This is a genomic window from uncultured Muribaculum sp. (genome assembly GCF_910583865.1).
Lineage (GTDB): Bacteria > Bacteroidota > Bacteroidia > Bacteroidales > Muribaculaceae > Muribaculum.
The window spans coordinates 1-57,671 of sequence record NZ_CAJTYX010000010.1; the positions used below are offsets into that span (position 1 = coordinate 1).

Below are 57,671 nucleotides of genomic sequence, written 5' to 3' on the forward strand. Positions count from 1 at the left end.
TCAACGGATAGAATAGAGGTTTCCTAAACCTTAGATAGGGGTTCGATTCCCCTCCGGGCTACAATTATTCCTTTATGGACATTACCGCTTTCCTTCAGGAACATCATCTGCTTGGAGTGACCATCGGCGCAGCTACTTTTCTGATAATAGGGCTGTTTCATCCGCTGGTCATAAAGGGGCATTATTATTTCGGCACTGTGTGCCGATGGTGGTTTCTTGTGGCGGGGATAATATGCCTGCTGCTCGCCGTGATGGTGGGTGATGTGCTTTGGTCGAGTCTGCTCGGCGTTGTGGCGTTTTCGTCGCTTTGGAGCATAAAGGAAGTGCTTGAGCAGGAAGAGCGAGTGAAAAAAGGCTGGTTTCCTGCCAACCCGCGTCGGAAAAATTGCGGTGATTCCGAATAATCAACTGTTTGATGTATTGTATTCAAGTTAACCGGGGGCGAATGCTTCGGGAAGCATCCATACGAGTTTGGGTGGATGGAGTTCCGGCAGGCTCTAAGGGCTAAGAGAGATGCCGGTCAGTCGGGGTCTATGCCTCGTGAACGGAGGTATTCGTCGTAGGAACGGATATAGTCGGACTCGTCAAACGGATGCGAGGCAAGTACCATGCAGACTGCTCCGGAGCTGAAATCATCGAGTGTGCGCCATATGCCGGTAGGAACCAGCACTCCTTCGTAGGGATGATTGAGAAGGAATGACCGACGGTTTATGCCGTCATCAAGAGTTAATGTGAACGAACCGTTGATTGCTACGATCATTTCAAGGCATTCCTTGTGGGCGTGTCCGCCACGGCATTCGCCGCCGGGAACGTCGTAGACCCAGTAGGCGCGGTGTATGTCGAAAGGCACGTCGGTACCGGCTTGCGCCACGGTGAGGTTACCGCGTCGGTCGGTAATCTTGCAGAAGGGTGTGATTCTGATATCTTCGATGGTAGCCATTGGGTTGTAGCCGTTAGATTGTGAATTTATTGATTATCGCGGCGATGTCGCGGGCATCGGCGGTGGTAGTGCATGCCGGGGATATCGGCAGACTCAGTACGCGGGAGGCAAGCTGCGTTGCCACAGGCAGGTAGTATCCTGCGAGGCTGCTGTAGCATTTCTGCATGTGTGGGGGACACGGGTAGTGGACGAGTGTCTCCACGCCGTTGTCGAGCAGATGGCGACGCAACGCGTCGCGATGCTCGGTGGTCACGACATACTGGTGGTAGACGTGGCGGTCAGGCCCGGGGTCGGGCGTTGACACGAGCGGGTTGGTTATCTCCCGGTTGTAGATGGCGGCTATGGCACGGCGTCCGTCGTTCTCACGGTCGGTGTGTGGAAGCTTCACCCTTATCATAGCCGCCTGTATGGGATCGAGGCGTGAGTTGGCACCGAGGTGGTCGAAGTAGTAGGCCTTGTCGCCGCTGCCGTAGTTGCGCAGGGAGCGGAGCATGTCGGCAAGAGCGTCGTCGTCGGTGGTGACGGCTCCGGCATCGCCGAGCGCCCCGATATTTTTTGTAGGGTAGAAGCTGAAGCATCCGGCATGGCCGAGCGCCCCGCATCTGCGTCTGTCGGCCATGGCTGCGCCGATGGCCTGGGCGGCATCCTCGATGACGAGCAGGCCGTGGGTCGATGCGAATTCCTCAAGACGCGTGTCGAAGGCCGGTCGTCCGTAGAGGTGCACTGTCATGATGGCGCGCGTGCGTCCGGTCAACGCCGCGTCGAGCAACTCCGTGTCGAGATTGTGGGTGGTGGCATCGGCATCTACCGGTACGGGCGTGAGTCCGGCGAGACTGATGGCAAGTACCGACGCGAAGTAGGTGTTGGCCGGTACGAGCACCTCGTCGCCCGGGGCAAGCCGTCCGAGCCGGATCCATGCTGAAAGCGTCAGGCTCAGGGCATCAAGTCCACTTGCCACACCGACGGCATGGCGCGTGCCTACCATGGCGGCAAGTTCGCGCTCAAGCGCCTCGACCTCCGGGCCTCCGATGTAGCGGCCGCTGTCGACCACACGGGAGCATGCCTGCTTAAGTTCTTCGGCATAGGGCGCGTTGACCTTTCCAAGGTCAAGAAATGGATAATGCTTTGGCATAGACGGTGATGATGGAAAAGGATGCTATCGGGAGGCAGGTCCGTCGTTGGCGAGTTGCACGAGGTAGGCCCCGTAGGCGTTTCCTGAAAGAGGCGCGGCAATCTCCAGCAGCTGTTCGGCATTGATGAATCCGCGACGGAAAGCGATCTCTTCGAGTGCGGCTATCTGGAATCCCTGGCGCTTCTCGATGGCTGCCACGAAGTTGGACGCTTCGAGCAGGGAGTCTACCGTGCCTGTGTCCAGCCAAGCGAATCCGCGTCCGAACTTCTTTACGCTCAGGCGGCTTTGGCTGAGATAATTGATGTTGACAGATGTTATTTCCAGTTCGCCGCGTGCCGAAGGCTTTACTTCGGAGGCTACCTTCACCACATCGTTGGGATAGAAGTACAGGCCGACAACGGCGTAGTCCGAGGCCGGAAATTCGGGCTTCTCCTGGATGTCGACGGCCTTCCCGTCGGCGTTGAAGCTCACAACTCCGTAGCGCTCGGGGTCCTGCACCTGGTAGGCGAACACCACCGCGTCGCGCTGCTCACGGACGATACGCGCTGCATCGTTGAGCATTCCGGTGAATCCCTGCCCGTAGAATATGTTGTCGCCGAGCACGAGCACCACATCGTCATCGCCGATGAAGTCCTTGCCGATGATGAAAGCCTGTGCGAGACCCTCCGGGCGCGGCTGTTCGGCATATTCGAACTTCACTCCCAGTCGGCTTCCGTCGCCAAGCAGGCGCTTGAACGCGGGGAGGTCGTCGGGTGTGGATATTATGAGTATGTCGCGTATTCCTGCCAGCATCAGCACCGACACGGGGTAATACACCATAGGCTTGTCGTAGATCGGCAGCAACTGTTTCGATACGCCCTGGGTGACAGGGTAGAGGCGTGTGCCGGCACCTCCGGCGAGAACTATACCTTTCATATATGGTTGTGTTTTGTCTATATAACGTGGGGGAGGGTAGGTATGGTGTGGAATTTTAGTAAAATTCACTTTTTGTCACTTACTCCGGTGAGCGCGGCAATCTGACGGTCGACATATGGTGTGGCTTTTATGTCCCGGGCGCGCTGTAGATAGTGTAGCGCGTCGGCGGCTACTCCTTTGTCCTTATAATAGTTGCCGAGATAGAGCAGGGCGGTGTAGTTGTCGGGATGGCGGTCGAGCAGGGCTTTGTAAGCGGCGACGGCTTCGTCGTAATCGCCCGTAAGGAGAAAGCCCTGAGCCAGGGCGAGCATGAAGTCGGCGTTGTCCGGTGCACCCGAAAGCATTATACGGCTGTATCTGATGATTCCAGGGCCGTTGCGGCGAAAGAGATAGTAGCCCAGAAGCTGTTTGTCGATGCTGCGCCCGAGCCATGGCTGACGCTCTTTCAGCAGGAGCAGGAAATGCTCGTAGCGTGATGTCTGCCCGAGCGAGAAGCTCACTCGGCGCACGCTTTGAAGGAGCGAGTCGAGCGGCACGAGGTTGGCCTGTGCTTTTTCGGCGAGCGCAATCTCGTAGTCCGGAAGATGGCGCATTCCCGCCGTAACGATGGCATGGGCATATGTGTCGCACACCTTCGGGCGCTCCTCAAGCATGAGCTCGTACATGGCGGCGGCGTTTGCCCATTCGCCGTACTTGAAAAAACGTTGCGCCTTCACGGCCACCGACGCATAGTCGGGACGTCGTGATGTGCTGTCGAGTGCGTATGAATTCGCGCCGTCAAGCAGGCATAGCGACAGGCATAACCATATTTTTGCATGCAATAGTTTCATTCCGGGAATGCTTTTTGTATATTTGCAGAATTGAATCCTGTTTGAATCAGTTCTGAAACTCAAAATTACACAAATATCGCAATGAGAACAAAATATAACCGCATACTTTTGAAGCTTAGCGGTGAATCGCTCGCCGGCGGCAAAGGGCACGGCATAGACACCGAACGATTGAACGCATATGCCGTGCAGATACGCGACGTGGTGGCATCCGGCGTGCAGGTGGCCATAGTGATAGGCGGAGGCAACATATTCCGCGGGCTGCAGGGAGCGTCCAAAGGCTTCGACCGCGTGAAGGGTGACCAGATGGGTATGCTTGCCACCGTAATCAACTCGTTGGCTCTCAGTTCGGCACTTGAAGCCGTAGGGCAGCCGGCGAAGGTCTACACAGCCATCAACATGTTTCCCATCGGTGAGCACTACAGCAAGTGGCGCGCCATCGAGTCGATGAACCGTGGCGAGGTAGCCATAATCTCCGGCGGCACCGGCAATCCGTTCTTCACCACCGACACCGGCTCGGCCCTGCGCGGTATCGAGGTGGAGGCCGACGTGATGCTGAAGGGCACGCGTGTCGACGGCATCTACACCGCTGACCCCGAGAAGGATCCCACTGCCACAAAGTTCTCGGAAATCACCTACGATGAGGTCTACACCCGAGGACTAAAGGTGATGGACCTGACGGCCACAGCCCTGTGCAAGGAGAACGGCCTTCCGATAATCGTGTTCGACATGGATACCCCCGGCAATCTCGGCAAAGTGCTTGCCGGTGAGCCTATCGGTACGCTCGTCTATTGAAAAACAATTTAAATTCTATAATACGATGGAAGTAAAAGACTATCTCGACCCCGCTGAGGAAAAGATGGAGATGGCCGTGGCCTATCTCGACGAGTCGCTGGCCCATATCCGCGCCGGCAAGGCTAATCCGAAGATTCTCGACGGCATACGTGTGGAGTATTACGGCAGCAACGTGCCTATCTCCAACGTTGCCAACATATCCGTGCCCGATGCGCGCACCATAGTGATAACTCCTTGGGAAAAAGCCATGTTCAAGGAGATAGAGCGTGCGATCATCAACTCCGAGGTGGGTATCACCCCTGAGAACAACGGTGAGGTGATACGCCTCTCGATCCCCCCGCTCACCGAGGAGCGACGCAAGAATCTTGTGAAGCAGTCGAAGGCCGAGGCCGAGAATGCCAAGGTGTCGGTGCGCAACGCTCGCCGCGATGCCATAGACGGGCTTAAGAAGGCCGTGAAGCAGGGTATGCCTGAGGATGTGGAGAAGGATGCCGAGGCACAGGCGCAGAAGCTCCACGACAAGTATCTCAAGCAGATTGACGAGCTTTTCGCAGCCAAGGAGAAGGAGATTCTGACCGTCTGAGGCAAGAGTCAGACAAGTCTGACAGCTCTGACGAGTCTGACACACACGTGTCCCACGAAAAAATTAACAAATGGATATAACTGCAAGATAACCACTGTCTCCGAGTGCATTTTCCGGTGCGGAGGATTTGAAAGCGCATAAAATTCATTAAGTTGTGGCAACTAACAATTTGCTACAATTCTATGCAAACGCCTTACATTCTGACCCAGTTGATGCACTATGTGGACCGGGGTTATTTCGAACGCCAAGTGTCGCGGTATGGCGGCAACCGGTATGTCAAGACTTTCAGTTGCTGGAACATGCTGAGCTGCCTGGTATGGGCGCAGCTTAGCGGAGCTCGCAGTCTGCGAGACATTGTCATGTGCCAGAATTGCCACCGGGACAAGTCCTACCGTATGGGAGTGGGGAGAAATGTCTCAAGGAACAATCTTTCCAATGCCTTGGCAAAGCGAGATGTGGCCATGTTCAGGGAACTGGCATCCCGCATGATGGAACGGACCGGCGGGACATGCATAAGGAATGATCCCCTGAAAGAGATCGCAGAGGCCTTTTCCATCGGTGGATTCTTTGCGGCCGACAGTACCACTGTCAGGCTGCATCCGGGACGGTTCGGATGGACCACGGTCAAACAAGGCTGGGGAGGCATAAAGGCGCACGTGCTGTTTGACCTGTTGCGTTACGTGCCTACGTTCTGTTTGGTCACCGGGCATGAGGAGGGCGATCAGACCTTTATGGAGGACTACCCCTATAGTCAGGGTTGCATGTACCTGTTTGACCGCGTCTATAACAAGCCTTCGGCTCTATACCACATACACCGGAGCGGGGCTCGTTTCATCGTAAGAGGCAAGACCGACCCATCCATTGAGGTCGTACACCCATACAGCAATGGCGGGGAGGACAGAAACGTGCTTGCCGACAGGAAAATCCGTTTCATAGGCCCAAAATCGCGGAAAGGCTACCCGGTACCTTTGAGGCAGGTGCTATACCATAGTGAGAGTCTGGACGCTAATGTCTCTTTTCTCACGAACGATGAAACGCTGCCTGCGGACATTGTCGCAGATATATACCACTTCAGATGGGACATTGAAGTGTTTTTCAAATGGCTTAAACAGCACTTGAACATACAGGCTTTTTACGGGCAGTCCGCCAATGCCGTCTCGATACAGGTCTATGTGGCTATAATAACCCTGTGTATTGTCGCGCTCGTGGCAAGTGACCATAATGTGACCTCGCTGAGCCATTACGAGCTGTCAAGGGTCCTTGCATGTGCTATAACACACAGGTACTGGTTGCCGGATCTGATAAGACTTGCATCGGAACGCAGTTCCAATGACGGCCCAAATACAAGCAATACACAATACCCATCCCTCTTTGATTAATTACAATGACTTGATGCCTGATCAATATAGCAAATTGCTATTGGATGCTGCCGGTTTGCATACAAATCTAATTTGTTAAATTTTTCTTGGGACACGTGTAAGTCGGACATGTCAGATCCGTCGGACCCGTCGGACCCGTCAGACGATATAATACTATAGCAATGAGAGCGCTAACCGCTCTAGAGAAAATCTCGGGCGGTTAGCGCTCTCTGTATATGTAGGAGTCTCACGGAGGTGCTGTATGTCAGTAGTCTACCAGCGCAGGGTCACCGCCACGGAATCGAGGTCCGCCGGGATGGGAGGAACGAGTTTTGCCACACGTACCATGCCCCCTTCGATGAGTGGAAACCTGTCGAGAAGGGCATTTTTGAGCCGTCCCGCGACGTTCTCGATAAGCAGCGACGGGGCCGCCATCACCTCTTTGGCGATGGCCACCATCTCGGCATAGTTTATGGTGCGGTCGAGCCTGTCATGCTCCACCGCCTCGCGGGCCGGATAGCGCAGGTGCACGGTCAATTCGAACAGGTTGCCCACCGTGCGCTCCTGGGGGGCTACGCCGTGGCGGGCGTATATACGCAGTCCGTTTACTTCTATTGTTATCGATTCCATAGCCGGAAATTTCATTACATGCGGCGTGCGGGTAGTGTCACCATCCTCCCGACGCGCCTCCACCGCCTGTGGAGCCACCTCCGAACGACCCGCCCGAGAATCCACCTCCGCCGAATCCTCCGCCACGGCCACCCAGCGGGGGCACGATGATGACAGGGGGCAGTTTGGGGATGGTGTACGGTATGGCGTTGGTGTTGCGGCAGTTGAGGCACTGGTAGACTTTTGCTCCGCGTCCCTCTGTCGATTCGGTAGGCCGCGATATCACCCTGTCGGCCACCATTGTGCAGGCTCTGGCGCCGCATCTGGGGCACGGGGTGTAGCTCTTTGACCGGTTGACGTAGGGCAGTATGTCGGTCTCTCCGCATTGCGGGCATAGCCACACGTCGTAGTCGACGGAGTCAAGGCGTTCCTCGGCGTCCTGTGCGGGGGTGAGATAGGCGTTGTCGGCTTTCTCGTCGAGGCGGTGCATTTTTGCTCCGCAGTTGGGGCATTTCCTCGAAGCCGTGCGGAGGCGCCTCATGATTATCATCAGTGGGATGAACGCCACAAGCCCCATGCCTATCGTGGCGAACGACACCACCAGTGCGGGGAGTTTCATCTGCTCCAGACGCATATACCTCTTGTAGCGGCTCTCCTTGCGGGTGCCGAATAGGGTCACAATCAGCCATACAAGCATTCCTGCCGCGATTATCCCGCTTATGGTGAGCCACATGCTGAAAAATTCGGTGCTGTCGCCATTGTCTCGGCGTCGGTCGTTGGCATACTTCGACATAAGCTCCTCGGTGGCTCCGGGGGTGGTGAGCAATGTACTGATTTGTCCGACCGCGTCGGCCACACCGCCGTCCACGTCGCCCTCCTTGAACCGGAGGTTGGAGCTGCGGATTATGCGCCCGGCAAGTACGTCTGGCACCACACCCTCCGAGCCGTAGCCAGTGCGGATGGCTGCACGCCGGTCGCCGATGGCCACTATGTAGAGCACGCCGTTGTCGTTGTCCTCCTTGCCTATGCCCCAGCGGGTGAACAGTTCCGTGGCGAAGCTGTCGATGTCGCCACCGTCGATGCGGTCGACCACCACCACGGCGAGTTCGGCGGAAGATGTCTCCCACACGCGGCGTATCACGGCATCAAGACTGTCGCGCATGGCCGGAGACAGCAGTCCGTCAGGGTCGGACACGTACCGACGGGCATCGGCGACATGCACGTTGGGTATGTCGACGACCCGATGCACTGCGGCGGAAAGTGTGAGCGCTGCAAGCAGAGAGAATATCAGTGTAAGTATGGTTCGTTTTCGTGTCATATACCTTATATGTAGTTTAGACGGCGGGGAGAGAATGGCCGTTGAGTTTGCGGAACAGGTCGAGCGCGTACACGTCGGTCATGGCCGACATGTGGTCGAGCACGGCCTGTATCCTTCCGAAGAGTGTCGGAGCGGAGATGTCGTATTGCTCCGGTACCTTGCCCAGGAGCAGGCGCGAATAGTTGAGCGAGGGATTGCGCACGGCGTGGATGAACTTTTCGAGCAGGAAAGCGATTATGCGGTTACCGGCAAGCTCGATGTCGACGACGTCGCCCGCGCAGTATATCTTCTTCCAGGCCAGGGCCGAGCACCGGCGGTAGCCTTCGCGCTGGCGCGTGTCGACATGGTCGAGTAGTGTGCCGGGAAATGTGCCGCTGAGTATCGCCTGCTCGTTGTCGGTGAATGCCCGTGCGCATTGTTCAACAAGCGTGCCGATGACGCATGAGCGCATGTATGCGATTTTCTCGTTGGGGTCGGCCACCTTGTCCATTATCCCCATCATACGGTTGCGACGTGTATCGTCGAAAAATCCGAGGAACACGTCGGTGACTTCCTCAGTGCTGACAACGTGGAGCTTGTGGGCGTCCTCCATGTCCATCACCTGGTAGCATATGTCGTCGGCGGCTTCCACTATGTAAACGAGTGGATGGCGGCGGTAGCGCGTCTCCTCGCCGGGCCCCGGATCGGGAATCATGCCCAGTTCGTCGGCTATGCGGCGGAACACAGGCACTTCGGTGGTGAAGAACCCGAACTTGCCGTTTTCTCCGGCGAGGCTCGACTCATATGGGTACTTCACTATCGAGGCGAGCATGGAATAGGTCATGGCGAAGCCTCCCGGACGCCGGCCGTTGAACTGGTGCGTGAGCAGGCGCAGCGAGTTTGCGTTCCCCTCGAAGTGGGTTATGTCGGCCCATTGCTCCGGGGTGAGCAGCGGTTGTAGCCCCGCCCCTTCCCCCTCGCTGAAGAAGGTAGATATGGCCTTCTCCCCGGAGTGGCCGAAAGGTGGGTTGCCGAGGTCGTGGGCCAGACATGCGGCGGCCACGATCTCGTCGATTGCGTCGAGCTTGTGCGCCCACGGCTCGGAGGCATGGCGCATGCGCAGTGTGCGCATGATCTCGTTGGCGAGGCTGCGCCCTACCGAGGCCACCTCCATCGAGTGGGTAAGGCGGTTGTGGACGAACACCGACCCGGGGAGGGGAAATACCTGTGTCTTGTTCTGCAAGCGCCTGAACGGCGAGGAGAACACCAGACGGTCGAAGTCCCTCTGGAAGTCACTGCGTGTGCCGTTGCGTGTGTCGTGGTAGTCCTCAAGCCCGTAGCGCTTGTCGCATATGAGCTTATCCCACGTCATCATCCTTGTAGGCGCGGGTATGTCGGCTGTCGGTGGTATGGAGTCTTTGCGGTTCATTTGCGGATTCTTGCCAGTGATGCTATTATTTCCGCCGCATTGGCCGGAGCGTCGCCGGTGCCGAGCGCGGCGCGCATCTCACGGTATCCCTCAAGCTGGTTGTCATGGCCGGGACGTCCGGGGAGTATGTCGCCCAGCTCCCGCGCCACGAGGTCGGGGGTGCACATGTGCACGAGCATTTCCGGCACTATGCGCTTCCCCGCAATCAGGTTGGGGAGCGACACGTAGGGTATCTTCAGCAGTTTCTCCATTATCTTGTAGGAGAACTTCACCCCGTTGGCGCGGTAGCACACCACCTGCGGCGTGGCCATGAGCGCGCATTCCAGAGTGGCGGTGCCGGATGTGACGAGTGCCACCTCGGCGTGGAGCATCAGCTCGAATGTGTCGTTGTCGACAATCGGTGTGCCGGGGGTGAGGTAATATCCGTAGTACGACATGTCGATTCCGGGCGCTCCGGCCACCACCGGCTGATAATCGGGATATCGGGCCGCAGCGGCCTCCATCACCTGAAGGTTGTTTTTTATCTCGCTGCGGCGGCTGCCTGGCACGAGCGCTATGACGGGGCGGTCGGGCAGGTTGTGGCGCCGGAGGAAATCGGCACGCGACGAGGCGCGGCTTATGCGCTCGTCGACCTCTTTTACGGACGGGTTGCCGACATACACAGCCTCGTAGTCGTGGCGGCTGCGGTAGAACGCAGTCTCGAACGGGAGTATGCAGCACATGCGGTCGACGTAGCGGCGTATCTGCTTCACGCGCCATTCTTTCCACGCCCACACTTTCGGCGAGATATAGTATGCCACCTTTATGCCGCGCTCCTTGGCGTAGCGTGCGAGCTTGAGGTTGAAGCTCGGGTAGTCCACGAGCACAAGCACGTCCGGACGGAACTCATCGATGGCCCGGCGGGCGCGGCGCATGTTGGCGGCTATCGCGGGGAGATGCCTGAGCACCTCGCTGAATCCCATGAACGCCATCTCGCGGTAATGGATCACGGGCGCACAGCCGGCAGCGGCGGCCATGAGGTCGCCCCCGAGAAAGGCTATCCGCGCGTCGGTGTCGGCATGCCTCAATGCCGCTATCAGTTCCGAGGCGTGGAGGTCGCCCGAAGGTTCTCCTACTGAAATGAAGTATTTCATCGCGGGTGGGTGTAATTATGGTGTTGCGCAAAGATACGAATAAGTCGAGTGCAAAGCCAAATAAATTTGGTTTTGCCGGGTGTGCGTATCTAAGGCGATAGCCAAAGATACGGATATTATCTGGTTTAGAACTCGACGTTGTATTTGCGGAGCATCATCAGGGGATGGTACGACTCCTTGGCGCGGCGCAGCCCTTCGTCGCCCGCATCCTCCTCGCGGTTGACGAACGTCACTCCGTAGCGGTCGAGCATCATCGCGGCGAAGCCCTTGTTGATGGTCTCTCCCGCACCGTTCACGTCGTGGAGCATCTTCTCGACATGGACGTAGAGCGTGTCGGCCATCACCTCGCCTATGGCAAACGCTGTTATGCCCGTGTCGGGTGTCATGAGCACCGCCCCATCCATGGGAAGGCTGCCCCAGCGGTCGAGCAGGCGCTCCACCTCCCGGCGCTCCACCATGGCAGTGGCGTGCTCGCGGTCGACGGGGAGAGAGTCGAGAAACCTCTTTACGTCGGGCACAAGCGCCGGGGTAAGTTCCACAAGCGCGGCTTCCGGGTGGTCGGAGGCGAATCGGTTGACATGGTTTCTTTTCTTGCTGTACGCGCTGCCGGAGAGGGTGGCGAGGTCGCGCGCGTTGTAGAGGTAGTCGGCCCAGTCGACAAGCTCTTCGATCCGGTCTGCGCCGAGCGCGCGCAGTTCGCCGAGACGGTCCTCCGGTACAGCCGACAGCACGGTCGGCACACCTTCTTCGCGGCAATATGCGCGCAGCATGGCGATGGAGTCGTCGAGCGGCATTTCGCCGATGGGGAGCGAGAATGCAGGCACGGAACGGTCGTTCTCCTTCACGCCTTTGATGAAGAGCGTGCCCCGGCACACGGCGTAACGGTAGTCGAAGTAGCGCGCCCACATTAGCAGTCCGGCAAGCGTGTAGTCGCAGGTGCGGCTCCGCGATCGGGCCAGCAAGGGGGCAATCGCGGGGATGGAATCGTAGTCGAGCGGTCGGAATCTGAGTCGGTGAATGACGGTAGCTGTTGTGAGACACATAGGTTTTATATACTTTTTTCTTAGTAACTCGCAAAAATTATTTTATATTTCCGACGAGAGAATTTTCGAGCGATTTTTGCTCGATGAAGAGGGAGTGTAGCGAGCTACATGACTGATGAAGAGAGCGGAAAGCGCCGAAAATTCTCCGGCGGAAATATAAAGCTTTAGAATTTATCATATGCGAAATAATTTTTGCGAGTTACTTAGTAAACAAAATGAATGGCGAAAAAGCTTGCATTACAAAATAAAAACACATATCTTTGCGACAACACATTACAATCCGGCCAAAAAGCCGTATCCGCAATCCGGGTACGCTTGCAGCCTGTTTAGATTTCATGAGATAACCATTGGCATGCATTGCCTGGGATGGTTTTTATCTACCGACACTAACATAAAACATGTTATATCATCAACATTCATTTTTAATCAGATTCTGCCGTCGGCTGTATGCCGGGTGCAGAAACGGTTTTTCTCTTTTGCCGTCGGGCACGGGGGAAAGGCTGCTGCTTTTTTCGACATAACAGATTGCCCGTGGCGGCTTGTAGGCGCGATGGCATCGCTGCCGGTCCACTGGCGATTAGAAAGATATCGCACAATCAACATTCACTAAAATTTCCGGGAAAGCCAGAGTCGTGATGACTATGGCTTTTTCATTTCCCCGGGCGAATGTGTTATCCCCCGGACCGCCTCGGCGGTGTCCTGTGGTGTCCCGTGCCCCTCCGGGGCTAACGACGGGCGGGGTGAAAAAAGAAGCGGCGGTCCTCACGGATCGCCGCTGTCATTCACTTTAGTTAAAAAAGTAGCTATTATTGTGATATTATCCTATCGGATTACCTGTAATCGTGATGTCGGCGTGGATAGAAATCGCCGGCATCGAAGGGAAATTATTTTGTGTATTTAATCATGTTTCACAGATAAAGGAGAGATGCAAACCTATTTCCAAATTATCCAACCTTACCATTATTTGTTAAGAACCTTGCGGGCGGTGCCGTCGGAGTATCTTACGATTACGATACCCTTCTGGTCGGCATTGACCTTCATGCCACGGAGGTTGTAGATGCCGGTGACGGTCTTTTCAGCGTCGTCGTTGCCGAACACGCTGTCAATGCCCGACGTAGCGGTGCCGGTAGAGAGACCGAGGAGGACTACGTCGCCATTGCCTGCCGCAGCATAGTTGGTGAATGCCAGCGAGACGAGATTCTTGGAGGGATCAACGGGGATAGCGCATTCGTAGATGCGATACTTGGGTGCTCCATCCGGGTCGCCTGTGTTCCAATCGAGACATCCGACATTCTCCAACGCAACGCCGCTATCTTCGGTGTTGCCCCAACGGCCTACCTGGAACCATTCGCCATTGGTGTTTGATGTGCCATCGTCGTAGGCAGCCACGCAGGCTACGGTGTATTTTACCGAATAGCTGTGATTGCCGAAAGCGAGGAGATAGACCTTGTCAAGTCCGCTGACGGGAGTCGAGAGCGTGAGGGTATGCTCCGCGAATGCATCGAGCTTGAGAGCATTGTTGGCTACGGGATTCAAGGAGTATTCGTGGCCGTTGGCGAGTGCGACCTTGCCGTCGGCACCGCAGATCGCTCCGTCGGCGAGCACATCGTCGGTATAGAACACGAGCTGCTTGTCGACACCCTCGATACCTACGGGCGAAGCGGGAGCTGTGGCGAGATTCTTGAAGTTGTCAATGCCCTCTACGATGACGTCGATGTCATAGCCTGCGCATGCGATGGCCTGTGAGGGGGTGTCGGGAACATCGGAGCCGGAGCCTTTGCCTGTAGAGAAGCCTATCACGATGAGGTTGCCTGACCAGTTGGTGTGCTTTATAGTCAGCTTCTCGGCAGTCTTGGCGGGATCGAGAGTAATTTCGTACTCGTACACGCTGTATGATTTGCCGGTATAGCCGCTGCGATCGATTTTGATGAGGTCAACCGTCTTTGCGAGGTTGTCGGCGGTAGTTTCGTAAAATTTGACTTTGGTCTTGATGGCTTCGGTTGTGCCGTCGGAGTATGTAACGGTCCAGGTAACATTGGAACCGGCGTTGGCATCACTTTCCCAGGAAGCCTTATAATTATATGTGGCGAGGGCGTAGATTTTGTCGCAGCCGGTGACAGGCGTGTCGAAAGTGAGTTCGCCAGTCTCGGAGGCGCTGATGCGGAGTCCGTTTTTGCCGGCGAGGGGAGTGATGAGATAATCGTTGCCTGAGGCGGATGTAAGGCTTCCGTCCTTGGCACATAAGGCACCCTCCTCCTTGGCAGATGCTGCGTAGAATGCATATGCATCCCAAGGATCGACGCTGCCGGTGGTCTGAGATGTGCCGGCGGAATCCTCGAGGACAAGGTCGTGTGTCCAACCGGTGACTGTGACGGGGCCTGCTGCCATGGCTGTGGCTGATGCTGCTGTGAGCAATGAGAGTAGTAAAAGATGTTTCATAATGACTGATAAATAAAAGATGATTTAAAGTATCTTAATAGCTGAAAAAGTGTGGTCGGCCGGAAGTCGGTATACGGCCGACCACACTGCATGGATTATTATATTTGTATTAACCAATCCTTATTGAGCGCACTTGTTGTTGGCGTCCTTTTTCCACTGCACGTAGTCGGCGGCTTCGGGAGTGGGAACTTCACCGGCGCCTTCCTTCTTCTCACGCTTGGATTTGGACCAATCCATGTCGTAGCCGTTGCCGGTGGCATCGTGGAAGATGTGTCCTTCGCCTTCGTTGAACTTCCAGTAGGCGCGGAGTCCGGGGCTGTCGGCCTTGACGCCGCAGAGGCTGCCCTTGATCTCGGCCGCACCGAGCACGCGGTCCCATACGCGGACTTCGGCAATACGCCCGTTGAAGCGCTGCTGCGAGGGGTAGTTCTCCCACGACATGCCAAGCTCGATGCCCTTGAATACGTTGGCTCCGTTTGAACTTGCCACTTCGGTGTCCTTTTCGCCGTCGACATACAGGGTAAACTGTGTGCCGTCGTAGGTGAGGGTGATCATGTACCAGCGGTTGGTCTCGAACGAATATTTCAGCACATGGTTTCCGGCACCCGCACCGCACCATTGCAGGGAGTTGACAGGATAGCCTCCCTCGCCGAAACGGAACATGCCGTTGATGTTTGAGCCTCGGAAGTTCATCATGCGGGAGATTGAACGGAATTGATTGAGATAGCACTTCACCTCATAGGTGTAGCTTGCGCCGAGGTCGATGGTCTTGTCCTCGGGGAATCCGAACTCCTCGTTGAAATACATTCCTGCATACATCGAGTAGTTGGACAGGTCGAGCGACATGAAGTTGATGGTCCGCGCGAGCTGGAGGAACACAGTCTTTGACGGCTCGAGGATTTGGCTTCCGGAGCAGTTGGTGATGGATAGCGGGATCACATAGGTCACGGCATCGTCGAGGCCCTCGGTAGAGGTGATGGTGACGTTGACGGGATCGGAGAATGATCCACCGGCTTTGATCACGCCTTCGGAGGACGACAGCTCGAAGTTGTCGGCGGGTAGGGGCGCGAGCGTGGTGCCCTGCTTCTGGTTATACGCCTCGAGGGCTGCGGGGTCGTAGGCGAAAGTGACATGGATGTCACCGTCGGCCTTGTGGGTGGATGAGGCTGTCAGGGCATAGGAGGCCGGGGTGTCATCGACCTTGAACTTCACGATCGGGCTGGAGTCGGTGCCGGTGATGTAGACCTGCGGCTTGTGGTATTCGAAGTTGTCGCCTTCGGAGTTGCAGGCCGTCATGGCTATGAGCGCGAGAGGGGCGGCAAGTATTATGGATTTCAAAAGTTTCATTGCTGAGTCTTGAATTTATTGGGTTGTACTGTTACTCGGCAGTCTCCTTCTTGGGCATTGCGTCGGGGTTGGAGGGGTTGCAGAGCTGAATGGCGCGGCGCACGTTGTGGTAGGGGCCGTACTTGTGGTAGTAGTCATACTGGAAGTAGTATCCACCGAAACCACCTTTGCGGCCTTGTGTAGGGTTCCAGCGGGCGAAACCTTCGAGGGAGTACATGCGGCTTCCCGGCTCGATTGCCCAGAAATCGGAAGTTTTGGTATTGCCGTCGGCCTCGGTGAAAGGTACGCCGGCATTCTCGCGATAGTCGCCCATCTGCTCGCAGACAATCAGTTTCTCCGGGGGGATGGAGCCTGCGACGGCATTGTATGTGCTCTGGAGGGAATAGGCGGAGCTTGCGCCATAGGCCTGCTTTACAAAGTAGTTGCACAGCTCGCCGATAGCCTGGGGAGGAGTATGGCTGAAATAATCGACGATAAGGAGCTTGGAGGGATCCTTGCCTTTCGGGCCGATCTGCTCGGCGAGGTACTGGCATACGAGTGTGATCTTGCGTCCGCCGTCGTTCCAATAGTCACGCGGCTCGTAGTCGAGGTCCACGCCGTCGATGTCGCGGGCGTAGATTTCCTCAAGGATGAAGTCGGCATACTTGCGCATTCCTTCTTCGTCGCCGAGTTCCTTGCAATTAATTTTCTCGCCCGATATGGAAGTGAATTCCCACTGCCATGCGGCATCCTTGTGTGAGACGAACTTTATGCCTTTCTTCTTGCGGCAGTACTGCATGTCGGAGTATGCGAGAGGATTTGTCTCGGGGTTGGGTACACCCTCCCAAAGGTTGATGATGTCGACAGAGTCGGGTAGACCTATTATGCGCTCGCCCATCGAGGGGGAGTTCTGCTGTATGTAGGCGGCGTAGTAGCCGTAGAACACGGCGTGGTCACTCTCGTGGTATGCCCTGAGGTTGGCGAGATAGTCCTCGCTCTCTCTCTCGGGGAACGGCTTCTGTACCTGCATCGGCTCGACATCGGTGTCGCAAGCGACGAATCCGGCGGCGATGGCGAGAAGTCCTATGGTGGAAAATATCTTGGTTTTCATTGTGGTAGTTTCGGTAATTCAGTGATGTGAATGGAAAGGGTATGTGGATGTTATTTCTTGTCCCACCATACTTTGGTGCCTCCGTTGTCGGGACCGCCGAGATTAGCCACGCCGGTGGCGACGCCCTCGGCGTTGACGGAGTACTCTTCATCGGGGAAAGGTATGCGTCGCGCTCCCTTTTCGGCATCTACGGTGCCTCCGCTGGCGTTGTTGAGCACGGGGATCAGCTTGGGATAGCCTGTGCGACGCTGCTCGCTCCAGGCCTCGCAACCCTCGGGGAACATGGCGATCCACTTCTGGGTGATGATGCGCTCGAGCTTTGTCTCGAAGTCGGCGCTGTTGTCCCATTTGGGAGTGATGGTGGAGCTGACGTTGCGGTTGTTGCCGTAGATCATGTCTCGGAACTGCCCCGGGGTCTTTGTGGAGTTGAGGTATGTGTCGGCTCCTGTCACCCCTCGCTCATTGAACGAAGCCTCGACACCGGCCTTGTAGAAGCTTTGGGCATCGCCTCCCATGTTCCAGCCTCTGATGGCGCCTTCGGCGCGGAGGAAGAAGCTTTCGGCAGCGAACATCCACACGAGGGGATAGTCGGCGGGGATATTCAGCTCGGAGAGGGTGGTGCCTTTTTCATCCTTGTAGGAGGTGGTGTTTGCGGTGTTGAGTCCGGTGAGCACTCCGTAGTATCCACCCTGATATCCGGGGGTGAAGTAGGCTGTGCGCCGGGGATCCTCGTAGCCGTTCATGTAGGCTATGATCGATGCGGCGGGCTTCGACTCGTGCCATCCTATGATCTCGGAATAGGGGTGGATGTAGCTGATGAGGTTGTGGCGCAGCTCGGCGCGGTCGTCGGCGCTCTCGATGAATCCGATAGACGATGCCGTCGACTTCTCGGCCTGCTCTTTTGCGAGGGCCGGATCGGCGTAGGAGCAGCGCATGGCGAGGCGCAGACGGAGGGTGTTGGCAAACTTGAGCCATTTGTTGAGGTCGCCTCCGTAGACCACGTCGTAGTCGGCGAGCATGGTGGTGTTGCCTGTGGCGACTGTGGAGGAGAGTACGGTGATTGAATTGTCGAGTTCCTCGAAGAACTTCTTGTAAATCTCCTCAAGGGAGTCGTAGTTCGGCGACTTCCCGAAGTTGATGTAGGCGATGGAGCCGAATGTGTCGGCTGCGCGGTGCATGGCTGCGATCTTCACCACTGCTGCGAGGGCGTCGAGGGTGGCGAGGCCCTCGGCCTCTGCCATCTCGTGGATCTGCTTCCACGGCGACATCACGCGGACGGACGCGGCATCGAACACGGCCTTGCGGCCCTGGTTTTTGAAAGCATAGAGCGCGTTCCACTCGGCATTGGCGATTGTGGCAGCTGCGTATCCGCCGAGGGCGTCGTAGAAATAGCCCTGGGTGATCTGGTAGTCACCTGCGGAGCGGTTGCCGTCGATGTTCTGGAAGAGGATGATGCCTCTCTGCATCTGATTGAAGAACGAGCCTGCCTTGAGGTTGTCGACGGTCATCATCTCTTCGGTGGCCTCGTCGGGATTGACGTTGTCCTCGTAGTCGATGCAGGATGTGGCGAGGGCGCCCACGGCTACGGCTGCGAGCAGCGCGGTCCTGCTTTTTATGATATCATGTAGTGACATGTCGTATTCTGGAGTTTAAGGAGGTGGTGATTAGAACTGTACCTTTACGGAGAAACCGAGGTTGCGGGTGCTCGGCACCATGAAGAGGTCGATACCCTGCATGTAGGTGCCGGAGCTGGCGGTCACTTCGGGGTCGTAGGGGGCCTTCTTGTAGAGGAAGAAGAGATTCTTGCCGATGAACGACACGTTGAGACCCTTGATGAATGTGCCCCACTTCTTGACGGGGAAGTCGTAGCCGAGAGTCAGCTCGGAGAGGCGGACGTTGGTGGCGGAGTAGACATACATGGCACCTACGCCTGAGCCTGTTCCTGCGGCGGAACCCACCACCTTGTAGTAGTCGTAGGCCGATAGGGGGAATCCGTTGACGAGCGCTCCGCCGTTGTCGCGAGCGTCGGCCGAAGCCTGCGATGCGCCGTAGTAGTCAAGCACGGACTGTGTCTGTGAGACACCGATGCCGCCTACGCGAGCGGTGAAGAGGAAGCTGAGGTTGAGGCCCTTGAAGCGGAGGTCGTTGCCCCAGCTGAGGTTGTACTTTGGCGCTGCGTTTCCGGCCTTTATGTATGTGCCCTGCTCGGCGTAGATCTGCTTTGTAACAGGATCCACGTAGATGTTGCCATGCTCGTCGGTGCGGAGGGTGTTGACGTAGATGTCGCCGATCGTACCGCCCTGGGTGAGCTTCATCTTGTACATTCCGGTACCGGGCTTTTCGAGTTCGGTGAGCGGCGATAGTTCGCCGGTGTAGGGGTCGCGGTAATCGGGAGCGAGTTCCACGATCTTGTTGCGGTTGAGCGACCAGGTCACGTAGGTGCCCCATGAGAAATCGCCCCAGGAGTTGTTGTAGCGTGCCGTAAGCTCGATGCCTTTGTTGTCTACCTGTCCGCCGTTGAAGATCTCGGAATTATAGCCGGTAGTTCCGGAGAGTGCGCGTTCGAAGAACTGGTTGTAGGTGCTCGACTTGTAGAGGGTGGCGTCGAGGCGGAAGTGGTTGTCGAACATTGCGAGGTTGATACCGGCCTCCCACGACTTGGTACGCTCGGGCTCGAGGTTGGAGTTGGGACGACGTGACTGGGTGGCAGGTGCTCCGGAGTTCATGGGATAGGTCACGATGGTAATATACGGATCGGGGTCATTACCTACTTCGGAGTATGACACGCGCACCTTGGCGTAGTTGAGCACTCGGCTCTGGATGTTGAAGAGGTCGGTGATGATTCCGGACAGACCAATCGAGGGATAGAAGAACGACTTCGTGTCGGTACCCTGGAATGTGGATGACCAGTCATTTCGTGCCGACATGTCGAGGTATAGGCGAGACTTCCATCCGAGCTGCATGGTACCGAATATGGCGCGTTTCTTTCTGTTTTTGTGCGTCCGGAAAGTATGCTGATTGGCTTTTTCCACGTCAATGTTTGACAATGTGAAGTGATTGGCTGTCGACATGAGTCCTCCGCCAATCCAATTTGCAACATAGTTGTTGTCCTCAAGGTTGGCACCGAGGTTAGCGGTGAGGTTGTAGGTGTTGTCGTTGAAGTACTTGTTGATTGATGCGAGTACCTCGGCATAGATTTGCTCGCCGACGATCAGGTTTTGGGCGTAGTATCCTTTCAGGGATTTCTCGGTGTAGAGGAGGTTCGTGCCTGCATCGTACTTGCGCTCGCGGGTCTGGTCGTCGCGGTCGTACTTGGCGCGTGCGCTGACGTTGATCCAGGGCGCGATTTCATAGCGGAACTGGGCAGTGACGGCGTAGCGCGTCTTTTGGTTGGGCGTGGCCGTATGCTCGGTGATCCACCACGGGTTCATCATCTCGGTGGATGTTGATCCGGAATATGGCCAATACTGCGTCATGAGGTTGCGGGTGGGGTCGAAGCGCTCGTAGGCCTGAAGCTTGCGGATGTCGTCGCCTGCGGGGAAGAGGTAGATGGGCACGAGGGGGTTGAGATAGTAGCCCTGCGAGAGCATGTTCTTCTCGTGGATGCGGCTGAGGTTGAACGACAGATCCATCGTCAGCTTGTCGTTGGCCATCTTCGAGGTGTTGCGCACCGAGGCGTTGTAGCGCGAGTAGGTGTTGTTGTGGATTATGCCCTCGGCATTGGTCGTACCGATCGAGAGGTATGTCTGGTTCTTAGCCGTACCGGTGGTGAGCGACGCGGTGTTGGTCACGTTGTAGCCGGTCTGGAAGAAGTCGTCGGGGTTGTAGGTGCTCGGAGTCTTGAGCTTCTCGCCCCAGCTGAAGTATGATCCGGGTTCGGACTGTCCGTAGGTGGTCTGCGTCTCGGGTGTGCAGAACGGACGCATGAAAGTGGTGTTGTTGGATATGGTCACCTTGGTCTGCCCTTCCTCGCCTTTCTTTGTGGTGATGAGGACCACGCCGTTGGCGGCGGCAGAGCCGTAGAGTGCGGATGCGGAGGGTCCGGAGAGCACGGAGATGCTTTCGATGTCCTCGGGGTTGATGGCCGAGAGCGGGTCGCCCGACTGTGCGGCTCCTTCATATATGCCTTCGGCCTGTGTGGCACCGGCCTTCATGTCGAGCATGGGGATACCGTCGACCACGTAGAGGGCGTTGTTGTTGTTGCTTAATGACTTTGCACCTCGCATCACCACACGAGAAGCGCCTCCGATGCCGGAGGCTGTGGCGTTGATGGTGACACCGGCTACCTTGCCGGCGAGGTTGTTGACGATGTTTGCGTCGGATATGCGTGTGATGTCGTCGGCATCGACTTTTTGCACATTATAGGAAAGTGACTTGGCCTCTTTCTTGATGCCAAGGGCTGTGACCACGACCTCGTTGAGGGCGGTTGACTCCTCTTTCATGGTCACTTTCATCGGCTGTCCGGTTACCTTCTCTTTGGTAGGGGCGAATCCGATATAGGTGAACTGAAGGGTCTGGCCGGGTGCGGCCTTGACGTTGAAGCGGCCGTCGATGTCGGTGACGCCGACCATACCTTTTCCTTCGATGCTTACTGATACTCCGGTCAACGGATCGCCGTTGGAGTCGAGTACCTCTCCGCTGACGGAGACTGTTCCTGACGAGGCTTGTGCCTCGCCCGACATGGCATTGGCGTTCGCCGAGGCTGCTACTACCGGATACGTGCAGCAGAGGGCGCAGGCCACAACCATGATTTTGGGTTGGATGAACTTTAGATTCATGGCACCAATTGGGTTAATTGATATTTTGATGATTGGTAAAAATTTTCGTTAAAACAGACAAGTTTTCTGTGTATCACACATTGTGTCGAGGTCATTTTAATTCTGACGGTGTGCAAAGATATGCGGTGGCGGCTAAATTGAGCGACGGTATTTTGTCAAAAAGCGACGGTATTTTGTCAAATATGATAATTTCCAGTAAATCAATGGATTATAAATGTTAAAAACAGCAATAAAGGGCTATGGATCTGTGAAAAAGGATGCAAAAATTCAGGCCGGCACTCGTTATGGGGCCGGCCTGTGGAATGTGGCGTAGATGAAATACGGGGTTAAAGGGAGTGTAAGTAGGGTGGTGGAATCAGTAGCGGAATGAGGAGCCGCCGAGGAACTCGCGCAGGAGAGAGGTGGTGGGGATGGTGCGGTCGGTGATGGGGGTGAAGTAGCCGAGGAGTGTGCGCAGGCGGTAGGCCTCGGCATACTCGGGTATGTCGCGCGGAACGCCCCGCAGCAGTTCTTCGGCGTATTCCTTGATGACACCAAGCTCGAAGATTAGCGATGAGTTGAACATGGCGTCGGCGTTCTCCTGGTAGGGATATATCCACTTGTCCTCGCCGCGCCTTACGCTCGGCCAGCGGCGTATGGTATCGGTGGCCGAGACTCCACGGTATTTGTTGTCGCGAACCATGCGGCGGAGAAGGCGGTTGTCGGATGTGGGCACCCAGTTGTGGTCGTCGATGGAGAGGGTGGTGAGGGCGGAGACGTAGATCATGAACTTCATGCGCGGCTCAATCTCCTTGGTAAGCTCGGGGTTGAGCCCGTGGATGCCCTCGATGAGGAGCACGCTGCGGTCGGATAGTTTCAGAGTTTTTCCTTTGTAGACGCGGCGTCCCAACTCGAAGTTGTAGGTGGGGAGCTGTATCTCCTCTCCGGAGAGGAGGCTGTTGAGGTCGGCGTTGAACTTAGGGAGGTCGAGGGCGTAGAGCGATTCGTAGTCGTAGTCTCCGCCGTCAGGCTCGCGCGGAGTGTCCTCGCGGTTGACGAAGTAGTCGTCGAGCGAAATCATCTTAGGCTCAAGGAGGTTGGTCATGAGCTGTATGGCGAGGCGCTTGGTGAATGTGGTCTTTCCGGATGATGAAGGTCCGGCGATGAGCACCACGCGTGCGCCGCCTTCGTTGTAGCGGCGGAGGATTTCGTCGGAGATGCGCCCTATCTTCTTGTCGTGGAGGGCTTCGGCGACGTTGATCAGCATGGGGGCTTCCTTGTGGGCGATGGCTGCGTTGAGGTCGCCCACGTTGTCGACACCGATCACACGGTTGAAGGCGAGATAGTCGGTGAAGGCGTGGTAGAGTTTCTCTTGCATGATGGGCGATTCGGCGGCTGTGGGGTCGTCCTTGGCCATACCCATTAGAAGGAATCCTTCCTTGAAGAGGCGCAGATCGAACACGGGGCACATGTCGGTGGAGGGTGCGAGGTTGCCGTAGTAGCTGTCACATATGCCGTCGAGACGGTAGTAAACGGTGTACAGGTCGTGGAGCGAGCGCAGGAGCTTGACCTTGTCGGCGAGACCCTGCTCCTCGAATATCTTTATCACGTCGGAGGTCAGGCGCTCCTTGCGCTCGAACGGGAGGGCGCGGGCCACGAGGGTGTGCATGTAGCCGCGCAGCGCGTCGACCACCTGCTGCGACATGGCGATGCCGTCGCCGACGAGGCGGCAGTAGTAGCCGCGTCCGATGGAGTGCTCGATTACGAGGCGCGCTCCCGGATAGAGGGCCGTGACCGCGCGGTAGAGCATCATGCAGAGCGAGCGGATGTAGACGCGGTGGCCTGAGGGGCTTTGTGCCGTCAGAAACTCTACCTGCTTGGGCGCGAAGAGCGGGTAGGAGAGATCCTCGGTCTTGTTGTTGACGTGGGCGCAGATGGGGCGCTCTGGTATGCGGTCGGCGAGGGTGCGGTAGATGTCCATGAGAGTCTGTCCTCCCTGGAAATCGACATATTCGCCAATGTTCTTGCAGAATATCTTCAATGTGTTGCTCATCGATAAATGTGTTGATTCTCCCTAAAGTTACAAATTATTTTGGAGAAAAGTTCGGGGATAGGAAGAGAATGAGAGCAATGGAGAGAATAAGGAGATTAGGGAGGTTAGGGAGGTTAAGGACAATAGGGAGGTATGGGACTAATTGGGCCAATTAGACCAATATGGCCAATTGGTCATATTAGTCCGATTATTGCTGATTAGTCAATGCTGTTATGGCTCGATGACCGAGAGGGCGTCGGTGGAGATGATGAGGTCGGAGATGGCGCGGGCGGAGCGGATGTTGGAGATTAGGGTGGCCGGGAGAGCGGTGGTGTCGCCGGCGACCGCACCGGTCATTGAACTTATGGCGAATGGGGCTTTGGCGGGGTCTAATATGCTTTGTCCCATACCTTTCCAGGGGTAGGAGTCGAGGCGCATGAGATTGAGCAGGGTGGGATAGATGTCGGCCTGTCCGAGGATGGCATCGTAGCGCCCTCCGACGGGGGAGTTGACGATGATGAGCGGGGTGAACTGGCCGGGCGACACGATGCCTTGTGCGTCGGGGTCGTCGAGGATGGATGCGCGGTCCATGGCGAGGCCCTCGTGGTCGCCGGTGATGACTATGAGGGTGCGGTCGTAGTCGGGACGCGAGCGGAGGTAGTCGAGGAGCGAGCCTATGGCGCTGTCGGTGTAGCGGGCCATCATCATGTAGTCGCGCATGCGCTCTGGAAACCTGTCGGAGAAGGTGACTGTGCGCAGCTTATCCGGCAACCGGAAGGGATTGTGGCCCGAGTAGGTGACAAACTGCATGAAGGCGTTTTCGCCTACCGGCCATATCTCACCGGCGCGCATCTTTTCGACAGCCTGACGCATGAATGAGCCGTCGGATAGTTTGGCGGGATTGCCGACAAGTTCGTCGTTGCGCCATGACGAGCGCGTGAGCAGGGTGTCGATGCCGAATGCGCGTGCTATAGGCTCTTGGTTCCAGACAATCGGCTTGTCGCATGTCAGGATGTAGGAGCGTGCGCCGTTTTTCTCGGAGAGGGCTTGGTTGAGGGTATAGTAGCGGTTCTGGGGATAGCGCATGGAGTAGACGCTCGACTGCATGGGGAGCATCCCGGCGTTGAGCAAGAGCTGGCAGTCGATGGAGCGCCCGGCGGCCACCTGGGTGAGGACATTGGGCGCGTAGAGGGTGGTGGCCGTGTCGGCGATTAGCGAGTCGAGCACCGGGGTTATCTCCACGCCGTCGATCTTGCGGTCGATGACCCAGCTTTCGAGCGACTCGCAGAGTATGACGACGAGGTTGTCGCGGCCCGGGATGCTGTCGGGCAACGCGCGGTGGGGGCGCAGCTCCTCCTTTGAGCGCATCCAGGCGCGTATGCGTTCGGCTCCGGCGTCGTCGAGCGAGCGCGAGTTGCCGCTGACGGCGTCATACAGCATGGAGTCGCCGACGGTGTATATCGGCGTGGTGCAGGTGGTGTAGTAGCAGGATTCCTGCAAGCGCGAGTAGTGGGCGCGGAATCCGCCCCGGCACAGTGCCGCAATGCCTGCGAGCAAGGCGGCGACGGCTATGTAGATAACGTAGCGGAGGGTGAAGCGGCGAGGAAAACGGTTTGGGATGCGGCGTCCGAGAATCCATGCCGCCACTGTGGTGAGCGGAAGCAGCAGGTCGAGCCAGCGCATGGAGTCGACCACGCTCGCCGTGAAGTCGGAGAGGTTTCCGGCGAGCAGGTAGCTGTCGAGCGGGATGGCGGTGAAGTAGGTGCGGCAATACATGAGGTTTGCCACCAGCACACCGTCGGCTACGAAAAGAATCATCACAGCTATCCAGAACCGGCGCGAGACCACGTAGGGGAGCGCGAGGATCAGGGCAGCGAGGATGGCGTTGAGGTAGAGGCCGATGTCGGACATGGCGCGGAAGGTGGTGCCCATGCACCAGACCACATCGAACAGAATCAGCTTGATGAAAGCCGCCGCTACGAGCAGGCCGAGACGTCCGCTCCACATGCCGGCAGGGAATAGCCGCGATAGGATGTCTCTTTTCATTTCGACCGGTCGAGATAGAGGTAGGCGTGGACGCAGCCCACGAAGAGCGCGCCTCCGACGATATTGCCTATGGTGACAGGGACAAGGTTGTCGATGACAAACTGTCCGACGGTTATCCCCGCACCTTCAAGCATGGCGGCGGGGATGAAGAACATGTTGGCCACGGAATGCTCGTAACCGAGGGCCACGAACGCCATCACCGGGAGCCAGCAACCGAACATCTTCGCTCCCGAGCTTTTCGCCGCGAGGGCAAGCCATATGGCGAGGCACACGCACCAGTTTGCACCTATGCCGCGCAGGAATGCCGTGAGCCATGGGAGCGACACCTTCGCCTCGGCCACGGATATTATGGCCGACCTGTAAGGCTCCGGATGGAGCAGTCCGGTGAGATAGACGAGGAAGTAGACGAACAGGAGCGCCCCGACGAAGTTGCCGAGATAGACGAGAATCCAGTTGACGACGACATCGCGGACCGAACAGCGCCGCATGATCCATGCGGGCATGAGCAGGGCGTTGTTTCCTGTGAACAGCTCCGCGCCGAGTACCACAACGAGAATTAGTCCTATAGGGAACGCGGCTCCGCTGAGCAGCTTCTGCATGGCGGGGTTGGCGGCGGTGATTTCCGGGAATCCGAATCCGAGGATCACGGAAAGGATGCCGCCGAAAGCTATGTAGACTCCGGCGAGGATGGTCAGGAGGGCAAAACGGGCGTATGTGCCGTTTTTGCCGGAACTCAGGCCGGCTTTGTTCGTGCCTATCGTGGCAGCGAGGTCGATGACTTCCTTGGGTGTACGTGTGGCCATGCTGATAGTGGGGATGGTCAGAGGTCCTGGAGGATGCGTTTCAATACCACCTGTGCGGAGATTTCGCGGTTGGCGGCTTCGGGGATCACGAGCGAGCGCGGACCTTCGATGACGTCATCGGTGACGATCATGTTGCGGCGTACTGGCAGGCAGTGCATGAAGAAAGCGTTGTCGGTGAGTGCCATCTTCTCGGCGGTGACGGTCCAGGCGCGGTCGGTGGAGAGGACTTTGCCGTAGTTGGGGTCGGCGTAGGCGCTCCAGTTTTTTGCATATACGAAGTCGGCACCTGCGAGAGCCTTGTCCTGGTCATACTCCACTGTGGCACGGCCTACAAACGCGGGGTCGAGTTCGTAGCCGTGGGGATGTGTTATCACGAAGTCGTAGTCGGTAGCGTTCATCCACTCGGCAAAGGAGTTGGGCACGGCCTGCGGGAGTGCCTTTGGATGGGGTGCCCATGTCATCACTACTTTCGGGCGGGATTTGGTCTTGTGCTCTTCGATAGTGATGAGGTCGGCGAATGACTGTAGCGGATGGCGCGTGGCGGCCTCCATCGAGAAAACGGGACGGCCCGAGTAGCGGATGAACTGGTTGATCACTTTCTCCTGATAGTCGTCCTCCTTTGACTCGAACCGCGCGAATGAGCGCACGCCAATCACGTCGCAGTAGCACCCCATGACGGGAATGGCCTCAAGCAGATGTTCCGGCTTGTCTCCGTCCATGATTACGCCTCGTTCGGTCTCAAGTTTCCATGCGCCCTGGTTGACGTCGAGTACTATTACGTTCATGCCGAGGTTCATGGCGGCCTTCTGTGTCGAGAGGCGTGTGCGCAGCGATGAGTTGAAGAAAATCATCATCAGAGTGCGGTTTTCTCCGAGGTGCTTGTAAGCGAAGCGGTTGGACTTTACTTCGAGAGCTTCGGCCACGGCCTTGTCGAGAGGCCCTATGTCGTTGACGCAAGTGAAATTTCGCATGATAGTTTTATTTGATGTTTGGTTTATGATATTCAGCAACGGGTGCAAAGATACGGATAAGTCGAGCGCAAAAGCAAATTTTATTTGATTTTGCCGAGCATGAGTATCTAAGACGTAGTCAAAGATACGGATAATCCGGGGAAAAACGCACGGAGCACATGGATAGCACAGAGAGAAAATGTATTCCATACATTGTGTCACCGTGAAAAAAAGCAAGCGCGCCGGGATAGGGCGCGCCTGCGGGGTGTGAAATGTTGGTAATAGATTGATTCGTTATTCTTCGGTCTGGGACTCGGCGTAGGCCTTGAGGAGCTTTTCCTGGACGTCGGAGGGCACAAGTTCGTAGGAGCTGAACTTCATGGTGAACGAGGAGCGTCCACCGGTGATAGAACTCAGCGCGGTCGAGTAGGATGACATCTCCTTCAGCGGCACACGTGCAGAAATTTTCTCGAATCCGTTTTCGCTCGACATGCCCATGATGATGGCCCGGCGTCCCTGGAGGTCGCTCATCACGTCTCCCATCACGTCGGCGGGGACGAACACGTCGACATCGTAGACGGGTTCCAGAATCTTGGGATTGGCGTTGCGGAACGCTTCGGAGAATGCGTTGCGTCCGGCCAGACGGAATGATATCTCATTGGAGTCTACGGGGTGCATCTTGCCGTCGTAGATGCATACGCGCACGTCACGTGCGTAGCTTCCGGTGAGTGGCCCCTGCTCCATGCGGTCCATCAGTCCCTTGACGATGGCGGGGATGAAGCGCGCGTCGATGGCTCCGCCTACGATGCAGTTGCACACGACGAGCTTGCCGCCCCATTCGAGGGGTATCTCCTGGGTGTCGCGCACGTTCATCTTGAACTCCTGGTTGCCGAACTTGTAGGTGTCGGGCGCGGGCATCCCTTCTGTGTAAGGCTCGATGATCAGGTGCACTTCGCCGAACTGGCCTGCACCTCCCGACTGCTTCTTGTGGCGGTAGTCGGCACGGGCTGCCTTGGTTATGGTCTCACGGTAGGGTATGCGCGGCTCGTCGAACACGATGGGTAGTTTGTCGTTGTTTTCCACGCGCCATTTGAGTGTGCGCAGGTGGAATTCGCCCTGTCCGGAGAGTATGGTCTGCTTCAGTTCCTTTGACTGCTGCACTTCCCAGGTGGGATCCTCCTCGTGCATGCGGGTGAGGATTTCGGAAAGCTTCTCGGCGTCGGATTCGGTCACAGGGCGCACTGCGCGCTGGTATTTCGGCGCGGGGTACTTGATGAAGTCGAAACGGTATTCGCAACCCTTCTCGTCGAGGGTGTTGCCCGTGCGTGCGTCCTTGAGCTTTACGGTGGCGCCGATGTCGCCGGCGCAGAGCTTGTCGACGGGTGTCTTTATCTGGCCGCACACGCAGAACATCTGTGCTATGCGCTCCTTCGTGCCACGGTCCACGTTCGTAAGGTCGACACCCGGGGTTAGTGTGCCGCTCATTACCTTGAAATAGCTGACTTCGCCTATATGCGGCTCGACGGTGGTCTTGAACATGAATAGCGACAGCGGGCCGTCGGAGTCGGGCTTCACTTCTTCGCCTTCGGTGTCGACGGGTGCGGGCATGTCCTCGACGAAAGGCACTACGTTGCCGAGGAATTCCATCATGCGGCGTACGCCCATGTCCTTGATGGCGCTGACACAGAATACCGGGAATATGGAGCGGTCGACGAGTCCCTTGCGGATGCCTTCGCGCATCTCGTCCTCGGTGAGGTGGCCCTGGTCGAAGAATTTCTCCATCAGGGTCTCGTCGTTTTCGGCTGCGGCCTCGACGAGTTTCTGATGCAGCTCCTGGGCGCGGTCATGCTCTTCGGCGGGGATTTCCTCAATTACCGGCACTCCACCGTCGGGACCCCAGGAGTATTTCTTCATGAGCAGCACGTCGATCATGGCGTTGAAGCCGGGGCCGACGTTTATGGGGTATTGTATGGGGGTCACCTTCGGACCGAATATCTCGGTCATCTGCTCGATCACGTTGTCATAGTCGGCCTTTTCGCCGTCGAGTTGGTTGAGGGCGAATATCACGGGCTTCTTCAGCGTGGCAGTGGTGCGGAAAATGTTCTGCGTACCTACCTCCACTCCATATTGTGCGTCGACCAGTATCACACCCGTGTCTGTGACGTTGAGGGCTGTGATGGCGTTGCCGACGAAGTCGTCGGCGCCCGGACAGTCGATCACATTGAGTTTCTTGCCAAGGAATTCGGCGTAAAAAATGGTAGAGAATACTGAGTAGCCATACTCCTTCTCCACCGGGAAATAGTCGCTTACGGTGTTGCCTGACTCGACATTGCCGCGACGTTTTATAACTCCACACTCGTAAAGCATCGCTTCTGCGAGTGTGGTTTTACCGGAGCCTTTGCTGCCGAGCAAGGCTATGTTTTTGATTTCGCTTGTCTTGTAAACCTTCATGTTATTAGAAGTTTATATTGTTAGAAGAAGGGGTTGTGCCGTCCCTCCGGCTCCTCTGAGCGTCCAATGGGCTGACAACGGTTGGCAAATTACGAAAAAACATCGAGAAAACCGCCTCCGCGCCGTATGTTACAAAACATAGCTTAACAACCGCTGTCCCCATCACACTGAATTCTGCAAATGGCGATTAACGATGAATTTTCCGTTTCTGAATCGTTGACAAAGGCGGGAAGGGGTGGGGACTGTGAAAATAAATTGTTAACTTTACTGACGAAAAAAGGATGACGACATGAAACTCACGCTACCTCCGCAGCTCGACTCGACGCGTGCCACCCTCGAGGGGGATGCGCAGCGCATTATTATAATAGGAGCAAACGGGTCGGGCAAGACCCGGTTTACGGCGCGGCTTGCTGCTGACGCCTCCGAGCGGCATCCGGTGTTCCGGGTGTCGGCCCTGACGGCTCTCTATGCCTGCACGGATCCGGACACGCGGGAGGGATCGGTCGACATGCTGTATGAGTCGGCCACGGAGCGGTCACCGTTCATGCGCGGCGACCACCACACGCAGTTCGAGCGCGTGATGGCTCTGCTGCTGCTCGACGAGGTGCTCCATCTGCTGCTGTACAAGTACTCCGGCGGCGATATGGAGCCTACCTGCCTAGACAGGGTGATCGGCGCATGGCAGGACGTGTTCCCCGACAGCCGCATACTCCGCGAGGGTGGACGGCTGCTCTTCAGCCGCAAGGATGACGGCGACGCCTACTCGCAGATGCGCCTTTCCGACGGAGAGAAGGCCGTGCTCTACATCTTCGGGGCGGCCGTGCTCGCCCCCCAGGGTGCGGTGGTGTTCGTCAACAGCCCCGAGATGTTCCTCCATCCCTCGATAATGGGGATGATATGGGACAAGGTGGAGGCGCTGCGCCCCGACTGCACGTGGATCTATACGACGCACAATGTAGAGTTTGTGGCATCGCGACCGCAGTCGACAGTCGTGTGGGTGCGCGGCTACGACGCCGAGGCCCAGCGGTGGGACTATGCCGTGCTTCCCGCCGGCGCTCCGCTCGACGACGAGATCTACACCACCATAGTGGGCGCGCGCAAGCCTGTGCTTTTCATCGAGGGGGACGGCTCGCACAGCATCGACGCCAAGCTCTACCCGCTAGTGTTCACCAACTACACCGTGCGCTCGCTCGGGAGCTGCAACAAGGTGATAGAGGCCACGCGCACGTTCAACGACCTCAATTCGTTCCACCATCTCGACAGCCACGGCATCGTGGACCGCGACAGGCGCGACGCCCACGAGGTGGCCTATCTGCGCAAGAAGCGCATATTCGTGCCCGATGTGGCCGAGATCGAAAACATACTCATGCTTGAAGAGGTGGTCAGGGCCGTGGCGCATTATTTCCATCGCAACGAGGACCGTGTGTTCGACCGAGTGAGGAAGGCCGTCATCAACATGTTTCGCGGCGAGCTGAAGCAGCAGGCGCTGATGCATGCCCGCCACAGGGTTAAGCGCATGGTAGAATACCGCATCGACGGACGCTTCCCAACGATCGATAAATTCGAAGAGCACATCGCCGATCTCGTGCACGAGCTACGTCCGCGCGACACCTACAACCAGCTCGTGCGCGACTTCCGTGGGTATGTCGACGGAGGCGATTACCAGTCGGTGCTCAGGGTGTACAACCAGAAGTCGATGGTGTCGCAGAGCAACGTCGCCAACATGTGCGGCCTGAAGAACCACGAGGCATACGTTGCGGCGATAATCGACATCCTCATGCGCAACGTGCCTGAGGCCGACCGCATACGCCGTGCGGTGACGCGCTGCTTCGGTATCACGGCGGATGATGCTTCGGCGAAACTTCCCGACATTTCGGCCACGGAGGCTGACTGACGTAAATTTCGACATGTCATTATATGAAAATCAAACCCTGGATTGAAGCGATGCGGTTGCGCACGCTGCCGGTGTCGGTGGCGGGGGTGCTGACCGCCATCGGATATAATGTGGCCGACGGCACTTTCGCGGTCGCTCCGGCCCTGCTATGCCTTGTGTTCGCGGTGCTCGCGCAGGTATCGTCGAACTTCGCCAACGAGTACTACGACTATCGCGACGGGCTCGACCGTGTTGGACGCGACGGGCCGAGGCGCGGCGTCACCGAAGGCGACATCACTCCGCAGGCGATGCTCTATGCCACCTACGGCGTGCTCGGCGCGGCGTGCTGCACGGGTCTCGCCCTGTTGTGGTGGGGAGGATGGTGGCTTCTGCTGGCCGGCTTCGTGATAGCTGTCGGTGCGATGGCTTACAGCGCCGGGCCTTACCCGCTTTCGCGCCACGGGCTTGGAGAGGTGGCCGTGGTGCTGTTCTTCGGAATAATCCCTGTCAACCTCACCTACTACGTGCAGGCCGGGACATTCACCGCCAATGTAGCGATGGCTTCGCTCGCCATAGGGTTGATGGGAGCCAATGTTCTGCTGGTAAACAACTACCGCGATGCCGACGACGATGCTGCCGTAGGCAAGCGCACGCTTGCCGTGATAATGGGCCGCGGATTCGCTTACTCGCTCTATCTCATCGGCGGTGTGGGTGCGATGTTGCTTCTGCTCGGAGCCATGAAGCCGTATGAATGGATCGGGTGGGGCTACCTCATTGTGCACCTTCTGCTCTGCCGGTTGCTGAAATGCCGTAAGGGGAAAGCCATCAATCCCCTGCTCGGCATGACGGCCATGGCTATGCTCGCCGTGGCTGTCGCATGGCTGACAGCGGCATGCATCGGCTGATGGTTTGTAGTATTAACAAGGTATAAAATTATATGTGCGCACGCAGAAACAGCAGATCGGGCATAAACGTGGCCACCGTGGTCATCCTCGCTACATTCCTTACCGTGGGTATGGTGATGCTGCTTGTGAAGCTGCGCAAGGAGATAACCCCTATCGAGCTCAGCCGCGAGGAATACCCCGTGACGGGAATCGATCTTTCGGCCCACAACGGCGACGTTGACTTCACGCGCCTTGCCGCCGACTCCATCGACTTCGTGATACTGAAGGCCACCGAAGGTGCGACGTTCAAGGATCCGAAGTTCAACGCCAACTATCACGCGGCCCGCAAGGCCGGCATAGAGAACGTGGGCGCGTATCATTTCTTCAAGTTCGGCACCGACGGCAAGATGCAGGGGATCAACTTTCTGAATTCTCTTATGGGAAAGACCCTTGAACTGCCCCTCGTGATAGATCTCGAGGAGTGGACCAATCCGCGTGATATGCCCACCGATTCCATACTGATGAGGCTCCGCGACATGATCGGCTATCTGGAGAGCAACGGGCATGCCGTGATGCTTTACACCAACAAGGATGGCTACGAGCGTTTCGTCCGCGACAGTTTCAGCGACTACCCGCTCTGGATATGCTCATTCACGCAGCCGCCTCTTCCGGAGGACGCCGACATGGAATGGTCTCTGTGGCAGTACAGCCATTGGGGGTGGGTAAGTGCCACGGAAGGGTCTGTCGATCTCAACACATTCAACGGCACGCGCGAGCAGTGGCGGCAATGGCTTCGGTCGGTTGACTTCTGACCCGGTTGAATTTATGTTAAATTTTTTCGCGGGCAATGCGCTCATTGCTAAAAGAGTTTAAATGCCGGCCGTGACGGTTGCGGATGCGCGTCGCGTTTGGTATCTTTGTAAGAAATGGAAAAAGAGGCAGTGCGGCATTCGCGCAATGGATATAGCCTCGCTTAACCTGAATATACCTTACATAATAATGAGTAGCATCATCCGAGCATGTCTTGTCGCTATTGCGGCGCTCGTCGGCGTGGCCTATGCCGATGCAGTGACTCCTTTACGTGAGACTCTCGACCGGAAAAACATATCCCACGATTTGGCTTCCGTCAACGCCTGGAAGCCCGAACTGCCCGTGATACATCCCGTAAGCGTTTCAGCCGAGTCGGATATTCCTGAATATATCTCCGATATGCTGTCGTTCGCAAGCCGATATGAAGGGTTGCGCTATCGCCGTGGAGGCAAGACTCCAAAGGGGTTCGACTGCTCGGGATTCACGAGCTATGTGTTCGGTCAGTTCGGACTGAAACTCAATGCATCGAGCGCGGCACAATACACACAGGGTGAGAAGGTCGAGGCCTCCGACCTCCGTCCAGGAGATCTGGTGTTCTTCAGCGGTCGCGCCGTAAGCAAGCATCGTGTGGGACATGTCGGCATGGTCACCGACGTGGATGCCGACGGCACGTTCAAGTTCATACACTCGTCAAATTCACAAGGGATAACGGTGACGAAAAGTACCGAACCGTATTACTCACGCCGATATATCGGCGCTCGCAGAGTGAGATGATGGCTTGATTTGCTCCTGCTCTCCGGCTAAGAGGTTGTTTAAAAAAACTCTAATAGTCCGTTGTGACTAACTTTTTCGACTTTTGGGTTTGTGTTATTCGGTGGGATTGCCTAATTTTGAATGATTGATACACAAACAGACCTAAAGAAATGAAAAGATTTATCATCGCATTATGCGTGGCCGTAGCGGCTTTGACCGGCGTGAAAGGCAACGCTCAGACGATTCTCGACACCGGAATGCCCGAAAAACTGTTCCAGTTCGGCGTGCGTCTCGGATTCAACAGCTCGAATCTCACCAACAATTACGATAAGGTGATGACGGGCATAGAATGGAAGGACAACAGATGGCGCACAGGTTTCAATGCAGGCTTCGTGGTCGACATCAATTTCCGCAACTTCTTTGCCATACAGCCCGGAGTGTTTGTCTATACGCGCAAGAACGACTATCATATGCTCTATACATATGACAATTCCCTCGGCGGCACAGGGCGCACCACCCTGGGTGCTATAAACGGCACGCAGAGCACCAACTATCTCCAGATTCCCATTCTTGCTTCCTTGCGTCTCGGTGTGCCTCAGCTCGTGCAGGTGCATCTCGACTTCGGACCTTATCTGGCATGGGGCTGGGGGGGCAGCAACAAGTATAAGGAATTTGACACCGCTGCTGGAGATGTTGTAATCAACAGTGAAAAACAGCCTTATTTCGGGGATTCGACATATGCGTTGTGCGAACGCTATGACTACGGCATCAAGACCGGCGTGGGCGTGCTTGCCATGCAGCATTTCTATGTGGGCGCGCACTATCAGTACGGGTTGCGCAATGTGATGAAGAGACAGGGAGTCAAGGGACACAACAAGATGTGGACATTCTCGTTGGGCTATAACTTCTGACCGCGATTTCCCATATTCCATAAGAAACCATCCGGTCCGGTCATGTCGACAAAACGACATGACCGGACCGGTGTCCTTTGCGACACATCCAAGTGGTTGGTGTAGTTAAAAACTTATAAAAACCGGGCGCATACGTCTAAACTTCTAAAAAACCGTGGCTGTTTCATTGGTAATGATTAATTTTACCACTCGATAGCGTCGGCACCGGTGTCGACGCGCCTACGTTTTTTGCAATAGGGTGCATGTACTTGGCAAATACTTTGTATCTTTGCAGTTTGAAAAATAGTAATATATGAACAAGCGACTTGCTGCCTCATCACTCGCCGCGCTCTCACTCATGTGTGGAAGCGTGGTTGTGTCGTGCAACAGCGACGATGATAACAACGACTACGACATCGACACTGGATATACTCCTGAGACGATGTATTCAAGCACCGCCATCACGTCCTTCAATCTGAAGGCCGACTCGAAGGTGCTCGCCCACCTCGATTCGGTGTTCTTTACCATCGATCTCGAGGGTCAGAAGATATTCAACGCCGACTCGATGCCTCCGGGCACAGACGTGCGCAAACTTGTGCCTGTGATAGGCACCGGCGGCTCGTCCAAAATCATGTTGAGCTATACCGATATCGGCGGTCAGACCAAGGAGGAGGAGTACAACAGCACCAGTCCCGACACCATAAGCTTCAGCAGTCCGGTGAAGGTGACCGTCACTTCGCTCAATGAATCATATACTCGTACATATACTATCACCGTCAACGTCCATACCCAGAAACCCGACTCATTGTGCTGGGGTGATATGGCTTATTCCAAACTCCCCGCTATTGCCGGCGTGACAGATGCCGTGACTGTGGAAAAGGGAGGTAAGGTCCATTGCTACTCTACCGACGGCACTGTCTGGCAGCGTGCCTCCACCGCCGACCCTTCGGCATCCATCGACTCATGGACTCGCGAGAACGTGGCTTTCGGTTTCGTTCCACGACTTGGCACCATGACAGTCACCGACGGCGACTACTACGTGCTTGCCGATGACGGGGCGCTGTGGCGCTCGTCCGACGGTCTGGCCTGGGGCGACACCGGTTGTCGCTGGGCTTGGATTTACGGCGCTTATAAAGATCGGGTCGTGGGCGTCGCTCCCGACGGTGCTGGATACGTGCATGCCACCTATCCCGTCCCTGCGGGTTATGCCGCTGCTGCCGTCCCTGCGGATTTCCCTGTAGGAGGCACCACCCGGATGTTTACTTTCGCATCGGAATGGAGCGCCGCTCCGCAGGGCGTCATAGCCGGCGGACATGTGGCTAACGGTAATCTCACGAGCGCCGTATGGGGATATGACGGACAGTCATGGAACAAGTTTGCCAATATGCCGCTCGACGCGGCACTCGACGATATGGTGGTGTTCCCTTACTACACGTTCAAGACCAATACGGTCAACTGGACCGTCACCAAGCAGTCGACACTGTTTGCAATGGGCGGACGCAAGGCCGACGGCACACTTTCGAGATTGGTCTATGTGTCGCGTGACCTCGGCGTCAACTGGCACAAGGCCGACAGCCTTATGCAGCTTCCGGAGCAGATGGAGACATTTGCCGGCGCCAGGGCGCTGGTGATACCTTCGCTGATGCATGCCCGCTCCGCCTCCTGCGGCGACTGGGAAGAGGTGACATTGCGCCGTCTCCCGGCATGGTGCATGATGCTCGACGGCACATTCTCCGGACGTGCCATAGCGCCGGTCACGGAGTGGGAGTGTCCTTATATATATGTGTACGGTGGTCAGGATGCCTCAGGTCATATAAGGGACATCGTGCTACGTGGTGTCATCAACCGCTTTACCTATAAGCCTCTCCAGTAAACTAATATACATCCACTCTCCTTACGCGACTTACTATGTCTGACAACGGCTATCGACAGAGTACTGCTGCCATGATATCATTGATTCGTCGCCCGGTCATCGCCGTGATGGCCTTGGCGATGGCGTGGTGCGGCATGACGGTGCCTGAGGCCGGCGCGCAGGAGACCGCATATAAATTTGAACTCGGGCCTGCCTTAGGGTTTAGCGGGTATCTCGGAGATGCCAACACGAGCAATCTTTATGCCCACCCGGGATTTGCCGGAGGCGTGCTGTTCCGCTATCTGGTGAGTCCGCGCTGGAACATAAGGGGCAACCTCACCGTAGCCACTCTCAGCGGCAACAGTGCCGACATGACCAACGTGCTGCCCGGAGGGGCATCATACGAATTCTCGTCGACCGTCTACGACCTCGGCGCGCGCATAGACTTCAACTTCTTCAACTACGGCATAGGAGAGACTTACCGCAGGATGCGCCGTTGGACACCGTATCTAACCGTGGGAATGGGTGTGTCGATGGCCTCGTGCGGAGGTACTACCGCCGTTGCGTTCAACATACCGATGGGTGCGGGTTTGCGCTACAAGATCAATCCCCGCCTCAACCTTGGGCTGGAATGGAGCATGACCAAGGCGTTCACCGACAAGGTTGACGGCCCGGTGCTTAATGACTTATACGGCATAAAAAGCTCTTTTGCCAAGAATACCGACTGGTATTCCACCGTCATGGTTTCGCTGACGTTCGAGTTCGGCGAGCGGTGCAAAAGCTGCTATTATGTCGACTGATATATATATTAACGATCAATTCATGTGACCGCTATGTCATATAAAGATAAAATAGATCCGGAGCGCCTTCCGCGCCACGTGGCCGTTATAATGGACGGCAACGGGCGATGGGCGAAGGCTCACGGACTCGACCGTTCGGAAGGGCACGTCGAGGGGGTAAACACCGTGCGCAAGATTACCGAGATAGCTTCGGAGATCGGCGTCGGTTATCTCACGCTCTACACATTCTCGACCGAAAACTGGAACAGGCCTCAGGCTGAGGTGAATGCGCTGATGAATCTCGTGGTCGTGGCTATCGAGCGCGAGACGGCCGACCTGATAAAGAACAACGTGCGCCTCACCATGATAGGCGACTTCTCGCGCATGCCTGAATTTGCCTATACTCGCCTGTGCAAGTGTATGGACGACACATCGCACTGTACCGGACTGACGCTCGTGCTTGCCATAAGCTACTCGTCGCGCTGGGAAATTACCGATGCCGCGCGCAGGATAGCCATGGCCGTGGAGCGTGGTGAGATGCGTTCCGACGAGATTGTGCCCGAGACCGTGGCGAGCAATCTTGCCACCGCCGACATGCCGGACCCCGATCTGCTAATACGCACCGGCGGCGATCACCGTGTTAGCAATTTCCTGCTTTGGCAGATTGCTTACTCCGAGATTATCGTCGTGCCGACTTTCTGGCCCGATTTCAGCAAGGAGGATTTCTGCAAGGCCGTGGTAGACTTCCAGAGCCGCGAACGACGTTTCGGAAAGACTTCAGAACAGGTAGGCGAGTCCGCCAAGCCGTAGACAAAGCATATACACTCACACATCAACAATATCACCCGACACGATATCCCCGAAAATAAAATAAGCTTATGCTTAACCGACTGCTGACTTTCATCACTATTGCATTACTCTCCGCTACCACGGTCTCAATAGGGGCACAGACCCTTTCGGCCACTGCTCCCGCCGACACCGTGTACAATCCCAACATACTCTACACCGGCATGCCCAAAAGCTACGAGATCGCGGGCATAGAAGTGACCGGCGTCCCAAATTACGAGGACTATATCGTGATAGGCTACTCCGGACTCAATGTGGGCGACCGGGTGGAGATTCCCGGTCCGGACATCACCGCCGCCGCCAAGCGCTTTGCCCGCCAGGGGCTGTTCAGTTCCATCCAGATCAAGGTGGCCAAAATGGTCGGCGACAAGGTGTGGCTCGAGTTCGCCCTCAAGCCACAGCCACGTATATCGGCCATAAACTACCATGGCGCGAGCAAGGGTGAGAAAAAGGATCTTGAGGAGCGCCTGCAGCTCATGAAGGGAAACCAGATCACGCAGAACATCGTGAACCGTGCCACCCAGATCATCAAGGGATACTACGCGCAGAAAGGTTTCGGAAACGCCGATGTGCGCATAGAGCAGATCGAGGACCTGTCGGCACCGAACGAGAACATAGTCAACATCAATATCGACAAGAACTCGAAGGTCAAGGTGCACAAGATCTACATCGACGGCAACGAGATGCTTTCAGACAATGCCATTCAGCGCGCCATGAAAAAGACCAACGAGAAGGGGAAACTTATCAATCTCTTCCGTCAGAAGAAATTCGTGGAGAGTGACTATCAGGACGACCTCGACCGTATCATCGCCAAATACAACGAGAAAGGCTATCGCGATGCCAAGATATTGAGCGACAGCGTGGTGAAGTATGACGACAAGAATGTCGACGTGTATATCAACCTCGAAGAGGGCAAGAAATATTATATCAGCGACATAGACTGGGTGGGAAATACGGTGTATCCTACCGAAGTGCTTGAGCGCATACTCGACATCCGCCCCGGCGATGTCTACAACCAGAAGCTGCTCAACAAGCGTACCACAGAGGATGATGACGCCGTGAGCAACCTTTACCTCAATAACGGCTATCTGTTCTACCGACTTTTCCCCATAGAGAAGAATGTCAATGGTGACTCCATCGAACTTGAAATGCGCATGATAGAGGGTCCGCAGGCTACAATCAACAATGTGATAATCAACGGTAACGACCGCCTTTACGAGAAGGTGATCCGCCGTGAGCTGCGTGTGAAGCCCGGACAGCTGTTCAGCAAGGACGACCTGATGCGTTCCGCACGCGAAATCGCACAGACGGGTCATTTCGACCCCGAGGCCATGGATATCCGTCCCGAGCCTAACGCCGACAACGGTACGGTCGATATCGTGTTCGGGCTCGAATCGAAGGCCAACGACCAGGTCGAAGTATCGTTCGGCTGGGGTCAGACGGGACTTATCGGAAAGCTTGCGTTAAAGTTCACCAACTTCTCAATCAAGAACCTCTTTAATCCAAGCTCCTACAAAGGTATCATCCCCCAGGGAGAGGGACAGACATTCACTATCTCGGCGCAGACCAACGCGAAGTACTACCAAAGTTATTCCATATCGTTCCTCGACCCATGGTTCGGCGGCAAGCGACCCAACTCGTTGTCGGTGTCGGCCTACTATGCACGCCAGACCGGTATAAACTCGTCGTACTACAGCAGCAACTGGCGTAACCCGTATGCCTACAACTACTGGGGCTCGTCGTATGGCAGCAACTACTATAACGACTACTACCAGAATTCCTACGAGAACGCCTACGACCCAAACAAGGTGCTCCAGATGATCGGTGTCACCGTAGGTATCGGAAAGCGTCTCAGCTGGCCTGATGACTACTTCACCTTCCAGGCCGAGGTGGGCTATCAGTGGTATTACCTCAAGAACTGGGATTACCTCTACTACATGAACAACGGTACCTCCAATTCTCTGACCCTCGGCCTGACCCTCGCGCGCCAGTCGATCGACAACCCTCTCTACACACGAAGCGGTTCGATCTTCTCGCTCAACCTCCAGCTCACCCCTCCGGCATCGCTATTCGGCAAGAAAGACTGGAAGCGTCTGTCGCAGGAGAGCGCCGACGGCTCGGTGGAGGCCAAAAAACAGATGTACCGCTGGATCGAGTATTGGAAGCTCCGCTTCAAGAGCCGCACCTATACTCCGCTCACCGATCCCGCCGGCAAGTGGACGCTCGTGATGATGACACGTGCCGACTTCGGATTGCTCGGCAGCTACAACAAGTATCTCAAGACCCCGTTCGAGACGTTCTATGTAGGTGGCGACGGCATGTCGGGTTCATACACCTATGCCACCGAGACCATCGCTCTGCGTGGATATGAGAACGGCCAGTTCACCCCATGGACTCGCGAGGGTTACGCATACGCCCGCGTGGGCATGGAGCTCCACTTCCCATTCATGCTTTCCAATTCGACCACCATCTATGGTCTGACATTCGTGGAGGCCGGTAACGCGTGGACTGCCGTGAAGGACTTCCAGCCCTTCGACCTGAAGCGCTCTGCCGGTGCCGGTGTCCGCATCTTCCTGCCGATGGTCGGCATGATGGGTATCGACTGGGCCTACGGTTTCGATACGGTGTACGGACGTAAGGGCGGAGGCCAGTTCCACTTCATCCTGGGTCAGGAATTCTGATGCGATTGACTAAAAATAGTTAACGGCTTCAAACCATTCCAAGCCTTAGGTGTCATATTATTGAATGCCTGTCTGTCTCATACGGATTCGGCATGCGTCTATCAACTCTCTTAACAAATTAATAAACATGAAAAGACTTACCATAGCCTTGATGCTCTGTGTGGCATGCTGCTGCGGAGCGTTCGCCCAGAAATTCGCCTTGATCGATATGGAATATATCCTCAAGAACGTGCCTTCCTACGAGATGGCCAACGAGCAGCTCAACCAGATATCGCAGCGTTGGCAGAAAGAGGTGGAGGCAAAAGCCACCGAGGCCCAGACCATGTATAAGAACTATCAGGCCGATATGGTTTTCCTCACCGACGAGCAGAAAACCAAGAAAGAGGCCGAGATCGTGGCCAAGGAGAAAGAGGCTACAGAGCTTCGCTATAAGTATTTCGGCCCGGAAGGCGAGCTTTACAAAAAGCGCCAGACCCTGATGCAGCCCATCCAGGACGAGGTGTATAACGCTGTCAAGAAGGTGAGCGAGGAGCGCGGTTACCAGTGCGTGTTCGACCGTGCCTCATCGGCCAACATTATCTTCGCCTCACCTCGTATCGATGTCAGCAACGAGGTGCTTGCCAAGATGGGCTACGCGAAATAGCAACGTAGCTTCCTGCATTTAAGATATACCAATATGCCGGACGGGTGGTATCGAATTTCGATACCACCCGTCCGGCATATTGACATGATGATGAATCTGTGTAAAAAAACAAACACATAATCCTTGAAGTAGATATAAAAATATGTATATTTGCGAGTGTTTTGTACAGATAAATCATAATAAACCTGAATATAATTATACACAATAATACACATTACTGCAATGAATGGATTTATTAAAATTGTCGGAACGTTGGCGGCATTGGCTGTCAGTGTCCCTATGCCTGTAATCGCGCAATCGACCGGCTATGCTCAAGAGGTTATTGATACAGAAGAACCTCAATGGATTACGGTCAACCTCGAGAGTGCCGGTTCGCTTGGTGTCGAAGTGCTCTACAAGGTCGACAAACTCTCTGATGTGCAGCATCTGCGTGTCTCCGGGCCGCTCAATGATGCCGACTGGACGACTATGAAAAACATGACCTCCATAGTCAACCTCGACCTTTCGGAAGCTTATTCAGCGGGTATTCCAAGTCGAAACTTTGAAAATCGCACTACTCTTCAGTCTATTTTATTCCCGACAAACCTTGAAACTGTCGGGTCGTACTGTTTCTATAAGTCCGGACTTGTCTCAGTGGCAATTCCAAAGTCTGTTATATCAATCGGTGAATATTGTTTCAACAACTGCAAAAGCCTCGTTACTGTGGATATAGATGGTGTCACAACTTTGCCTCTTAGGTGTTTCCAATCATGTGATAATTTAACTAAGGTAATTCTGCATGATGGATTAAAACAGATTGCCGGATGGTGCTTTGAATGGGATAGGAATCTGTCAGAGATTATTTTGCCATCAACTATGGAAGTTATTGAAGATGGAGCATTTGCAGATTGTAAATCTTTGACAGAGATAATTTTTCCTGAAGGTATGAAGAACATTGATGGATCAGCATTCCATGATAGTGGACTATTAAAAGCAATTCTTCCGATTCAGTTGTCGAATTTAGGAGGCGGGGCATTTCGCAACTGTACAGATTTGGAGGAGATAAGACTTCCCGCTACAGTTTTTTCTTATAGTAGTCAATTTTCCGGTTGCTCAAAAATAAAAAAAATCATGTGTACGACGGCTACTCCTCCAGCAATAAATGGCGATCCTTTTTGGTCTTTATCAAGAGAGAATGTAACTCTATATGTGCCCGATTTTGCGATAGTGGCGTATAAACTTGACCCGTATTGGCTTCAGTTCGAGAATATTGAGGGTAGTGTGACGTCAGATTTTTATGCATTGAATTCCACCCTTTCGCTTACCAATAATCGCCGTATGGAAGGTACTCCGTCACTGGATATCCTCAAAGGCGGTAGCCTTGTCGTGGGTGGTTCTGCTCCCATGCCGTTGAATCATCTTGTAATCAAGGAAGATTTCTATTCCAATCAGTTCGGTTTCGGCCAGTTGCTTAACAGTTCTCCAGCCATGACCGCCAACAGCGTTACGCTTAGTATGTATTGTGATGGCAACCGGTGGTACTTCATATCGATGCCATGCGATGTGAAATTAAGCAATATAAAGAATGTGGACGATGCAAGCTTCGTGTTCCGCTATTATGACGGAGAGTCACGTGCCGCCAATGGAACCGGAAGCAGTTGGAAGGATGTCCCTGTCGACGGGACTCTTCAGGCCGGCCGCGCATACATCTATCAGACGGACAGGAACAGCACCATAGAATTTACTCTTGATGTCACCGGTATCGAGGGGCTTCTTGCTTCAGGCCACCGTACAGTCCCCGTCAATGCCTGGACTTCAGAGAATCCCGCCAACGCAGGATGGAATCTCATAGGAAATCCCTCGCTTACATATTTCGATATGGCCTCGACTTCGCTTACATGCCCTATCACGGTATGGGATTCCTACAACCGGCGCTATGTGGCCTACTCGTTGATTGATGATGACGTAGTGCTGTATCCTACCCAGGCATTTTTCATGCAACAGATTGGTGAGAATGGCGAAATCACATTCGATGCCAAAGGACGGCAGCTTACTTCTGAAGTCTCACGTCCTGCCGCAGTGGCTGCCGCAGGCATCGCGCGTCGTGTCATCTTCAATCTCGAGTTAGTTGTTGCCGGAGACGCTTCGTCCGACCGTACACGCATAGTGCTCAATGATGACGCTTCCTTGGATTATGAATGCGGCCGTGATGCATCGAAATTCTTTGCCGACGGCGGTGAAGTGGTGGAATTCTTTACCATGGATGGTTCGGGTAATCGCCTGGCCATCAATGAGCGTCCGGAAGGCGATTGCCGTGTGCGTCTCGGATTATACGCTCCCGGAGCATCTACCCTTACAATCAGCGCTCCCCGTCTTGACGGCGAGGCCGTTCTCCATGATGCCGTTACCGGCAGATACGTGGACTTAAGGAAAGAGAACAGCTATACTTTCGATGTCGATAGCCGTGGATTCGTTCTCGATCGATTCTCGATTACCGTGCGCAAGCCCACCTCAGGCATTGGTGAAATTACCGGCGAAGATGATATGAAAGTCGCCGTCGACGGCAATATCCTCACGGTTGTCGGCGTCAAGGGGCTTCCCGTTATCGTGTATGCTCTCGACGGACGCGTTGCAGCCGTTGCCGATTCATGTGAGACACATAGTTTCACTCTCCCCGCCGGAATGTATGTTGTGAAAGCGGGCAAGACAGCCGTGAAATGCATCATAAGATAAGAGCGTGGTTTGTTGCACTCAATGAAATGAAAAATGAGATTTCTGAGATTTATATGCCTGTTAGCGGGGGTGTTTGCCACCCTCGGCATACAGGCTCAATATGATCCCGTCAATCCTCCCGAACCTGGAGGCTATACTGTCAGGGCAAAGGCTGTTCCGGCCAACGGCGGCTCCGTATCGCCGGAGTCACATCTGCTCCAGACCGGCGAAAGCGTGACTCTGACAGCCTATGCCTCTTCCAGCTATAAGTTCGAGGGATGGGAAGATACCGACGGTAATAGGTTATCATCAGATCGGAGCTACAAGGTGACTATGGGTATGGCGGATGTAGAGCTGATCGCCCGCTTCGCATATAGCCCCGGCAGTCCTGCCGAGCCTGAGACGCCTCCTGCCTATGCGCAGGTGAATGCCACGGCGCTCCCTTCCGGTGGCGGCAGTGTTTCAGGTATGGGTCGTTTTGCGGTAGGCTCTGAAATACGGCTTTATGCCTATAATAATTCAAACTATACTTTCGTAGATTGGACTCGTAACGGTGAGACCATCGGCACAAGCGGGACATTGGTCTATACGGTGCTTGAAGCTGACAATGACTTGGTGGCGAACTTCCGGTATGCTCCTTCCAATCCGTCTGAACCTGACGTACCTGTCGTTTCACACAGACTGTTCCTTGAATGCAGCCCGGCGGGAAGCGCTTCGTTCAACCGTAATTCCGGTGATAAGGTTGCAGAGAACGAATCGGTCAGCCTTACGGCCTATCCTTCTACGGGATATCGTTTCCGTGACTGGACAGATGAATCCGGAACCGTATTATCTACAGAACGGACATTCAGTTATAAGATGCCCGGCCACGATGTACGGCTACGGGCAAACATGATTTACTCCCCGACTGACCCTTCTGAGCCGTCGGTGCCTGCTACTACACGCAACGTTATTTATGGCGCACGCGAGCTTGCGATGCCTGGAGCCGACTTCATCTACGCTATATCGTTGGAAAATGTGGACCGGATAATCGGTATGAACATCGACGTAAATATAACTGCTCCCGTTGCGTTGGATATGGCCATGGCCTCGCTTTCATCGCGTGCGTCGGGCCATACTTTGGCTGTAGAATCAATAGATGAATCGACTTACCGTCTTACGGTGCGCGGCAATGTGCCTTTCAACGGGGCGAACGGGCCGGTCATCCGTGTCCCCGCGCACCTCGATGCTTCGGCTGAGGTGGATGCGACGATTACTGTCGGCGTGTCGAAAGGTGTGGTGTTCAAGGATGGCGGGTCGCAGACTCCCGTGGATGCTGTCAATGGCTCCGTGAAAGTGATTGCAATTCCCGAGACACTTCCCGACAGCCCCGACTTCATCGTGTCGCATGTGGATGCCCAGGCTGCATCGGTGATGCCCGGCGATAATGTGACGCTTGACTGGACGGTCGAGAACGCAGGCAATATCGCCGCAACGGCCGGATGGAGTGAGTCCTTGTTCCTGTCAGGTGAAGATGGTAGACGGATAGTGATCGGAACCACATACTACGACGGGAAGAATCTTGCTCCTGGCGAGAAAGTGGCACGTTCGGCTACATTGAGAATCAATGAACTGCCCGGAATCTCAGGAAAGTTGAATGCCGGTGTCTCAATTGTCCCGTATGCTACGAGCGGGGAAATCGAGCAGAAGCAGTTCAATAATACGGCTATCGGAACAGGCTATCCTCTGACGTTGGGCAAACGCCTGTTGCTGGAGATACCTACTACAGTGACCGAAGGCCGTGACCGGACGATCCGCGGGCGCATTGCCCGAAGTGGAAGCTGGAACGAGTCGGAGACCTTCATGCTTTCTGTGGAAAACGCCGATCCTCGTCTCTCCATGCCGGAAAGCGTGACCATATTCCGTGACCAGTCGGCGGCATATTTTCAGCTTACCTTGGCCGATAATGAAGTAGCCGACGGAAATACCGATGTGGAGATTTCAGTTTCAGGTTCAGACTATCAGCCGGTAACCGCTATGATGACAATTTCCGACGATGAATTCCCCACTTTCACCCTCGAAATCACACCCGATGAGATTGCAGAAGGGGAGAAGTCTGTTCTTACCATCATGCTACCTCAGCCTGCTGCTGCCGATTTGGAAATATCATTGAGCTGCGACAGGCCGTCACGGTTGCAATTTCCGGCCACAATAGTGATAATGTCTGGCAACACGTCGGCATCGTGTTGCGTGACTGCGACTGACAACAAGAGCGTCGATGGTGATGCCGATGTGACGTTGCGAGCTGTCGCACCGGGTTATATGGACGCGGAAACCTATCTGGCAGTAATTGATAACGACATACCCGCGCTTAAACTGGAGATAACACCTGCTGAGGTCGGTGAGAGTGCCGGACCTGCCGCCATGCGCGGCATGCTGCATCGCCTTGACAACTTTGACAAACGCGTCACGGTCATGTTAAGTGATGATTCAAAGGGAGGGATTTTTTATTCCACTGACCGGATCGAGCTTGATGCCGGAGTGCGCTCCGCAGAATTCTCTATCGGGGTGATCGACAACAATGTCGTCGATGGGGATCGCGACATCAATATCACGGCAGCTGTCTACATATCGACATGTAGCTGTGCCGCTACGGGTACAGGTGCCGGTATAGTCACAAAGTCAGTCAGGGTTATAGATGATGACGGACCTTCATTAGCGATAGAGGCTTCTAAATCGACATTGCTTGAAGGCGACGATGATGGTATTGTCCTTACGGTGTCGCGCAACACCGACATATCGGCATCGCTTACCGTAAGGCTTTCGAGCGATGCCGACGATGTCCTTGTATACGACCGGCAGGTGACTATTCCTGCGGGGAGCACATCGGCTACAGTAAAAGTGACCGCACCGTCCAACACTGTTCAGGGCGACACTCGTACGGTAGTATTCGCGGCTGAGGCGGAGGGATTCTCAAAAGGCGTATTCTGGGCCATGCTTACCGACAGTTCGCTTCCGGATGCAATAATAAGTTCGTTGGAACTGTCAGACTCTGAGGTCAAGGCCGGTCATTCCGTAGAGGTGAAGGTCACTGTCGGCAATGTCGGGGCCATGACTCTGCCGGAGATTACCAAGACGACATTATATCTCGGCAACGAGCCTGTGGGGGCGCTATACAACCAGAAACCGTTGCCCTCAGGAGAGACAGTTACTCTCAGCACTACCGTCACTATGCCGACAGCTGTCGGCACATTTGACGTGCAGGCAAGGATCAACGAGTCAAAGGGTGTCAAAGAGATCTTATATTCCAACAATGTCTCCACTCCGGTTCCTGTGAAGGTGTTGTCACCTTATGCCGCGAAGGTCAATGTGGAAAAGAAAATTTATTCACCCGGTGAAGAGGTAAGGATTACCGGCAATCTGACCGGTGACGGCGTGGCGGATGCTGAAGTGGAGGTGTACGTCATCAACAATGGCGTACGCCAGACACTGAAGGCGCGGTCTGACGCTTCCGGTCGTTTTGAGGCCGTATATAGCCCTTTCTCCTCGCAGATAGGTCATTTCTCGATTGGGGCATGCTATCCCGGAGAACAACTAATGGCAGAGGATGCGTCGTTTGACATATACGGAATGACATATGATAATAGTCAACCGATAATATGTAGGATGCTTACCGGAGAGACATATTCCGGCAATGTCAGGATTACAAATCCAGGCATCCTGCCACTTACCGGCGTGTCGGTCAGCGTGGAGTCTGTCTCGGAAGAAGTGACGGCAAGCGCTGCATGTCCGCAAGTTATAGACGGCGGCGCGAGTGTCGAACTTAACTACACTCTTACAGCCACGGAAGCCACTTCCGGAAATGATTGGAGGGAGATGCGGCTTCGCATCACATCGTCGGAAGCGCAGGACATGGTGATGACTGTCTATTATTATGCCAGCGATCCCGTGGGAACCGTAAAGGCATCCGTCGCGGCAATCAACACTACGGTTACGCAAGGTGCTCCGAGCGAATATCCTTTTATTATCACCAACACCGGACGGGGAGCAACCGGCAGAATCTCGCTTGCACTTCCCGAGTGGATGTCGGCGGTGACCCCTGTCGAGATGCCATCCCTCATGCCTGGCGATTCTGCTACCGTTATTCTTCGTCTCGCCACCAACGACAAGATGAACCTCAATGTGCCTGTCACGGGTCATGTCGGTATTGGCTGCGCTGAAGGGACGGGAATAAGCATTCCATACAAGATCGTACCGGTCAGTGAGGAAAAAGGCATCCTTGAGGTGGTCGTATGTGATGAATACACTTACTATACCGCAGAGGCTCCACACGTGGCAGGCGCACGTGTAGTGGTAAGCAATCCATCGACAGGAGCTACGCTTTTTGATGGGGTCACCGGAGAGGACGGCAGATGTGGGATGCAAATGCCAGCCGGCTATTATCAGCTTGATGTAACGGCAGAAAAGCATGACAGGTACAGGAACTTCGTGTATGTCAGCCCGGGGCGTACAGAGAGTGTCACTGCTGACATAAGCTATAATCCTATCACCATCTCATGGGATGTCAAGGAGACCGAAGTGGAGGATGAGTACAAAGTCACCACGACTGTGAAATATGAGACCAACGTGCCCATGCCGGTGGTGAAGGTCACAATTCCCAAGAGCATTGATGGTGATAACATGGCCGTGGGCGATGCCGTGATGATCAACATGAATCTTACCAATATCGGTCTGATACGTGCTATGGATGTGCGGACGGTTATACCTCGCGACCTTACCGAATGGAAGTTTGAGGCGTTGGACTATACCGAGCCGTTTGAACTTAACCCGCAACAGTCGGTCAACGTTCCAATCCGTATCACCCGTATCGCCGACGAAAGTCAACGTGCGCCTATGTTTGCACCATCGTCAAGAAGTGTCGGAGGCAACATGATTACTAACTTCGGCAACTGTATGACGGCTATGGGCAGCTCCTACAAAGGTATGTGCGGAAAGGAACTTAAGGACAATACCAGTGCTGAGAATATGGCTATGAAGGCATGCGCGGCTTCTGCTACAGCCATGGCTATAGGAGAAATTCTTGAGCACGTATTCGGCGGCGGATGGGTAATGCCCTCTGTCGGCGGCGGAGGAGGCGGTGACGCCGGTGGCGGAGGCAATGGTGGTGGTGACAGCAGCTATGGCGCTGTCGAATCACGATTCAGTATCTGTGACACCTGCGATGCCAAGCGTGCCGAAAATCTTATCAACACATTGCTTGGACATACATGGTTGGGCGGCTTCAATGATGCATTGAATGATGCAATTGAAGCATACCGCAGCGATCCTAACCATCAATATCGGTTTGTGGTCAAGAAAATGGGAGAGACAATCGATGAATATATCGGTGATAAGCTTGATGAGGCTGCCTTCGGTCCATATAAGGATATGGTCGGTGTCGCGGTGGAAGTATATGAGTTGACCGAACCTTGCGGTGATGATGAGGATGACACTCCTCGTAGAATACCGTTACGTTCTGTCTCTCCGGCTTCGAAACATAGCTGGGTTGAAGAATTCAATAAAATCGGCAGGTCATATGCCGATCAATTGATGGCGATGCATAGGCTGCAGCTCATGGCTTTCGGTGATAGTGTGTGGTTTTCCGATGTTGATGCCGAAAAACATGCATTTTTGAAATATGCCTACAGCCAGCCTGACGGAATTATCCCTTCCGACAAAGAGATTGAAGCGCGACGCCCGCGCTCAGTGTCAATGTCGCAGGCCAAGGCTCTGTTCCTCCATATAAATGGAAGCGGCGACTCATTCCCGTCCGAGAATGCTCTGGAGGATCAATTGGCAATCTTTGAAGAAGGTAATAAGGCGGCCGCAGATAAAGGTTATTCGTCTCTTACTGACCAATTCTACGAGGCTTATGACGATTATCGTAAGCATTTCGAAGAGATGCAGTCGAATTCAGTCTGTGCGTCAGTCACGTTGCAGATTTCACAGACTATGACTATGACGCGACAGGCATTCAGAGGAACGCTAAAGGTGTTTAACGGTCATGAGTTGAAACCGATGAAAGATGTGAGGCTCAATCTGATTGTAAAGGATGAGGATGGAAATACGGCTACTTCCCATGAGTTCCAGATCAACGGAGAGAGTCTCGACGGATTCACCGGAAACCTGGATCCGGCAAGCGGTTGGGAACTTCCGGCCAATACGACCGGAGTGTCAGAGATTCTATTTATTCCCACCAAGTTTGCCGCACCCGACAAGGATAAAGTGTACTCTTTCGGAGGTTCACTTACATATCTGGATCCATATACCGACCTGGAGGTGACACGTAACCTCTATCCTGTAAGTCTCACAGTTAAACCATCGCCGGAACTGGATCTCACCTACTTCGTGCAGCGGGATGTATTTTCCGATGATCCTCTGACTCCGGATGTGATAGAGCCGACCGTACCGGCAGAGTTCGCCCTTGTTATCAATAACAAGGGACGAGGTGACGCCACTAATGTACGCTTGACCACGGAACAGCCTAAAATCATCGAGAACGAGAAAGGGCTGCTCATTGACTTCATGCTGAAAAGCTCTCAGCTAAACGGCAGTGAGAAAGTCATGTCGCTCGGAGGTTCCATAGCCACTGATTTCGGAACGATAGCGGCCGGCTCCACAGCTTATGCACAATGGTGGCTCGAATCAACATTGCTCGGTCATTTTGTGGAGTATGATGTAGAGGCCACCCATGTGACAAGTTACGGTAATCCCGACCTGTCGCTCCTCGACAATGTGTCGATTCATGAACTCATACATGGATTTACGCTTGGCTCTGACGGCTCCCCTGCCGCACGCGCTTTCCTTGTCAACGACATAGTGGACTCGGAGGATATGCCCGACATGCTCTATTTCAGCGACGGTACTCCGGAATGTGCTGTAGGTATCGCTCAGAGCGTAGCCGTCTCCCGCAGGTCAGACACGGTCTATGAAATTACCGCTACGCCTTCTGGAGCCGAGGGATGGTACTACGCTTCTGTAGATGACCCGACAGGAGGACGGCAGAAGCTTGTGTCCGTCACAAGGGCAAGTGATGGCGCGAAGTTCCCGGTTGATAATTTCTGGCAGACTGAGTGCACTATGCGCGACGGTAAGGATCCCGTACATGAAGCGCGGCTCCATATGGCCGCGAACATGACCTCGGACGAAACGTTCGTGCTTGAATTCGAAGAATGTCCGCTTGTGACTCTGGAGGTCAAGGAATTTACCGGATTACCCGGAGAGGATATTCTATATGCTCCGTTGCGCAAGGTCGGTGTAACGTTCAATAAACCGGTGGTCGCATCATCATTTACAGCCGATGACATCTCATTGACATGCGCAGGCAAGCATGTGGATGTCTCAGGTATTGTCGTGACTCCTGTTTCGGATACGGATTTCATTGTGGCGTTTGATCGTGAGACGTCTGCTGACGGATACTATGTGATGACTGTCTCGACGGAGAATATCACCGATACCGAAGGCTTCAATGGGCGTAACGGTAAGAATGCGTCATGGATTCAGTACGTTGACGGTAAAGTCAGTCTTACCGTCAACGTGATGCCGACAGAGGGAGGAACTGTGTCACCGGTGTCGCAGCGCTTTGACCATGGTTCTACCGTGACAATGAAGGCTTCTGCATCTGAAGGCTATGATTTTACCGGATGGATGCATGAGGGTGTTATGTTTACATCCGAACCGGAGTTTGACTATGTTTTGCTTGCCGACGAAGAGTTTACCGCAACGTTCGCAATCAGGCACTACAATGTTGTCGTCGATTTTGATCCTGCCGGAGGCCGGGTGGAGAATGCCGCCAGCGGCATCTACCGACATGGCACTGTGCTTGACATGACAGCGATTCCAAACGATGGGTTTGCTTTTGACGGCTGGTATGTAGACGATGAGGAGAGGTCGAAAGATGTATCTTTTGCCATAACGGTGAAGGGCAACATGACTGTTCATGCCGATTTTAACCGGACATCCGGAATCGGCATCGTGGATGCAGGTTCAAGCGGTCTCGTGATAAGCCCGACACCTCTCCGTGACATGATGACTGTGGACGGTGAGTTCCTGAATATACAGATGGTTACGGTGTTTGACATAAGCGGCGGAATTTCATTGCGATGGGCCGACATACCGGTCGGTTCGAGTCTTGATGTAAGTTCGTTGACACCTGGATTCTATATAGTGAGAGCTGTTACAGAGAAGGGCGTTTTCACAAGAAAGGTTCTTAAACTTTAGTACATACATCAATCTATTCATTTTGACGGGATGTTGTCAAGGGGGATTTTCCCAAGACTGCATTCCGTCGTTGTTTTTCTGTATATTTTCATGTTTTTTATGAATATACATGCCGTCAAATCGGGGGATAATGTTTATCTTTGCGCGATTAAGTAAAAATATCCGCGAAAATTAACATTTCATTATATCATGATAAAGAAAATTTTGCTCGCTGTCGCTGTGGCATTTCCTATGTTTGCCGCCGCCCAGGCTCCCAAGTTCGGTGTAGTAAACACTCAGTCGGTGATGGAGGCGCTTCCCGACTCCAAGCAGGTTGAGGAACAGATACTCGCCGCATCGAAGAAGTACGAGGACGAGTTTGCCAAACTGCAGGAGGAGATGAACAAGGCCGTGCAGGAGTTCCAGGCTCTTGGCGCCGACACTCCCGAGACCATCAAGCAGCGCCGCCAGCAGGAAATACAGGACCTTTACCAGAAGTCGGAGCAGTTCCGCCAGACGGCAACCCAGGATCTTCAGCGCCAGCATGAGCAGCTGATGGCTCCCGTAGTGCAGAAAGTGACCAATGCCATCAACTCCGTAGGCAAGGAGCAGGGGATGACGTTCATCTTCGAGCAGGCCATGCCTCTCTATGTAGGCACTGACGTGACCGACATCACTCCGATGGTAAAGACCTCGCTCGGTCTGAAGTGATACGCTGCATTACCGATCAGTACTGAACCAATAACATACCGACAGGCCGTGACCGCCACACAACGAGGCGAGTACGGCCTGTGGTGTTTTGCCCTCATTAATCATTGTTGACCTATGTTCCCGGAATTGCTCCCCGCAGTCCCCGGCCCGATAGGGGTGTTCGACTCCGGGTTCGGCGGACTCACCATATTGCGCGACATATGCCGCCGCTTGCCTGACTATGACTACCTGTTTCTCGGCGACAATGCACGCGCCCCTTACGGCACGCGGTCGTTTGACGTGGTCTACCGTTTTACCCTTCAGGCTGTGCGCTACCTGTTCGCCCAGGGCTGCCATCTCGTGATTCTTGCCTGCAACACTGCATCGGCCAAGGCGCTGCGCACCATACAGCAGTGCGACCTTCCTGCCATCGACCCATCCAGACGTGTGCTTGGTGTCATACGTCCGACGGTAGAAATCCTGTCCGAGCGCACCCGCAACGGCCACATAGGCATCGTAGGCACTCCAGGCACTGTCGCTTCCCGGTCATATGACATCGAGATCGGCAAGATGCATCCCGACATGCGCGTCACTGCCCACGCCTGCCCTATGTGGGTACCGCTGGTGGAGAACCGAGAAACCACCACTCCCGGCGCGCGCTATTTCGTGGAACGTGACATCCGGGTGTTGCTTGATGTCGATCCCGACATAGACACCCTGATACTCGGCTGCACGCACTATCCTCTGCTGTCCGACATGATACGCGCCGCGCTCCCCGCCGGTGTCGATGTGCTTTCGCAGGGGCGTGTGGTGGCCGACAGTCTTGCCGATTACTTGCGCCGCCATCCCGACATGGCCGCTCGCTGCACCATCGGCGGCACCGTGCGTTATCTCACCACCGAGAACGCCGACCGCTTTTCGGAAATGGCTTCCATGTTCATGGGCCATCCCGTACAGGCCGTGCAGGTCGAACTGTAGTTGTCGCGCAACGGCGCGTCGAGGAACTTTCCGCCACTAAATTGGTAAAATTGAAGATTCACCTTCCGGTGTGCTTTAGTAATTTTGCGGATGTATCCATGACGCTATGCGGCTTCTGTCGGATTTGCTGCCCGTGGATGGATGATACCGCAATACACCGATGCAGTGGAAAGATTTCTGATTACGATGATTGCCGCGTTGCTCTGCGGCTTTGATATTTGCCGCGCACAGCTCCCCGCACGGGATGTGCCTACCGACAGCATCGCCGACAGCGACATGCGCCGTGGCGCGCGCCGGTTCTTTCCCGCTGCGCTCACTGTTGCCGGGCTTAATGCAGGGGTATGGGCGTTTGACCGCTATGTCCAAAAAGGCGATTTCGCCTACATATCGTCGCGGACCGTGCGCGATAATTTCCGCCACGGGTTCATCTGGGACAACGACAAACTCGGCACCAACATGTTCCTCCACCCATACCATGGAAACCTGTACTATAACTCCGCCCGTTCCTATGGATATAATTTCTGGCAATCGGGGCTCTTTGCATTCGGAGGCAGTGCCATGTGGGAACTGTTCATGGAGTGTGAGTATCCTTCGACCAACGACATAATCGCCACGCCTATAGGCGGAATGGCGCTTGGTGAGGTGGCTTTCAGGGCTTCCGATGTGCTCGTCGACGACCGTCTTGTCGGTGGCGCGCGCTTCGGACGCGAGGCGTGCATATTCATACTGTCGCCTATGAGGGGTATCACACGTATAGTCAACGGCGACGCATGGCGACATCGTCCCGTGTCGGGCCGCACTTTCCCTATTCCCGACGTGAAGATTGAGTTCTCGGCAGGCGTACGTTCATTGGAGTTCGAAGATGAGATCTTCGACAAGGGAATCGGCTTTACCTCCGCCGCCCACATAGAGTATGGCGACCGCTTCGAGGAGAGCTGTACACGCCCTTACGATTACTTCACCGTGATGGCCAACATCAACGTGCAGGCCTCGCAGCCTTTGCTCGGACGGCTGAACATCATGGGACGACTTTTGTCGCATGCCACTGAATACAGCAACCGTCGCTATCTGAGCGTGGGGATGTACCAGCATTTCGACTACTACGACTCCGACACAATATCCGACGTGTCGGCGCGTACTCCCTACAAGCTTGCCGTTCCTGCAAGCCTCGGATGCGGTCTGATTTATCGCGACGACCCGTCACGTAGCTGGACGTTCGACGCATGGCTTCACGCCAATGCCATACTGCTCGGAGGTGTGCTCTCCGACTACTACCGTGTGGATGAACGCAACTATAACCTTGCCAACGGATTCTCATTGAAGTTCGGCGTGTGTTTCGAGCTGTGGCGCCGGCGGCTGCGTCTGGCTTGGAACAATGAGTACTACCGCATGTTCACGTGGAAGGGCTATCCTTCCGACATTGATTGGTCCGACTTTGACCGGCGCACTCTCGACGCGCAGGGCGACCGTTCAGTGGCTATGTTCAATGTCAGCGAGCTGCGTGCTGACCTCCACTTGTGGCGCAACCTTTATCTTACTGCGGAATTTGCCCACTATCTTCGCTCCACCCACTACCGCGACTTCCCCCACGTGCGCTCCTCCACCACCTCGACCTCTTTATCCCTCACCTGCCGCCTCCGCTGATTACCGATGGCGCGGGGATTACTGCAATTATTCGCGTTTACATAAAATCACGGCGATATGCAATTCCGCATGTCGCCGTGATCTTATGTCTTTACGAGACCGGATTTATTTGCAGTCGCACCCGCACCCGAGCTTGCCTTTCACAATCTGCTTGAATGCCTCGAACTGTGGGGCGAATTCTGCAAATAGCGGATTGTCGGAGTTTTTCTTGATTACGTGGTGCATGAAACGCATCGCGAGAACGAATTCCTTTGCATGCTTGTCCTTGGCGAAGCCGAGCGACTTGGCTCTATCCGCCATTGCGGCGATGTCATGGTGGCCACCGAAATTGAAGTTGAGTACTTCGGCCATTTTTCCATCCTTGGCCTCGATCATGTTCACAAAATAGGCTTTCTTTTCCTTATCCATAAAAACAGGTTTTTAATTTAGATATGTTTTCTCACTGAAATCGATTGGGACTCTTATGCCGTCAATCGACTGTATTCCCATAACAATATCCCCTATATCGTGGATTGTCAACGAAACCTAAAATGTCGTAACGATAATTTCATCCGTCTACAGAGGAATGATAAGCATGTTGCCGAACCATCAAACTCACGTATGAAATTTGTGCTTATGATGTAGAATAATTATCCGCAGATTCCGGGATTCTTGTTGAAAGTACCATGTGTGGAATCCGGATTTTCGCTAATTTTGCGGAAAAATGAAAGGACGATGGATTTAAGTAAAGTCGAATTGGATGTGCACACCCATACTATTGCGAGCGGCCATGCGTTCAGCACATTGCAGGAGATGGTGAAAGCGGCTGCGGAAAAGGGATTGAAATTGTTAGGGGTAACGGAACATGCTTCTGGCATTCCGGGGACATGCGCACCGATTTATTTCCGGAATCTACACGTTGTGCCACGCAGGATGTATGGTATAGACCTCATGCTCGGTGCCGAGATCGATATTTTGGACGGGGATGGCAACCTCGACATGGACGATGATATTATGTCGCGTCTTGATATCCGAATTGCCGGGATCCATTCACTCTGTTATAGACGGGGGACAAAAGAGGAGAATACGGCAGGGATGATAAAAGCTATCAGCAACCCTTGGATCAACATTATCAGCCATCCGGGCGATGGTACTGCCGAACTTGACTTCGAGCCGATAGTGCTTGCAGCCAAAGAACACCATACACTGTTGGAGATCAACAATAGCTCTCTGAAACCGGTGAGGAACAAGGAGTACGCCCGGGCAAACAATATTGAAATCCTACGCCTGTGTAAGAAGTACGACATGCCCGTGATACTCGGAAGCGATGCACATATATCGTTCGACATTGCCAACTATGAATATCTTCCGCCGCTCATTCACGAGACTGAATTCCCGGATGAGCTTGTGATCAATCGCTCGCTCTCTGCTTTTAAGTCTTACCTGAATCTCTGAATATCCGTCAGGCACAAAAATTTGTGATGC

General features: G+C 54.9%; 40 protein-coding genes and 1 pseudogene. 21 read left to right on the top strand and 20 right to left on the bottom strand.

All coding sequences use genetic code 11. The annotated features are described in order from the left end of the window. Positions 1-74 precede the first annotated feature (74 nt). Positions 75-404 (top strand): DUF4491 family protein, encoded by a 330-nt coding sequence (locus tag QZ303_RS03565; RefSeq protein ID WP_295729206.1) that lies wholly within the window; start codon positions 75-77, stop codon positions 402-404. Between the two features lie 116 nt (positions 405-520). Here the strand turns inward: QZ303_RS03565 and QZ303_RS03570 are convergent, their stop codons facing one another. From QZ303_RS03570 to QZ303_RS03585, 4 genes are all read right to left on the bottom strand, one after another. Then, entirely contained in the window at positions 521-940 is a 420-nt protein-coding gene (locus QZ303_RS03570; protein ID WP_295729208.1) for an FdtA/QdtA family cupin domain-containing protein, read from the bottom strand. A 13-nt stretch (positions 941-953) separates the two neighbouring features. Beyond that, positions 954-2,072, bottom strand: coding sequence for a DegT/DnrJ/EryC1/StrS aminotransferase family protein (locus QZ303_RS03575; protein WP_295729210.1), 1,119 nt, complete (start codon positions 2,070-2,072; stop codon positions 954-956). A 24-nt stretch (positions 2,073-2,096) separates the two neighbouring features. Beyond that, positions 2,097-2,987 (bottom strand): glucose-1-phosphate thymidylyltransferase RfbA, encoded by an 891-nt coding sequence (gene rfbA, locus QZ303_RS03580; RefSeq protein ID WP_295729212.1) that lies wholly within the window; start codon positions 2,985-2,987, stop codon positions 2,097-2,099. Positions 2,988-3,052: 65 nt separating this feature from the next. Further along, positions 3,053-3,817, bottom strand: a complete 765-nt coding sequence (locus QZ303_RS03585) for a tetratricopeptide repeat protein (RefSeq protein WP_295729215.1) — start codon at positions 3,815-3,817, stop codon at positions 3,053-3,055. A gap of 81 nt (positions 3,818-3,898) precedes the next feature. Here QZ303_RS03585 and pyrH point away from each other — a divergent pair, with 81 nt between their 5' ends. The 3 genes from pyrH (at position 3,899) to QZ303_RS03600 (ending at position 6,571) form a co-directional block, all read left to right on the top strand. Beyond that, complete coding sequence (gene pyrH, locus QZ303_RS03590; RefSeq protein WP_295729217.1) at positions 3,899-4,609, top strand: UMP kinase; 711 nt, start codon at positions 3,899-3,901, stop codon at positions 4,607-4,609. A gap of 25 nt (positions 4,610-4,634) precedes the next feature. Beyond that, positions 4,635-5,192, top strand: coding sequence for a ribosome recycling factor (gene frr, locus QZ303_RS03595; RefSeq protein ID WP_295729219.1), 558 nt, complete (start codon positions 4,635-4,637; stop codon positions 5,190-5,192). 182 nt (positions 5,193-5,374) lie between these two features. Next, positions 5,375-6,571: an IS4 family transposase gene (locus QZ303_RS03600; RefSeq protein WP_295729222.1), complete on the top strand. Its 1,197-nt coding sequence runs from the start codon at positions 5,375-5,377 to the stop codon at positions 6,569-6,571. Positions 6,572-6,823: 252 nt separating this feature from the next. On the opposite strand, the gene folB is transcribed toward QZ303_RS03600, so the two are convergent. The 15 genes from folB to QZ303_RS03675 all read right to left on the bottom strand — a co-directional run bounded on the left by folB (position 6,824) and on the right by QZ303_RS03675 (position 29,976). After that, positions 6,824-7,180 carry a dihydroneopterin aldolase gene (gene folB, locus QZ303_RS03605; protein ID WP_295729224.1) on the bottom strand — a complete coding sequence of 119 codons (357 nt, stop codon included), beginning with the start codon at positions 7,178-7,180 and terminating at the stop codon, positions 6,824-6,826. A 37-nt stretch (positions 7,181-7,217) separates the two neighbouring features. After that, positions 7,218-8,477, bottom strand: coding sequence for a YgcG family protein (locus tag QZ303_RS03610; RefSeq protein WP_295729226.1), 1,260 nt, complete (start codon positions 8,475-8,477; stop codon positions 7,218-7,220). A gap of 16 nt (positions 8,478-8,493) precedes the next feature. Further along, positions 8,494-9,831, bottom strand: a complete 1,338-nt coding sequence (gene dgt, locus QZ303_RS03615; protein ID WP_295729333.1) for a dGTP triphosphohydrolase — start codon at positions 9,829-9,831, stop codon at positions 8,494-8,496. Positions 9,832-9,881: 50 nt separating this feature from the next. After that, positions 9,882-11,018: a lipid-A-disaccharide synthase gene (lpxB, locus tag QZ303_RS03620; RefSeq protein WP_295729228.1), complete on the bottom strand. Its 1,137-nt coding sequence runs from the start codon at positions 11,016-11,018 to the stop codon at positions 9,882-9,884. Positions 11,019-11,143: 125 nt separating this feature from the next. After that, a complete protein-coding gene (locus QZ303_RS03625) occupies positions 11,144-12,061 on the bottom strand; it encodes a phosphatidylglycerol lysyltransferase domain-containing protein (RefSeq protein WP_295729231.1) in 918 nt (305 codons plus the stop codon). Between the two features lie 960 nt (positions 12,062-13,021). Next, complete coding sequence (locus QZ303_RS03630) at positions 13,022-14,500, bottom strand: hypothetical protein (protein WP_295729234.1); 1,479 nt, start codon at positions 14,498-14,500, stop codon at positions 13,022-13,024. Between the two features lie 120 nt (positions 14,501-14,620). After that, complete coding sequence (locus QZ303_RS03635) at positions 14,621-15,847, bottom strand: DUF1735 and LamG domain-containing protein (RefSeq protein ID WP_295729236.1); 1,227 nt, start codon at positions 15,845-15,847, stop codon at positions 14,621-14,623. Between the two features lie 31 nt (positions 15,848-15,878). Continuing rightward, the gene (locus QZ303_RS03640; RefSeq protein ID WP_295729239.1) at positions 15,879-16,937 is read right to left on the bottom strand and encodes a glycoside hydrolase family 18; all 1,059 of its coding nucleotides are present in this window, start codon (positions 16,935-16,937) and stop codon (positions 15,879-15,881) included. Between the two features lie 50 nt (positions 16,938-16,987). After that, positions 16,988-18,571, bottom strand: a complete 1,584-nt coding sequence (locus tag QZ303_RS03645; RefSeq protein ID WP_295729243.1) for a SusD/RagB family nutrient-binding outer membrane lipoprotein — start codon at positions 18,569-18,571, stop codon at positions 16,988-16,990. 30 nt (positions 18,572-18,601) lie between these two features. Beyond that, positions 18,602-21,715: a SusC/RagA family TonB-linked outer membrane protein gene (locus tag QZ303_RS03650; RefSeq protein WP_295729246.1), complete on the bottom strand. Its 3,114-nt coding sequence runs from the start codon at positions 21,713-21,715 to the stop codon at positions 18,602-18,604. 355 nt (positions 21,716-22,070) lie between these two features. Further along, positions 22,071-23,747: a nucleoside kinase gene (locus QZ303_RS03655; protein WP_295729249.1), complete on the bottom strand. Its 1,677-nt coding sequence runs from the start codon at positions 23,745-23,747 to the stop codon at positions 22,071-22,073. Positions 23,748-23,957: 210 nt separating this feature from the next. Continuing rightward, entirely contained in the window at positions 23,958-25,772 is a 1,815-nt protein-coding gene (locus QZ303_RS03660; protein WP_295729251.1) for an LTA synthase family protein, read from the bottom strand. Further along, the gene (locus tag QZ303_RS03665) at positions 25,769-26,575 is read right to left on the bottom strand and encodes a formate/nitrite transporter family protein (RefSeq protein WP_295729254.1); all 807 of its coding nucleotides are present in this window, start codon (positions 26,573-26,575) and stop codon (positions 25,769-25,771) included. The genes QZ303_RS03660 and QZ303_RS03665 overlap by 4 nt, the downstream gene beginning before the upstream one ends. Positions 26,576-26,592: 17 nt before the next feature. Further along, entirely contained in the window at positions 26,593-27,546 is a 954-nt protein-coding gene (locus QZ303_RS03670; RefSeq protein WP_295729257.1) for an acetylornithine carbamoyltransferase, read from the bottom strand. Positions 27,547-27,819: 273 nt separating this feature from the next. Further along, the gene (locus QZ303_RS03675; RefSeq protein ID WP_295729259.1) at positions 27,820-29,976 is read right to left on the bottom strand and encodes a translation factor GTPase family protein; all 2,157 of its coding nucleotides are present in this window, start codon (positions 29,974-29,976) and stop codon (positions 27,820-27,822) included. A gap of 289 nt (positions 29,977-30,265) precedes the next feature. Here QZ303_RS03675 and QZ303_RS03680 point away from each other — a divergent pair, with 289 nt between their 5' ends. From QZ303_RS03680 to QZ303_RS03750, 16 genes and pseudogenes are all read left to right on the top strand, one after another. Further along, entirely contained in the window at positions 30,266-31,870 is a 1,605-nt protein-coding gene (locus tag QZ303_RS03680; RefSeq protein WP_295729261.1) for a DUF4435 domain-containing protein, read from the top strand. Between the two features lie 23 nt (positions 31,871-31,893). Continuing rightward, a complete protein-coding gene (menA, locus tag QZ303_RS03685; RefSeq protein ID WP_295729264.1) occupies positions 31,894-32,754 on the top strand; it encodes a 1,4-dihydroxy-2-naphthoate octaprenyltransferase in 861 nt (286 codons plus the stop codon). Positions 32,755-32,786: 32 nt separating this feature from the next. Next, a complete protein-coding gene (locus QZ303_RS03690; protein ID WP_295729267.1) occupies positions 32,787-33,545 on the top strand; it encodes a GH25 family lysozyme in 759 nt (252 codons plus the stop codon). A gap of 187 nt (positions 33,546-33,732) precedes the next feature. Next, entirely contained in the window at positions 33,733-34,317 is a 585-nt protein-coding gene (locus tag QZ303_RS03695) for a C40 family peptidase (protein ID WP_295729269.1), read from the top strand. Positions 34,318-34,466: 149 nt separating this feature from the next. Then, positions 34,467-35,207, top strand: coding sequence for a porin family protein (locus tag QZ303_RS03700; RefSeq protein ID WP_295729272.1), 741 nt, complete (start codon positions 34,467-34,469; stop codon positions 35,205-35,207). A 292-nt stretch (positions 35,208-35,499) separates the two neighbouring features. Beyond that, positions 35,500-37,059, top strand: a complete 1,560-nt coding sequence (locus QZ303_RS03705; protein ID WP_295729274.1) for a DUF6242 domain-containing protein — start codon at positions 35,500-35,502, stop codon at positions 37,057-37,059. A 71-nt stretch (positions 37,060-37,130) separates the two neighbouring features. Further along, positions 37,131-37,838, top strand: coding sequence for a DUF6089 family protein (locus QZ303_RS03710; RefSeq protein WP_295729276.1), 708 nt, complete (start codon positions 37,131-37,133; stop codon positions 37,836-37,838). Between the two features lie 33 nt (positions 37,839-37,871). Then, positions 37,872-38,627: an isoprenyl transferase gene (locus QZ303_RS03715; RefSeq protein WP_295729278.1), complete on the top strand. Its 756-nt coding sequence runs from the start codon at positions 37,872-37,874 to the stop codon at positions 38,625-38,627. Positions 38,628-38,695: 68 nt separating this feature from the next. Next, entirely contained in the window at positions 38,696-41,344 is a 2,649-nt protein-coding gene (locus tag QZ303_RS03720; RefSeq protein ID WP_295729281.1) for a POTRA domain-containing protein, read from the top strand. 127 nt (positions 41,345-41,471) lie between these two features. Then, positions 41,472-41,987 (top strand): OmpH family outer membrane protein, encoded by a 516-nt coding sequence (locus tag QZ303_RS03725; protein ID WP_295729283.1) that lies wholly within the window; start codon positions 41,472-41,474, stop codon positions 41,985-41,987. Between the two features lie 477 nt (positions 41,988-42,464). Further along, a pseudogene (locus tag QZ303_RS10595) lies at positions 42,465-43,091 on the top strand (leucine-rich repeat domain-containing protein); the annotation flags it as partial. Between the two features lie 213 nt (positions 43,092-43,304). Continuing rightward, complete coding sequence (locus tag QZ303_RS03730; RefSeq protein ID WP_295729286.1) at positions 43,305-44,699, top strand: hypothetical protein; 1,395 nt, start codon at positions 43,305-43,307, stop codon at positions 44,697-44,699. A gap of 33 nt (positions 44,700-44,732) precedes the next feature. Continuing rightward, positions 44,733-52,916 (top strand): InlB B-repeat-containing protein, encoded by an 8,184-nt coding sequence (locus QZ303_RS03735; protein ID WP_295729289.1) that lies wholly within the window; start codon positions 44,733-44,735, stop codon positions 52,914-52,916. A gap of 189 nt (positions 52,917-53,105) precedes the next feature. Continuing rightward, the gene (locus QZ303_RS03740) at positions 53,106-53,606 is read left to right on the top strand and encodes an OmpH family outer membrane protein (protein ID WP_295729291.1); all 501 of its coding nucleotides are present in this window, start codon (positions 53,106-53,108) and stop codon (positions 53,604-53,606) included. Between the two features lie 114 nt (positions 53,607-53,720). Continuing rightward, a complete protein-coding gene (gene murI, locus QZ303_RS03745; protein WP_295729293.1) occupies positions 53,721-54,563 on the top strand; it encodes a glutamate racemase in 843 nt (280 codons plus the stop codon). A gap of 165 nt (positions 54,564-54,728) precedes the next feature. Beyond that, on the top strand, positions 54,729-56,207 hold the full coding sequence (locus QZ303_RS03750; RefSeq protein ID WP_295729295.1) for a DUF3943 domain-containing protein: 1,479 nt from the start codon (positions 54,729-54,731) through the stop codon (positions 56,205-56,207). A gap of 105 nt (positions 56,208-56,312) precedes the next feature. Here QZ303_RS03750 and QZ303_RS03755 read toward each other — a convergent pair whose 3' ends face one another. Further along, positions 56,313-56,615: a DUF3861 family protein gene (locus tag QZ303_RS03755; protein WP_295729298.1), complete on the bottom strand. Its 303-nt coding sequence runs from the start codon at positions 56,613-56,615 to the stop codon at positions 56,313-56,315. Positions 56,616-56,921: 306 nt separating this feature from the next. On the opposite strand from QZ303_RS03755, the gene QZ303_RS03760 reads away from it, so the two are divergent. After that, positions 56,922-57,641 (top strand): phosphatase, encoded by a 720-nt coding sequence (locus QZ303_RS03760; protein WP_295729301.1) that lies wholly within the window; start codon positions 56,922-56,924, stop codon positions 57,639-57,641. Positions 57,642-57,671: the final 30 nt, after the last annotated feature.

Excerpts from the sequence above, each read along its gene's own strand:
- folB (WP_295729224.1), bottom strand. The coding sequence starts at position 7,180 with ATGGAATCGATAACAATAGAAGTAAACGGACTGCGTATATACGCCCGC.
- QZ303_RS03645 (WP_295729243.1), bottom strand. The coding sequence starts at position 18,571 with ATGTCACTACATGATATCATAAAAAGCAGGACCGCGCTGCTCGCAGCC.
- QZ303_RS03695 (WP_295729269.1), top strand. The coding sequence starts at position 33,733 with ATGAGTAGCATCATCCGAGCATGTCTTGTCGCTATTGCGGCGCTCGTC.
- QZ303_RS03740 (WP_295729291.1), top strand. The coding sequence starts at position 53,106 with ATGATAAAGAAAATTTTGCTCGCTGTCGCTGTGGCATTTCCTATGTTT.
- QZ303_RS03760 (WP_295729301.1), top strand. The coding sequence starts at position 56,922 with ATGGATTTAAGTAAAGTCGAATTGGATGTGCACACCCATACTATTGCG.
- QZ303_RS03630 (WP_295729234.1), bottom strand. The coding sequence starts at position 14,500 with ATGAAACATCTTTTACTACTCTCATTGCTCACAGCAGCATCAGCCACA.
- QZ303_RS03655 (WP_295729249.1), bottom strand. The coding sequence starts at position 23,747 with ATGAGCAACACATTGAAGATATTCTGCAAGAACATTGGCGAATATGTC.
- QZ303_RS03575 (WP_295729210.1), bottom strand. The coding sequence starts at position 2,072 with ATGCCAAAGCATTATCCATTTCTTGACCTTGGAAAGGTCAACGCGCCC.
- pyrH (WP_295729217.1), top strand. The coding sequence starts at position 3,899 with ATGAGAACAAAATATAACCGCATACTTTTGAAGCTTAGCGGTGAATCG.
- QZ303_RS03680 (WP_295729261.1), top strand. The coding sequence starts at position 30,266 with ATGAAACTCACGCTACCTCCGCAGCTCGACTCGACGCGTGCCACCCTC.
- QZ303_RS03585 (WP_295729215.1), bottom strand. The coding sequence starts at position 3,817 with ATGAAACTATTGCATGCAAAAATATGGTTATGCCTGTCGCTATGCCTG.
- QZ303_RS03730 (WP_295729286.1), top strand. The coding sequence starts at position 43,305 with ATGGAAGGTACTCCGTCACTGGATATCCTCAAAGGCGGTAGCCTTGTC.
- QZ303_RS03710 (WP_295729276.1), top strand. The coding sequence starts at position 37,131 with ATGATATCATTGATTCGTCGCCCGGTCATCGCCGTGATGGCCTTGGCG.
- QZ303_RS03565 (WP_295729206.1), top strand. The coding sequence starts at position 75 with ATGGACATTACCGCTTTCCTTCAGGAACATCATCTGCTTGGAGTGACC.
- QZ303_RS03735 (WP_295729289.1), top strand. The coding sequence starts at position 44,733 with ATGAGATTTCTGAGATTTATATGCCTGTTAGCGGGGGTGTTTGCCACC.
- QZ303_RS03665 (WP_295729254.1), bottom strand. The coding sequence starts at position 26,575 with ATGGCCACACGTACACCCAAGGAAGTCATCGACCTCGCTGCCACGATA.
- menA (WP_295729264.1), top strand. The coding sequence starts at position 31,894 with ATGAAAATCAAACCCTGGATTGAAGCGATGCGGTTGCGCACGCTGCCG.
- QZ303_RS03690 (WP_295729267.1), top strand. The coding sequence starts at position 32,787 with ATGTGCGCACGCAGAAACAGCAGATCGGGCATAAACGTGGCCACCGTG.
- QZ303_RS03715 (WP_295729278.1), top strand. The coding sequence starts at position 37,872 with ATGTCATATAAAGATAAAATAGATCCGGAGCGCCTTCCGCGCCACGTG.
- rfbA (WP_295729212.1), bottom strand. The coding sequence starts at position 2,987 with ATGAAAGGTATAGTTCTCGCCGGAGGTGCCGGCACACGCCTCTACCCT.
- QZ303_RS03640 (WP_295729239.1), bottom strand. The coding sequence starts at position 16,937 with ATGAAAACCAAGATATTTTCCACCATAGGACTTCTCGCCATCGCCGCC.
- QZ303_RS03755 (WP_295729298.1), bottom strand. The coding sequence starts at position 56,615 with ATGGATAAGGAAAAGAAAGCCTATTTTGTGAACATGATCGAGGCCAAG.
- QZ303_RS03570 (WP_295729208.1), bottom strand. The coding sequence starts at position 940 with ATGGCTACCATCGAAGATATCAGAATCACACCCTTCTGCAAGATTACC.
- murI (WP_295729293.1), top strand. The coding sequence starts at position 53,721 with ATGTTCCCGGAATTGCTCCCCGCAGTCCCCGGCCCGATAGGGGTGTTC.
- QZ303_RS03675 (WP_295729259.1), bottom strand. The coding sequence starts at position 29,976 with ATGAAGGTTTACAAGACAAGCGAAATCAAAAACATAGCCTTGCTCGGC.
- QZ303_RS03670 (WP_295729257.1), bottom strand. The coding sequence starts at position 27,546 with ATGCGAAATTTCACTTGCGTCAACGACATAGGGCCTCTCGACAAGGCC.
- QZ303_RS03600 (WP_295729222.1), top strand. The coding sequence starts at position 5,375 with ATGCAAACGCCTTACATTCTGACCCAGTTGATGCACTATGTGGACCGG.
- QZ303_RS03610 (WP_295729226.1), bottom strand. The coding sequence starts at position 8,477 with ATGACACGAAAACGAACCATACTTACACTGATATTCTCTCTGCTTGCA.
- QZ303_RS03700 (WP_295729272.1), top strand. The coding sequence starts at position 34,467 with ATGAAAAGATTTATCATCGCATTATGCGTGGCCGTAGCGGCTTTGACC.
- dgt (WP_295729333.1), bottom strand. The coding sequence starts at position 9,831 with ATGATGACGTGGGATAAGCTCATATGCGACAAGCGCTACGGGCTTGAG.
- QZ303_RS03650 (WP_295729246.1), bottom strand. The coding sequence starts at position 21,715 with ATGAATCTAAAGTTCATCCAACCCAAAATCATGGTTGTGGCCTGCGCC.
- lpxB (WP_295729228.1), bottom strand. The coding sequence starts at position 11,018 with ATGAAATACTTCATTTCAGTAGGAGAACCTTCGGGCGACCTCCACGCC.
- QZ303_RS03725 (WP_295729283.1), top strand. The coding sequence starts at position 41,472 with ATGAAAAGACTTACCATAGCCTTGATGCTCTGTGTGGCATGCTGCTGC.
- QZ303_RS03660 (WP_295729251.1), bottom strand. The coding sequence starts at position 25,772 with ATGAAAAGAGACATCCTATCGCGGCTATTCCCTGCCGGCATGTGGAGC.
- QZ303_RS03625 (WP_295729231.1), bottom strand. The coding sequence starts at position 12,061 with ATGTGTCTCACAACAGCTACCGTCATTCACCGACTCAGATTCCGACCG.
- frr (WP_295729219.1), top strand. The coding sequence starts at position 4,635 with ATGGAAGTAAAAGACTATCTCGACCCCGCTGAGGAAAAGATGGAGATG.
- QZ303_RS03720 (WP_295729281.1), top strand. The coding sequence starts at position 38,696 with ATGCTTAACCGACTGCTGACTTTCATCACTATTGCATTACTCTCCGCT.
- QZ303_RS03705 (WP_295729274.1), top strand. The coding sequence starts at position 35,500 with ATGAACAAGCGACTTGCTGCCTCATCACTCGCCGCGCTCTCACTCATG.
- QZ303_RS03635 (WP_295729236.1), bottom strand. The coding sequence starts at position 15,847 with ATGAAACTTTTGAAATCCATAATACTTGCCGCCCCTCTCGCGCTCATA.